At 70.1% G+C, this 55,384-nt stretch carries 55 protein-coding genes, 4 tRNA genes, 1 other RNA gene and 1 pseudogene (1 of these 61 only partly in view); 36 read left to right on the plus strand and 25 right to left on the minus strand.

The genetic code is table 11. From position 1 onward, the window contains the following. Window positions 1-487: 487 nt before the first annotated feature. Complete coding sequence (ypfJ, locus tag ACRAKI_RS00840; protein WP_447005137.1) at window positions 488-1,390, plus strand: KPN_02809 family neutral zinc metallopeptidase; 903 nt, start codon at window positions 488-490, stop codon at window positions 1,388-1,390. A 106-nt stretch (window positions 1,391-1,496) separates the two neighbouring features. Here ypfJ and ACRAKI_RS00845 read toward each other — a convergent pair whose 3' ends face one another. Then, window positions 1,497-1,931: a MarR family winged helix-turn-helix transcriptional regulator gene (locus ACRAKI_RS00845; protein ID WP_447005138.1), complete on the minus strand. Its 435-nt coding sequence runs from the start codon at window positions 1,929-1,931 to the stop codon at window positions 1,497-1,499. 79 nt (window positions 1,932-2,010) lie between these two features. On the opposite strand from ACRAKI_RS00845, the gene ACRAKI_RS00850 reads away from it, so the two are divergent. Both ACRAKI_RS00850 and ACRAKI_RS00855 read left to right on the plus strand, forming a co-directional pair. Further along, window positions 2,011-2,961 (plus strand): SMP-30/gluconolactonase/LRE family protein, encoded by a 951-nt coding sequence (locus ACRAKI_RS00850; protein ID WP_447005139.1) that lies wholly within the window; start codon window positions 2,011-2,013, stop codon window positions 2,959-2,961. Window positions 2,962-3,059: 98 nt separating this feature from the next. Continuing rightward, window positions 3,060-3,809, plus strand: a complete 750-nt coding sequence (locus ACRAKI_RS00855) for a sulfite exporter TauE/SafE family protein (RefSeq protein WP_447005140.1) — start codon at window positions 3,060-3,062, stop codon at window positions 3,807-3,809. Between the two features lie 4 nt (window positions 3,810-3,813). Here the strand turns inward: ACRAKI_RS00855 and hisC are convergent, their stop codons facing one another. Further along, the gene (gene hisC / locus ACRAKI_RS00860) at window positions 3,814-4,881 is read right to left on the minus strand and encodes a histidinol-phosphate transaminase (protein ID WP_447005141.1); all 1,068 of its coding nucleotides are present in this window, start codon (window positions 4,879-4,881) and stop codon (window positions 3,814-3,816) included. 121 nt (window positions 4,882-5,002) lie between these two features. Here hisC and ACRAKI_RS00865 point away from each other — a divergent pair, with 121 nt between their 5' ends. From ACRAKI_RS00865 to ACRAKI_RS00895, 7 genes are all read left to right on the plus strand, one after another. Beyond that, window positions 5,003-5,680: a dienelactone hydrolase family protein gene (locus ACRAKI_RS00865; protein ID WP_447005142.1), complete on the plus strand. Its 678-nt coding sequence runs from the start codon at window positions 5,003-5,005 to the stop codon at window positions 5,678-5,680. Between the two features lie 174 nt (window positions 5,681-5,854). After that, a complete protein-coding gene (locus ACRAKI_RS00870) occupies window positions 5,855-6,562 on the plus strand; it encodes a hypothetical protein (protein ID WP_447005143.1) in 708 nt (235 codons plus the stop codon). After that, entirely contained in the window at window positions 6,562-7,917 is a 1,356-nt protein-coding gene (locus ACRAKI_RS00875) for a PPE domain-containing protein (protein WP_447005144.1), read from the plus strand. Before ACRAKI_RS00870 ends, ACRAKI_RS00875 begins: the two co-directional genes overlap by 1 nt. Then, the gene (locus ACRAKI_RS00880; protein WP_447005145.1) at window positions 7,914-8,678 is read left to right on the plus strand and encodes an ESX secretion-associated protein EspG; all 765 of its coding nucleotides are present in this window, start codon (window positions 7,914-7,916) and stop codon (window positions 8,676-8,678) included. Before ACRAKI_RS00875 ends, ACRAKI_RS00880 begins: the two co-directional genes overlap by 4 nt. A gap of 59 nt (window positions 8,679-8,737) precedes the next feature. After that, window positions 8,738-10,735, plus strand: a complete 1,998-nt coding sequence (locus ACRAKI_RS00885) for an acetoacetate--CoA ligase (RefSeq protein WP_447005146.1) — start codon at window positions 8,738-8,740, stop codon at window positions 10,733-10,735. 128 nt (window positions 10,736-10,863) lie between these two features. After that, window positions 10,864-10,953, plus strand: a tRNA-Ser gene (locus ACRAKI_RS00890). Between the two features lie 38 nt (window positions 10,954-10,991). After that, a tRNA-Arg gene (locus ACRAKI_RS00895) sits at window positions 10,992-11,067 on the plus strand. A gap of 106 nt (window positions 11,068-11,173) precedes the next feature. Here the strand turns inward: ACRAKI_RS00895 and ACRAKI_RS00900 are convergent. Next, window positions 11,174-12,388, minus strand: a complete 1,215-nt coding sequence (locus tag ACRAKI_RS00900; RefSeq protein ID WP_447005147.1) for a tyrosine-type recombinase/integrase — start codon at window positions 12,386-12,388, stop codon at window positions 11,174-11,176. Beyond that, window positions 12,385-13,275, minus strand: a complete 891-nt coding sequence (locus ACRAKI_RS00905; RefSeq protein ID WP_447005148.1) for a helix-turn-helix transcriptional regulator — start codon at window positions 13,273-13,275, stop codon at window positions 12,385-12,387. The genes ACRAKI_RS00900 and ACRAKI_RS00905 overlap by 4 nt, the downstream gene beginning before the upstream one ends. 179 nt (window positions 13,276-13,454) lie before the next feature. On the opposite strand from ACRAKI_RS00905, the gene ACRAKI_RS00910 reads away from it, so the two are divergent. Beyond that, entirely contained in the window at window positions 13,455-13,859 is a 405-nt protein-coding gene (locus ACRAKI_RS00910; RefSeq protein WP_447005149.1) for an Imm10 family immunity protein, read from the plus strand. A gap of 56 nt (window positions 13,860-13,915) precedes the next feature. Here ACRAKI_RS00910 and ACRAKI_RS00915 read toward each other — a convergent pair whose 3' ends face one another. Together ACRAKI_RS00915 and ACRAKI_RS00920 are read right to left on the minus strand one after the other, a co-directional pair. Further along, window positions 13,916-14,116, minus strand: coding sequence for a transcriptional regulator (locus tag ACRAKI_RS00915; protein ID WP_447005150.1), 201 nt, complete (start codon window positions 14,114-14,116; stop codon window positions 13,916-13,918). Between the two features lie 52 nt (window positions 14,117-14,168). Next, window positions 14,169-15,023 (minus strand): helix-turn-helix domain-containing protein, encoded by an 855-nt coding sequence (locus tag ACRAKI_RS00920; RefSeq protein ID WP_447005151.1) that lies wholly within the window; start codon window positions 15,021-15,023, stop codon window positions 14,169-14,171. A 66-nt stretch (window positions 15,024-15,089) separates the two neighbouring features. On the opposite strand from ACRAKI_RS00920, the gene ACRAKI_RS00925 reads away from it, so the two are divergent. Both ACRAKI_RS00925 and ACRAKI_RS00930 read left to right on the plus strand, forming a co-directional pair. After that, a complete protein-coding gene (locus tag ACRAKI_RS00925; protein ID WP_447005152.1) occupies window positions 15,090-15,581 on the plus strand; it encodes a hypothetical protein in 492 nt (163 codons plus the stop codon). Window positions 15,582-15,607: 26 nt separating this feature from the next. Beyond that, entirely contained in the window at window positions 15,608-16,891 is a 1,284-nt protein-coding gene (locus ACRAKI_RS00930; protein ID WP_447005153.1) for a hypothetical protein, read from the plus strand. A gap of 8 nt (window positions 16,892-16,899) precedes the next feature. Here the strand turns inward: ACRAKI_RS00930 and ACRAKI_RS00935 are convergent, their stop codons facing one another. Continuing rightward, window positions 16,900-18,528, minus strand: a complete 1,629-nt coding sequence (locus tag ACRAKI_RS00935) for a relaxase/mobilization nuclease domain-containing protein (protein WP_447005154.1) — start codon at window positions 18,526-18,528, stop codon at window positions 16,900-16,902. Beyond that, complete coding sequence (locus ACRAKI_RS00940) at window positions 18,525-18,872, minus strand: hypothetical protein (RefSeq protein WP_447005155.1); 348 nt, start codon at window positions 18,870-18,872, stop codon at window positions 18,525-18,527. Before ACRAKI_RS00940 ends, ACRAKI_RS00935 begins: the two co-directional genes overlap by 4 nt. A gap of 490 nt (window positions 18,873-19,362) precedes the next feature. Between ACRAKI_RS00940 and ACRAKI_RS00945 the strand changes: the two genes are divergently transcribed. Then, complete coding sequence (locus ACRAKI_RS00945) at window positions 19,363-20,373, plus strand: ParA family protein (RefSeq protein ID WP_447005156.1); 1,011 nt, start codon at window positions 19,363-19,365, stop codon at window positions 20,371-20,373. Further along, window positions 20,351-21,328 (plus strand): PIN domain-containing protein, encoded by a 978-nt coding sequence (locus tag ACRAKI_RS00950; RefSeq protein WP_447005157.1) that lies wholly within the window; start codon window positions 20,351-20,353, stop codon window positions 21,326-21,328. Before ACRAKI_RS00945 ends, ACRAKI_RS00950 begins: the two co-directional genes overlap by 23 nt. A gap of 121 nt (window positions 21,329-21,449) precedes the next feature. Here ACRAKI_RS00950 and ACRAKI_RS00955 read toward each other — a convergent pair whose 3' ends face one another. The 3 genes from ACRAKI_RS00955 to ACRAKI_RS00965 are packed head-to-tail and all read right to left on the minus strand — an operon-like array spanning window position 21,450 to window position 23,149. Next, entirely contained in the window at window positions 21,450-22,055 is a 606-nt protein-coding gene (locus tag ACRAKI_RS00955; protein WP_447005158.1) for a transposase, read from the minus strand. Further along, on the minus strand, window positions 22,034-22,525 hold the full coding sequence (locus ACRAKI_RS00960; protein WP_447005159.1) for a winged helix-turn-helix domain-containing protein: 492 nt from the start codon (window positions 22,523-22,525) through the stop codon (window positions 22,034-22,036). The genes ACRAKI_RS00955 and ACRAKI_RS00960 overlap by 22 nt, the downstream gene beginning before the upstream one ends. A gap of 60 nt (window positions 22,526-22,585) precedes the next feature. Then, window positions 22,586-23,149 carry a hypothetical protein gene (locus ACRAKI_RS00965; RefSeq protein WP_447005160.1) on the minus strand — a complete coding sequence of 188 codons (564 nt, stop codon included), beginning with the start codon at window positions 23,147-23,149 and terminating at the stop codon, window positions 22,586-22,588. A 417-nt stretch (window positions 23,150-23,566) separates the two neighbouring features. On the opposite strand from ACRAKI_RS00965, the pseudogene ACRAKI_RS00970 reads away from it, so the two are divergent. From ACRAKI_RS00970 to ACRAKI_RS00985, 4 genes and pseudogenes are all read left to right on the plus strand, one after another. Continuing rightward, window positions 23,567-23,872, plus strand: a pseudogene (locus tag ACRAKI_RS00970) (GNAT family N-acetyltransferase); the annotation flags it as partial. Window positions 23,873-24,191: 319 nt separating this feature from the next. Beyond that, entirely contained in the window at window positions 24,192-24,611 is a 420-nt protein-coding gene (locus tag ACRAKI_RS00975; protein ID WP_447005161.1) for a hypothetical protein, read from the plus strand. Beyond that, on the plus strand, window positions 24,611-24,832 hold the full coding sequence (locus tag ACRAKI_RS00980) for a helix-turn-helix transcriptional regulator (RefSeq protein ID WP_447005162.1): 222 nt from the start codon (window positions 24,611-24,613) through the stop codon (window positions 24,830-24,832). Before ACRAKI_RS00975 ends, ACRAKI_RS00980 begins: the two co-directional genes overlap by 1 nt. Further along, window positions 24,829-25,824, plus strand: coding sequence for an NAD(P)-dependent alcohol dehydrogenase (locus ACRAKI_RS00985; RefSeq protein ID WP_447005163.1), 996 nt, complete (start codon window positions 24,829-24,831; stop codon window positions 25,822-25,824). The genes ACRAKI_RS00980 and ACRAKI_RS00985 overlap by 4 nt, the downstream gene beginning before the upstream one ends. Before the next feature lie 206 nt (window positions 25,825-26,030). Here ACRAKI_RS00985 and ACRAKI_RS00990 read toward each other — a convergent pair whose 3' ends face one another. Then, window positions 26,031-26,849 carry a serine hydrolase domain-containing protein gene (locus tag ACRAKI_RS00990; protein WP_447005164.1) on the minus strand — a complete coding sequence of 273 codons (819 nt, stop codon included), beginning with the start codon at window positions 26,847-26,849 and terminating at the stop codon, window positions 26,031-26,033. Window positions 26,850-26,866: 17 nt separating this feature from the next. Here ACRAKI_RS00990 and ACRAKI_RS00995 point away from each other — a divergent pair, with 17 nt between their 5' ends. Next, window positions 26,867-27,754 carry a ribonuclease Z gene (locus ACRAKI_RS00995; protein ID WP_447005165.1) on the plus strand — a complete coding sequence of 296 codons (888 nt, stop codon included), beginning with the start codon at window positions 26,867-26,869 and terminating at the stop codon, window positions 27,752-27,754. A gap of 43 nt (window positions 27,755-27,797) precedes the next feature. On the opposite strand, the gene ACRAKI_RS01000 is transcribed toward ACRAKI_RS00995, so the two are convergent. Beyond that, complete coding sequence (locus ACRAKI_RS01000; RefSeq protein WP_447005166.1) at window positions 27,798-28,697, minus strand: NAD-dependent epimerase/dehydratase family protein; 900 nt, start codon at window positions 28,695-28,697, stop codon at window positions 27,798-27,800. Between the two features lie 144 nt (window positions 28,698-28,841). Here ACRAKI_RS01000 and ACRAKI_RS01005 point away from each other — a divergent pair, with 144 nt between their 5' ends. Both ACRAKI_RS01005 and ACRAKI_RS01010 read left to right on the plus strand, forming a co-directional pair. Then, entirely contained in the window at window positions 28,842-29,054 is a 213-nt protein-coding gene (locus ACRAKI_RS01005; RefSeq protein WP_447005167.1) for a hypothetical protein, read from the plus strand. Between the two features lie 150 nt (window positions 29,055-29,204). Beyond that, window positions 29,205-30,635 (plus strand): hypothetical protein, encoded by a 1,431-nt coding sequence (locus ACRAKI_RS01010; RefSeq protein ID WP_447005168.1) that lies wholly within the window; start codon window positions 29,205-29,207, stop codon window positions 30,633-30,635. Here ACRAKI_RS01010 and ACRAKI_RS01015 read toward each other — a convergent pair. Then, a complete protein-coding gene (locus tag ACRAKI_RS01015) occupies window positions 30,625-31,416 on the minus strand; it encodes a hypothetical protein (protein ID WP_447005169.1) in 792 nt (263 codons plus the stop codon). The genes ACRAKI_RS01010 and ACRAKI_RS01015 overlap by 11 nt on opposite strands. Window positions 31,417-31,499: 83 nt before the next feature. On the opposite strand from ACRAKI_RS01015, the gene ACRAKI_RS01020 reads away from it, so the two are divergent. The 4 genes from ACRAKI_RS01020 (at window position 31,500) to ACRAKI_RS01035 (ending at window position 35,320) form a co-directional block, all read left to right on the plus strand. After that, window positions 31,500-32,711 carry a DNA cytosine methyltransferase gene (locus ACRAKI_RS01020; RefSeq protein WP_447005170.1) on the plus strand — a complete coding sequence of 404 codons (1,212 nt, stop codon included), beginning with the start codon at window positions 31,500-31,502 and terminating at the stop codon, window positions 32,709-32,711. 455 nt (window positions 32,712-33,166) lie between these two features. Beyond that, window positions 33,167-34,363: a thioester domain-containing protein gene (locus ACRAKI_RS01025; RefSeq protein ID WP_447005171.1), complete on the plus strand. Its 1,197-nt coding sequence runs from the start codon at window positions 33,167-33,169 to the stop codon at window positions 34,361-34,363. A gap of 163 nt (window positions 34,364-34,526) precedes the next feature. After that, window positions 34,527-34,700, plus strand: a complete 174-nt coding sequence (locus ACRAKI_RS01030) for an antitoxin (RefSeq protein WP_447005172.1) — start codon at window positions 34,527-34,529, stop codon at window positions 34,698-34,700. After that, a complete protein-coding gene (locus ACRAKI_RS01035; RefSeq protein WP_447005173.1) occupies window positions 34,697-35,320 on the plus strand; it encodes a putative glycolipid-binding domain-containing protein in 624 nt (207 codons plus the stop codon). Before ACRAKI_RS01030 ends, ACRAKI_RS01035 begins: the two co-directional genes overlap by 4 nt. Window positions 35,321-35,406: 86 nt before the next feature. Here the strand turns inward: ACRAKI_RS01035 and ACRAKI_RS01040 are convergent, their stop codons facing one another. From ACRAKI_RS01040 to ACRAKI_RS01060, 5 genes are all read right to left on the minus strand, one after another. Then, on the minus strand, window positions 35,407-36,591 hold the full coding sequence (locus ACRAKI_RS01040; protein WP_447005174.1) for a thiolase family protein: 1,185 nt from the start codon (window positions 36,589-36,591) through the stop codon (window positions 35,407-35,409). Between the two features lie 12 nt (window positions 36,592-36,603). After that, window positions 36,604-38,406 carry a hypothetical protein gene (locus ACRAKI_RS01045; protein WP_447005175.1) on the minus strand — a complete coding sequence of 601 codons (1,803 nt, stop codon included), beginning with the start codon at window positions 38,404-38,406 and terminating at the stop codon, window positions 36,604-36,606. A 66-nt stretch (window positions 38,407-38,472) separates the two neighbouring features. Then, window positions 38,473-40,242: a fibronectin type III domain-containing protein gene (locus ACRAKI_RS01050; protein WP_447005176.1), complete on the minus strand. Its 1,770-nt coding sequence runs from the start codon at window positions 40,240-40,242 to the stop codon at window positions 38,473-38,475. 9 nt (window positions 40,243-40,251) lie between these two features. After that, window positions 40,252-41,202: a prephenate dehydrogenase gene (locus ACRAKI_RS01055; protein ID WP_447005177.1), complete on the minus strand. Its 951-nt coding sequence runs from the start codon at window positions 41,200-41,202 to the stop codon at window positions 40,252-40,254. Between the two features lie 169 nt (window positions 41,203-41,371). Continuing rightward, window positions 41,372-42,607, minus strand: a complete 1,236-nt coding sequence (locus ACRAKI_RS01060; RefSeq protein WP_447005178.1) for a M20 metallopeptidase family protein — start codon at window positions 42,605-42,607, stop codon at window positions 41,372-41,374. 89 nt (window positions 42,608-42,696) lie between these two features. Here ACRAKI_RS01060 and ACRAKI_RS01065 point away from each other — a divergent pair, with 89 nt between their 5' ends. Together ACRAKI_RS01065 and ACRAKI_RS01070 are read left to right on the plus strand one after the other, a co-directional pair. Beyond that, a complete protein-coding gene (locus ACRAKI_RS01065; RefSeq protein ID WP_447005179.1) occupies window positions 42,697-43,185 on the plus strand; it encodes a tRNA adenosine deaminase-associated protein in 489 nt (162 codons plus the stop codon). Continuing rightward, window positions 43,182-43,643 carry a nucleoside deaminase gene (locus ACRAKI_RS01070; RefSeq protein ID WP_447005180.1) on the plus strand — a complete coding sequence of 154 codons (462 nt, stop codon included), beginning with the start codon at window positions 43,182-43,184 and terminating at the stop codon, window positions 43,641-43,643. Before ACRAKI_RS01065 ends, ACRAKI_RS01070 begins: the two co-directional genes overlap by 4 nt. Before the next feature lie 52 nt (window positions 43,644-43,695). Here ACRAKI_RS01070 and ACRAKI_RS01075 read toward each other — a convergent pair. Further along, window positions 43,696-43,780, minus strand: a tRNA-Ser gene (locus ACRAKI_RS01075). Between the two features lie 590 nt (window positions 43,781-44,370). Here ACRAKI_RS01075 and ACRAKI_RS01080 point away from each other — a divergent pair. Continuing rightward, on the plus strand, window positions 44,371-46,821 hold the full coding sequence (locus tag ACRAKI_RS01080; protein ID WP_447005181.1) for an endonuclease/exonuclease/phosphatase family protein: 2,451 nt from the start codon (window positions 44,371-44,373) through the stop codon (window positions 46,819-46,821). Between the two features lie 80 nt (window positions 46,822-46,901). Here ACRAKI_RS01080 and ACRAKI_RS01085 read toward each other — a convergent pair whose 3' ends face one another. Both ACRAKI_RS01085 and ACRAKI_RS01090 read right to left on the minus strand, forming a co-directional pair. Continuing rightward, complete coding sequence (locus ACRAKI_RS01085; RefSeq protein WP_447005182.1) at window positions 46,902-47,480, minus strand: hypothetical protein; 579 nt, start codon at window positions 47,478-47,480, stop codon at window positions 46,902-46,904. Between the two features lie 128 nt (window positions 47,481-47,608). Further along, window positions 47,609-47,693 (minus strand) — tRNA-Ser (locus ACRAKI_RS01090). Window positions 47,694-47,787: 94 nt separating this feature from the next. Between ACRAKI_RS01090 and ACRAKI_RS01095 the strand changes: the two genes are divergently transcribed. Further along, a complete protein-coding gene (locus tag ACRAKI_RS01095; RefSeq protein WP_447005183.1) occupies window positions 47,788-48,711 on the plus strand; it encodes an iron-siderophore ABC transporter substrate-binding protein in 924 nt (307 codons plus the stop codon). 119 nt (window positions 48,712-48,830) lie between these two features. Further along, window positions 48,831-49,829 carry an IS481 family transposase gene (locus ACRAKI_RS01100; protein ID WP_447003591.1) on the plus strand — a complete coding sequence of 333 codons (999 nt, stop codon included), beginning with the start codon at window positions 48,831-48,833 and terminating at the stop codon, window positions 49,827-49,829. Here ACRAKI_RS01100 and ACRAKI_RS01105 read toward each other — a convergent pair. Then, a complete protein-coding gene (locus ACRAKI_RS01105) occupies window positions 49,826-50,101 on the minus strand; it encodes a hypothetical protein (RefSeq protein ID WP_447005184.1) in 276 nt (91 codons plus the stop codon). The two genes, ACRAKI_RS01100 and ACRAKI_RS01105, sit on opposite strands and share 4 nt — an antisense overlap. Then, complete coding sequence (locus ACRAKI_RS01110) at window positions 50,095-50,391, minus strand: hypothetical protein (RefSeq protein WP_447005185.1); 297 nt, start codon at window positions 50,389-50,391, stop codon at window positions 50,095-50,097. The genes ACRAKI_RS01105 and ACRAKI_RS01110 overlap by 7 nt, the downstream gene beginning before the upstream one ends. Before the next feature lie 99 nt (window positions 50,392-50,490). Here ACRAKI_RS01110 and ffs point away from each other — a divergent pair. The 5 genes from ffs (at window position 50,491) to ACRAKI_RS01135 (ending at window position 54,239) form a co-directional block, all read left to right on the plus strand. Beyond that, an RNA gene (gene ffs / locus ACRAKI_RS01115) (signal recognition particle sRNA small type) lies at window positions 50,491-50,585 on the plus strand. Window positions 50,586-50,616: 31 nt separating this feature from the next. Beyond that, window positions 50,617-52,737, plus strand: coding sequence for a DNA polymerase III subunit gamma and tau (locus ACRAKI_RS01120; protein ID WP_447005186.1), 2,121 nt, complete (start codon window positions 50,617-50,619; stop codon window positions 52,735-52,737). Between the two features lie 85 nt (window positions 52,738-52,822). Next, window positions 52,823-53,149 (plus strand): YbaB/EbfC family nucleoid-associated protein, encoded by a 327-nt coding sequence (locus ACRAKI_RS01125; protein ID WP_231500292.1) that lies wholly within the window; start codon window positions 52,823-52,825, stop codon window positions 53,147-53,149. Continuing rightward, window positions 53,149-53,742 carry a recombination mediator RecR gene (gene recR / locus ACRAKI_RS01130; RefSeq protein WP_184927046.1) on the plus strand — a complete coding sequence of 198 codons (594 nt, stop codon included), beginning with the start codon at window positions 53,149-53,151 and terminating at the stop codon, window positions 53,740-53,742. Before ACRAKI_RS01125 ends, recR begins: the two co-directional genes overlap by 1 nt. Further along, entirely contained in the window at window positions 53,739-54,239 is a 501-nt protein-coding gene (locus ACRAKI_RS01135; protein ID WP_447005187.1) for a uridine kinase family protein, read from the plus strand. Before recR ends, ACRAKI_RS01135 begins: the two co-directional genes overlap by 4 nt. Window positions 54,240-54,299: 60 nt before the next feature. Here ACRAKI_RS01135 and ACRAKI_RS01140 read toward each other — a convergent pair whose 3' ends face one another. After that, window positions 54,300-55,384: the final stretch of a BTAD domain-containing putative transcriptional regulator gene (locus ACRAKI_RS01140; protein ID WP_447005188.1), read on the minus strand. The gene runs 2,173 nt beyond the window's last position; the window shows 1,085 of its 3,258 coding nt (coding positions 2,174-3,258); its start codon lies off the right edge, out of view; its stop codon occupies window positions 54,300-54,302.

Consider the following 55,384-nt stretch of genomic DNA (forward strand, 5'->3'; position numbering starts at 1 on the left):
CTGCATGATTGCGTTTCACCAGTTCAGGGGATGTGTCCTGCGGTTGTGGATCGGGCCGATCAAGCGCATGCTCGACGTAGGACCTGCCACCGGCGGAACCCGAGCCGAACCCGCCGGCGGCACGCCCGGAAGGGGTAGGTGGTGCGGTGCAGGTAAGTCCTCGCGGTGACGATTCACGGTCGAACCGCAACCCCGCGGGCGGAGCGGTCACGAGACCGGCCCGAACGCGAACGTGAGCGGTTCGACGAGGTTTTCGAGCGCACGGCGCCATCGGCGCCATCGCCGCGCTTGACGATGTTGACCCGGTAAGTCTGAGAGCGCCGTCTCCACCGTCGGCGCCGACCGCGGTCCACGCCGACCTCGTCACGAACGGTTTCGTCATCTCCACATGGGAAAACCCCGGGTGCGGTACCCCGACGTCGGGTCCCGCACCCGGGGCTTATCTTTGTCCGGCTTCTGTGTGGACCCTGAGGTTGGAGGACGCGCGGTGCAGTTCAACGAGAACGCCCAGCTCGACACGTCACAGGTCACCGACCAGCGGGGCGTCGGCGGTCGGGTCGCCATGGGCGGTGGTGGGCTGGGCATCGTCGGCCTCATCATCTACCTGGTGCTGTCGCAGCTCGGCGGTGGCGCGCAGCTGCCGTCCGGCTCGGGGTTCGGCGACGTCGGCGAGGGCCGGCAGGTCGGCTCGGAGGCCATCAAGGAGAAGTGCCGGACCGGCGCGGACGCGAACCGCGAGGCCGACTGCCGCGCGGTGGCGTTCATCAACTCGATCCAGGCCTACTGGACCGACCAGTTCGCCCGCTCGGGCAGCACCTACCGGGCCGCGCAGACGAACTTCTTCTCCGGCAGCGTGCAGACCAGGTGCGGCAACGCGTCGTCCGCGGTGGGGCCGTTCTACTGCCCGGCGGACGCCCAGATCTACATCGACCTCGGGTTCTTCCAGGAGATGCGGCAGAAGTTCGGCGCCACCGGTGGGCCGTTCGTCGAGGCCTACATCCTGGCGCACGAGTACGGGCACCACGTCCAGAACCTGCTGGGCACGTCCGACCGGGTGAGCTCGCGGTCCGGACCCGAGTCCGACTCGGTGCGGCTGGAGCTGCAGGCGGACTGCTACGCGGGAGCCTGGGCGAACCACGCGCAGAGCGTGCCGACGGCGTCCGGCCAGCCCTTGATCACGAACGTGACGCAGGACGACGTGAACGCGGCGCTGGACGCGGCGGCCCGGATCGGCGACGACTTCATCCAGGGCGAACTCGGCGGCGGTCGCATCGACACGACGCAGTTCACCCACGGCTCGTCGGCGCAGCGGCAGAAGTGGTACACGACCGGCTTCGAGACCGGCGATCCGGCGCGCTGCAACACGTTCGACACCAACGACCTGGGCTGACACCGACGACCTGGGCTGACACCGACGATCCGGGTCGACGTCCACGACCTCGCTGAACCAGCGCTGACGGACCCCGCACCGGCCCACCACGGCTGGTGCGGGGTCGTCAGCGCTGCTCGGTCAGCACCTTCGAACACCGCGCCAGCAGGGTCCGGAGCGTCTCCCGCTCCGCCGCGCTGAACTCGTCCGCCAACCGCCGCTCGACCGCGGACGCCCGTGCGTCGGCCACCTCGAACGCCGCCCGCCCCGCCTCGGTCAGCCGGGTCTCCAGGACGTTCCGGTGCACCTCGTGCGGGACGCGGGCGATCAGGTCGGCCGCTTCCAGGTTGCGCAGGATGGTGGTCATCGTCTGCGGTGTCACGCGGCAGCGGCGGGCCAGTTCGGCGGCCGACACCCCGGGATGCCGGTCCAGCACCAGCATCGCCGCGTACTGCGGCACCGTCAGCCCCGCCGGTCGCACGGCCTGCTGCTTCACCAGCATCAACTCGTGCTCGACGCGCTTGATGTCGCCGCCAAGGCGCTCCTCGAACGGCATACCCATGCCGAGATCGTAAACGTCGACGGTCATCAGAGCCCTGATATAAATTCGCCCACGTATTTAACAATGTGATCGGAGTGACATGCGTGTTCTGATGGTCCTCACGCTGCTGATCCTCACCGCCGTCCCGGCGTCGGCCCACCCCACCGCCGAGACGATCACCGGCGGATCCACCGCACTGCACCCCGAGGGCATCGCCTGGGACCCGCTGCGGCGCACGTTCCTGCTCAGCTCGGTGCGCCACGGCACAGTGGAGGTCGTCAGGCCCGGCGGCACCACGAAAACGCTGATCAGCGATCCCCGGATGGTGTCCACGCTCGGCGTCCACGTGGTCCGCGACCGCGTCTACGTCGCGTACGGCGACATGGGCGTGGGCAGCCGGTCCACCCCGGACACCACCTACAAGGCCTCCGGTCTCGGCGTCTTCGACCTCGCCACCGGACGTCCGCTGCACGTCGTCGACCTCGCGATCGGCCCCGGCCCGCACGCCGCCAACGACGTCGCGGTCGACCGCGACGGCAACGCCTACGTCACCGACCCCGCCACCGACGCCCTCTACCGCGTCGACCCCCACGGCCACGCCACCGTCCTCGCCCGCGACCCCCGGTTCGGCAGCACCACCATCGGCCTGAACGGGATCGTTCGGCACCCCAACGGTTTCCTGCTCGCCGTCCGCTACGACACGGGCGCGCTGTTCAAGGTCACCCGTGGCGGCCAGGTCACCGAGATCACCCTCGACCGCCCGCTGGTCGGCGGCGACGGCATGGACCTGCGCCCGGACGGCTCGCTCGCCGTCGTCACCAACTCCCTCGGCGCACCAGGGGAAGCGGCCGTCAGCGTGCTGCGCTCGGACGACGGCTGGCGCACCGCCCGCACCACCCACCGCGCCGCGCCGTGGGCCGACGACGAGCCGACCACGATCACCCGGTCGCCGCACGGGAGCTTCGTCGTGGACGGCAACCTGGGCACGTTGGCCAGCGGCGCCGGAACGTCCGACGCGTATACGGTGCGGCGCTTCTCCGAATCCCGCTGACCTGCCGCGGGGCGCGGTGTCGCAAGAACCACACCACACCCCGCCGGACGCGGTGTTAGCGTCGCCAACCAACTGCGAGGACACCGGGGAGTGTTGCCGTGACGGCGCTGGAGGCGATCGTCGTCGTCCTGGCCGGTGTGTTCGCCGGTGGGATCAACACGGTGGTCGGTTCCGGCACGCTGGTGACGTTCCCGGTGCTGCTGGCCGTGGGCTACCCGCCGGTGGTGGCGAACGTCTCCAACAGCCTCGGCCTGGTGCCCGGCTCGCTCAGCGGCGCGTTCGGCTACCGGCGTGAGCTGGTCGGCCAGGCGGGACGGGTGAAGCGGCTGCTGCCCGCGTCGGTGCTCGGCGGGGTGGTCGGCGCGATCCTGCTCGTGGTGCTGCCCGAGGACGCGTTCGCCGCGATCGTCCCGGTGCTGATCGCCATCGCGCTGGTGCTGGTGATCGCCCAGCCGTGGCTCAACCGCAAGCTCGCCGAACGGCAGCGGCAGGAGCACGGCGGGCTCGCGCTGTGGATCGGCGTGTTCCTCGCGGGCATCTACGGCGGCTACTTCGGCGCGGCCCAGGGCGTGCTGGTGATGGGGCTCATGGGCGTGCTGATGAGCGAGCACATCCAGCGGATGAACGCCCTGAAGAACGTGCTGACCGCGTTCGTCAACCTGGTCGCGGGCGTGCTGTTCATCTTCATCGCGGACGTGGCGTGGCTCGCCGTGCTGCTGCTGGCGGTCGGCTCGGTCATCGGCGGTCAACTGGGCGCGAAGGTCGGCCGCCGACTCCCACCGGCCGCGTTGCGCGCGGTGATCGTGGTGGTGGGAGTCGTGGCCATCGCTCAGATGCTCACCCGGTGACAGCTCAGCCGGTGAAGGACGTGGCTGCGGCGAGGAAGGCGTCGTTCTCCTCCGGCTCGCCGATCGTCACGCGCGTGCCGTCACCGACGAACGCCCGCACCACCACCTTGTGCGCCAGGCAGTGCTCGTTGAACGCCGCCGTCCGCTCACCCAGCGGCAGCCACACGAAGTTCGCCTGCGACTCCGGCACCTCGAACCCGGCGGCCAGCAGCGCGTCCCGGACCCGCGTCCGCTCGGCCACGATCGCCCGGCACCGCGCCATCAGCTCGTCCTCGGCGTCCAACGACGCCAGCGCCGCGACCTGCGCCAGCGCGTTCACGCTGAACGGCACGTAGACCTTGCGCAGCGTCTCGGCCACGGCGGGCGACGCCACCGCGTACCCGACGCGCAGCCCGGCCAGCCCGTACGCCTTGGAGAACGTGCGCAGCACGGCCACGTTGTCCCGGCCCGCCGCCCACTGCGCCTTCGCCAGCTCGACGCCGTCCGGCACCCCCGGGTCGTCCACGAACTCCTTGTACGCCTCGTCGAGCACCACGAGCACGTCCGACGGCACGCGCTCGATGAACCGCTCGATCTCCGCCGCGCGCAACGCCGTGCCGGTCGGGTTGTTCGGGTTGCACACGAACACCAGCCGGGTCCGCGGCGTGATCGCGGCGGCCATCGCGTCCAGGTCGTGCTCGTGACCCCCGGTCAGCGGCACCCTGGTCTGCCGCGCGCCGACGACCGCCGTGACGATCGGGTACGCCTCGAACGAGCGCCACGCGAACAGGACCTCGTCCTCGCCGGTGCAGGTGGCCTGGATCAGCTGCTGGCACAGCGTCACCGAGCCGCAGCCCACGGCCAGCTGCCCGACCGGCACACCCAGCTTGTCGCCAAGCCGCGCCACGAGCTCGGTGGCGGCGGTGTCCGGGTAGCGGTTCACCGCCGTGGCCGCGTCCGCGATCGCCCGCACCACGCTGGGCAGCGGTCCGGCCGACACCTCGTTGCTGGCCAGCTTGATCGCGCCGGGGATGGTCCTGCCGGGCACGTACGCGGGCAGGGCCACGAGATCTGCGCGGGTTCGCACGGTCATCCAAGGGCTCCCTTCGGGGTTCTGAGCTGGACGTTAGCCCGTGGAAGACCCGGATGGGGCATACCTGCCGTACCGATGCTCACGTTGACTCCCGTTTACCCCTACGTGGAAGGGTTGGCCCATGACTGCTACCCGCACCGAGACGCTCTCCCTGACCGACGGCCGCGAGTTGAGGCTGACGGTCGCCGAGCCGGAGAACGCAATCCGCGGCGGCCTGGTCGTGCTCCACGAGGCACGCGGCGTGACCGACACCGTGCGCGGCCTGGTCAGCTCCCTCGCGGCCGAGGGGTGGCTGACCGTGGCTCCGCACCTCTACGACGAGGTGTCCGGCGACGAGGCGCCGGCCATGGTGAGCACCTTGTCCGGCGAGGACGTGCTGGCCGACACCGACGTCGCCTTCGTGTGGCTCGGGCAACAGGGCGTGAGCCAGGACCGGATGGGCGTCATGGGCTTCGACCTCGGCGGGTCGGTCGCGATGGTGGTCGCGGGGAGCCGGACCATCGGCGCCGCGGTCACGGTCGGCGGCGGCGGCATCCTGGAGCCGCTGGCCGAAGGGCTGCCGTCGCTGGTGGAGGTGGCGGAGGAGCTGACGTGCCCGTGGCTCGGCCTCTACGGGGACGACGACACCGAGATCGCGTTCAGCGACGTGGAGAAGCTGCGCGACGCGGCGGCGGCGGCCCCGGTGGCGACCGACGTGGTCCGGTTCTCCGACACCAGCCACCGGTTCGACACCACGCCGGGTGCGAGCGCGGAGGCGTGGCAGCGGGCGTTGAACTGGTTCGACTCGCACCTCCGCTGAGCAACTGGTCGGCGGCTTGGAACCGAACCGGCTTCCCGGTACATCTAAGGAGGGCGTCCGGAAGGGTCATTCGGTCGACGCGGCTAACGCGCGGTGGGCCTGCGGCGAAGCGCAGTGCAGGGGGTAGTGATGAGCGACGGGAACACGGTCTCATTCACGGCGGGTGCACCCACGGTGCAGATACCGCCGGGCTTCACGCTGTCCGGAGCGGCGCAGCCCGTCTTCGCGACGCAGGCGCCGGTGGGTGACGTGCCCGTCCCGGGCAACCCCGTCCTGGGCAACCCTGTCGCGGGCCAGCCCGTTGCCGCCCCACCTGCCCCCGCCCAGCCTGCCCCCGCGTCGCCGGTCGACCCGAGCGCCACCGTCACCCTCCCGGCCGGGTTCACCGGCGCCCCCGTGGCCGCCGCACCGATCTCGACCGCAGCGGTGCCGACCGAGCCGGCGGGTGCCGAACCGGCGGTGACGCCGCTCGCCGGGGAGAGCTTCGCGAAGGCCGCTCAGACCGACCTGGCCAAGGCCACCACGGCGCTCGACGCGGTGGACAAGCAGTCCGTCCAGCTCGACCTGGACAAGCAGGGCGTCGAGGACCTGGTCAAGCTGATCTCACAGGCCCGGAGCCTGGTCGACAACGTGCACAGCCGGGCGGTCAACAACCTCGACGTCGAGCTGAAGTTCGGCAACAACTGGGTGAGCGATGCGATCAGCCGCCGACTGCGCGAGGTCGCGGTGGGCAACGAGGAGTCCGCGGTCAAGGTGATCGGCGACTTCATGCAGGTGCTCTTCGAGGTCGAGGAGACCATCCGCGAAGCGGCGCGGAACCTGGAGCGCGCCGACGACGAAGCGGCGAACGCGTTCCGGTCGGCTGGGGAGGCCAAGGGCTGATGGGCGACAACAAGCACGGCGGCAACCACGGTGCTCACGGCGGCCAGGGCAACGGCGGTCACGGTCACGGCGGCGGTCATGGCGGTGGGCACGGCGGCGGCCAGGGCCACGACAAGCGCACCGACCTCGGCCAGAAGGTCGACTGGATGACCTACAGCCACCAGCAGCTGTGGGAGATGGTCAACACCGGCGTCGACCTCAAGGCCGCGAGCAGCGCCCAGACCGACTGGGCCACCGTGGGCAAGGCGCTCGGCGAGGTGCAGGAACTGCTGGCCAAGGCGATCGGCCGGTCCACCCAGGCGTGGGAGGGCGAGTCGGCCGAACGCGCCCGCGAGGCGCTGGAGTCGGTCGAGAAGTGGGCGCTGCACACCAGTGAGCACGCCGACAACGTGGCCAAGTGCATCGCCACCGAGATCGAGCACGTGCAGACGGCACGCGAGATGATGCCGCCGCCCGCACCCGCGCCGCCGATCGTCACGCCGGTCGCCGACGTGCCGTCCGCGCCGGTGGCCACCCCGACCCCGATCGCCACGCCCCGGTCGCCGCTGATCGGCCGCGGGATGGACGACCTGGGCTACCGGACGGTGTCCCCGGTCGCGGGGGACGGCCGCGTCGCCGGCCCGAGCCTCACCGCGCGGACGCCCGGCGCGTTCACCGGCATCGACACCATCGCCGCGCCCGCGGTCGACTCGGTGCTCACCGCCGACGCGACGCACCGCCAGGCCGCCGAGGTCATGGCGATGTTCCAGCTGAACTCGTACGAGGTCGACCGGACCGTGCCGTCGTTCAGCCCGCCGACCAACCCGGTCGCGCCGACCCCTCCGCCGACCCCGCCCGTGCTGCCGCCGACCACGCCGCCCGTGGCCGACGGCGGCGGTGGTGCGGCCGGCAACCCGGTCGTGGCGAACCCCGGCGGCCGGCGTCCTGACGGCACGTCCCCGCAGTCCGGTCGCGGTGGCTTCACCGGCGGCTCCACCGGTGGTGGCCGTGGCGGCTTCAGCGGGTTCACCGGAGGCGGCGGCGGTGGTGGTGGTCGCGGAGCCGTGTCCATGCCCACGCCGGTCGGCTCGGCCGGTGGCGGCTCGGGTCCGATGGCGGGTCCCGGCTCGGCCTCGGGCGCGCTCGGCGACCGGGGAGCCCCGGCCACCCCGGGCAACGTGACCAGCCAGTTCCAGGCGCCCAAGTCGGTGACGCCGCAGGCGGGCATGATCGGCGCCGCGCCGATGGCCGCCCCGCCGCCCGTCGCCGGCAGCGGCAGCGAGGACCGCGCCCGCAACCGGCCCAACTACCTGGAGGACGACGACAACGTCTTCGGCGTCGACCGCAAGGCCGCACCCCCGGTGATCGGCCTGTGACCGAGCGCGTCTTCCGGCTCAGCGAAGTGGAGTTCTTCCTGCTCTGGCAGGCCGTCCACCGCGACGCCCACCCGGTACCGCTCGGCACCAGGCACTTCGGGCACACCCAGCAGGAACGGGCCAGGCTGGTCGACACCGCGTCCCGCGACCTGGCGGCCCGGGGCCTGGGCACGGTCGAGCGGCCCGACGAGGAGCTGTACGGGCTGCTGCGCGGCCTGGCCGAGTTCGAGATCGGGCTGGAGGTGTTCTTCACGCTGCGCGGTGAACAGGCGCGCGGCCTGGCCACCGCCGCGTGGCACGGCGCGTTCGCGGGCCGGTTGGGCAGCCAGGTGCAGGTCGCCGGGTTCCGGCCGACCGCGCTGGCCGCCACCACGGTCAACACCCTGCCGCCCGCGCGGCCCGGCGGCGGTCGTTCGGTGAACGTGCGCTGGGACGACTACCTGGCCGCGGGCAAGGCGGGGGAGAGCGAGGGCAGCGAGGGTTTCCTCGACGTGCTGCGCGGCGCCGGCCTGCGCGAACCGGAGGCCAACACCCTGATGCGCGCCGTGACGACCCGCAGCGGCGGCGGCCAGGTCGGCGTGATCGCCCGCAACCGCGCGGGGTACCTGCACCCGACGGGTTCCGCGGTGTCGTGGCTCGACACCGCCGAGGGCCGCTACCTGGTGCGGCGGGACGACGGGTGGCTGGTCGTGGCGCCGGCGGACGCGCAGCGGTTGATCTCCGCCGTCGAGGGACTGGTGGCAGGCGCCGGCCGGAACTGATCCGGTGTGTGGATGCCTGCTGTGGTTCCCGGCCGTCCGATCGGCTAGGAACTTCAGGTATGACCGAGATGCGTGCCGGCGCCGCCGCCGGCGAGGCGGAACTCCTGTGGCGTCCGGACCCCGATCGGGTCCAGGACAGCCGGATGACCGCGTTCCGCTCCTGGCTGGCCGACGCCAAGGGGCTGGACTTCCCCGACTACGAGTCGCTGTGGGAGTGGTCCACGTCCGACCTGGAGGGGTTCTGGGGCGCGGTCGCGGAGTTCTTCGAGGTGGTGTTCCACAGCCCGCCCACGCGCGTGCTGGAGGCTCCGGTGATGCCGGGGGCGGTCTGGTTCCCCGGCGCCACGCTGAACTACGCCGAGCACGCCCTGAGGGGACCGGACGGTGACCTGGCGGTGGTGTTCCACCGTGAGGACGGCTTGTCGTCGCAGTTGACCTACGGGGAGCTGCGTCGCCGGGTGGCCGCCGTGCGCGCCGGGTTGGTGGAGCTGGGCGTCCGCCCGGGTGACCGGGTGGTGGCGTTGGTGCCGAACTCGCCGGAGGCGCTGATCGCGTTCCTGGCGGCGGCGTCGCTCGGCGCGACCTGGTCGTCGTGCTCGCCGGACTTCGGGGCGCGGGCGATCGCGGACCGGTTCACCCAGATCTCCCCGACCGTGCTGGTGACCGTGGACGGGTACCGGTACAACGGGCGGGCGTTCGACGTGCGGCCGACGGTGGAGAAGCTGAGGGCGGAGATCCCGTCCCTGCGCGCCACCGTGATGGTCGACTACGTCGGCGGCACCCCGCTTCCCGGGGTCGTCACCTGGGACTCCCTGCTGGCGACGCACGACGGCGCCGAGTTGGCGTTCGAGCCGGTGCCGTTCGACCACCCGTTGTGGGTTTTGTACTCGTCCGGGACCACGGGGTTGCCGAAGGGGATCGTGCAGGGGCACGGCGGCATCGTCGTGGAGCACCTGAAGATGCTCGCCCTGCACAGCGACCTCGGGCCGGGAGACCGGTTCTTCTGGTTCACCACCACCGGCTGGATGATGTGGAACTTCCTCGTCTCCGGCCTGCTCGTCGGGTCCACGATCGTGCTGTACGACGGCAGCCCCGCGCACCCGGACCTCAACGTCCTCTGGCACCTGGCGGAACAGCACCGCGTGACGTACTTCGGGACGTCCGCGCCGTACATCCAGTCGTGCCTGAAGGACGACCTGCGCCCGGCGTCCCGCTACGACCTCACCGCGCTGCGCGTGGTCGGGTCCACCGGCGCGCCCCTGACCCCCGAGGGCTTCCGCTGGATCGCGTCGGCGGTCGGGTCGGACGTCCAGATCGCCTCGGTCTCCGGCGGAACGGACCTCTGCACCGCCTTCGTGGCGGCGGCCCCGGACCTGCCGGTCTGGCTGGGTGAACTGTCCTGCCGGGCGCTGGGGGCCGCGGTCGAGTCCTACGACGAATCGGGGGAGCCCGTGGTCGAGGAGGTGGGCGAACTGGTGATCACCAAGCCCATGCCGTCGATGCCGGTGTTCTTCTGGGGTGACGAGGACGGGACGAAGCTCCACGACGCGTACTTCGCCACGTTCGAGGGCGTTTGGCGGCACGGAGACTGGATCCGCGTCACCGACAGGGGTTCGGCGGTCATCTACGGCCGCAGCGACTCGACCCTGAACCGAGGCGGGGTCCGGATGGGCACCAGCGAGTTCTACCGGGTGGTCGAGGGCCTGCCCGGTGTCGCGGACTCGCTCGTCATCGACACGTCAGGCGCCGGCCAGACCGACGGGGAGCTGTTGTGCTTCCTGGTCCTGGACCCGGGCGTGACCCTGGACACCCTCGAACCGCGGTTGCGGGCGGAACTGCGGACCAACCTGTCCCCGCGGCACGTGCCGAACCGGTTCGTGGCCGTCGAGGAGATCCCGAGGACGCTCAACGGCAAGAAGTGCGAGGTCCCGGTGAAGAAGATCCTGGCGGGCACTCCGCCGGAGCGGGCGGTCAGCCTCGACGCCCTCCGCAACCCGGCAGCGCTGAACCCATTCCTCGATCTGGCACGAGACCTACCTCACCCCATCACCCCCTGACCTGGCCCTGAACGCCCCCCTCGGTGCTGTGGCATGCCCCCTGACCAGGGCAGACACCGCAAGGAGGGGGGCGTTTTGCTAGGGCGGTGGGGTCATGTGTAATCTATGCGTCGTAGCCGAGGGCTCCGGGAGGCTTCGCCTAGTCTGGTCTATGGCGCCGCACTGCTAATGCGGTTTGGGTTTATCGCCCATCCCGGGTTCAAATCCCGGAGCCTCCGCAACACCCGGCTTCGGCCGGGTGACAACTGAATACGATGCGCTCGTAGCTCAACGGATAGAGCATCTGACTACGGATCAGAAGGTTGCAGGTTCGAATCCTGCCGAGCGCACCAGGGTAAGTACAGGTCAGGGCCTTGTTTCGGTTAACGGAACGGGGTCCTGATTTGTGTTGTGGGGGGCTGCTGTCTCACATCTTCACACGAACGCTCGTACTGCTGCTCAGCCGTAGAGCTTGCCGAGCGCCTCGGTGCCCGTGTTGAGATCCTGATCACTCGCGTGAACGTAGGTCGAGTACGTGAACGCCGTGTCGTAGTGCCCGGCCCACTTGCTGACGATCGAGATCGGGACTCCGGCCTTCTCCATCAGGCTCAGCGCCGTGTGCCGTCCTTCGTGCAGGACGATCCGCTTCACGCCGGCTCGCTTCGCCAGTCGCCCGAACTCGTCGGAGTACCACTCGGGGTGCACTGGCTCGCCGACCTCGTCCACAACGACGTAGCCGCTGTTCCTGTACCCCTCGCCGACCGCCAGCTTCTTCTCGGCCTGCTTGACCTTGAGCGTGTGCAGGGCCGACGCCGCCGCGAGGTCGAGCGGGAGCTTGCGGAACCCGTTCTCCGACTTGGGCGGGACGATCAACACCTTGCCCTCAACCAGCACGCGTGCCTGCTGGACGTGCACGGTCGCTGTGCCCTCGATGTAGCAGTCCACGCACCACTTCACCTCGTGCGTGCTGCACGCCTTGGCGAACGTGCCGAAGTCGACGTCCTCGTCCCACCGCAGCCCGAGCACCTCACCGCGGCGAAGCCCGTACAGGGTGAGCCGCCAGGCCGCGTCCAACCGGTCCTCCTTGGCCTTCAGGAGGAACAGTCGCACCTCGTCCTTCGACCAGGTGTCGGGCTTCGTCGGCTTGTACTTCGGTGGCTTCACCAGCTTGGCGACGTTGCGCGCTACCAGTCCCTCCAGCGTCGCCATCTCGAACGCGGCCGTGAGCCTGCCCAACGTCAACCGCACGCTGCGCGGCCCCAGCCCTGTCCCCCGCTTGCCACCACGACGCCTTCCCTCCGTCTGCATCCAGGTGACCATCCGCTCGATGTCGGCCTTGGTGACCTTCTGGATCGGTGTGGCGCCCAACTGCTCGCGGACGGGTCGGAGCGCGTCCCGGTAGCTGCGCTTGCTGGACGCCCGAAGGTCGCGCGTCGCACCCTCCAACCACCCATCGAGGTACTCGCCGACCGTGACCTTGCTGGGCCGGATGTAGGTGCCCTCGTTGACCTTGTGACGGGTCTTGTCGTACTCGACGCGGGCCTCGCGCTTGGTGTCGAACGTGAACGTCTTCTGCTGCCGCTTGCCCGTCGCCGGGTCGCGGCCGATGTCCACAACGAACCGATATCTCACCGTCCCGTCCTTCAACGTAATCTTCTTGATCGGGTCACTCACTCGTCCTCCTCCGTCGGTCCCACTGGTTCGATTGGTTTCACGATCAGCCCACGCCGATCAAGCTCGGCCTGGACCTGCTGTGACAGCAGTCTGGTGATGTGCCCGCGGCGGGCCTGGCGCTCGTTGATGTCGATGTCGCCGAGGTCGGCCAGCTGGGCGTCCCGCTCGTCGGTGAGCGTCCGTCCCCAGAGCTTCTGAGCGACGTCGACCACCGCCTTGGGCGAGACCCCGAGCCGGTTGGCCAGGGTGTTGTCCGCTTCGGTCCCCTGCACTTTGGCCGCGAACCACGCCTCACCCTTAGCCCGGATCGCGGACAGCCCGAACAGCTCGTCCCGGCGTGTCTTCGGATCCCACTGCTCCGACCGCCCACCGGCGGCGATTCCCCGGATGAAGTCCTTGATCAGTGGTCGGCTCAGGGTGAAGTGCTCGGCGACAGCCACCGGCCCGTCACCTTCGAACAGCTCCGCCAGCTCCACGTTGAATGTGTGAGCGATCAACAGCACGTCGGCGAAGTTCGGGTTGGGCCGCTCACCGGCCTCCAGCGCCGCGATCTTGCTGCGGCTGAAGGGGATGCCCCGCCGCGAGAACAACCGAGCCGTCTCGTGCTGGGTGAGCCGCGCGCGCTTCCGCAGGCGCTCCAGGTTCTCCCCGACGACGGCCCCGACCGACTGCGGCTCTGTCACCTCGCCGAGTATGCCAGCTCGTCGGTTCGCTTGACAGACAGACGAACATCGACGCACACTCGAATGGAGTAATGGCAGCTCGACGATCAGGGGGGATCGTTCGATGACCAGGCAGAACAAGGACCCATGGCGCCCGACGCTCGATGAGGTCAGGCGGTGGCCCGCGACAGTGAACGTCGCGAAGGCGGCGAGTGCGTTCGGCATCTCACGCAGTCACGCCTACGAACTGATCACCACCGGGGACTTCCCAGCCAGAGTGATCAAACTCCGCACCAGCTACCGCGTCGTGACGGCGTCGATCATCCGCAACTTGTCGGACGACACGGCATAAGGTCTCCGACTGAACCATCTCGAGTCCTGTCCTGGGTGTGACCGGAGGAGCGGTGTTGCGGACGACGGTGCGCTTCTTCGGCTACGTCGAGGATGACGTGGACGAGGTGGTCGAGATCGGTCTGGCGGAGAGCGACGACGGGGCCGGCTTCGTGTTGCTGATCCAGCGGACCGACTACGAGCCGGACGAGCAGGACATCGCCCTGGGCATGGACACCTACTGCTTGGTCAGCGGTGGCCGGACGCACTACGGCGGCGTGCTGCGCGCGGCTCGCGATGGGAACACCCTCCACCTCCGGATCGCCGCAGATGCCGCGTCGCTGCTCGATCTGCCGGAGCAGCTCGCGATCACGCTGGACGGCCCGGCCGACGACGTAGCCGCGTTCTTCACGGGTCTGCCGGGAGTTCTGGACTGGGGCCGTCCGGCCGACCGCCCGGTTCTGGTGAACCTGCGCTGATGTCTTGTCACTCCTGTCCTCGGACTTCACCGGGAGCAGGTCGATCGGGCTGGTGACTACGAGTCGGTCGTCCGTGGTCGCGATACTTCGACGACCTCGAACAGATCGTCGAACTGCCTGTCCAGTGCGCTCAGCGCTCCGCCGATGAACGCCGGACCCGGCTGAAGCTGGCCCTTGATCACACGGCCGACCGTGGACCGGTCGAGGCCCATCGCCTTGGCCAGAGCGTAGTCCGAGTGCAGTCGCGCGGACCGCACGGCTTGGAGGAATGGGGCGGTGCGAAGCCTGACTGTGTATGACATCGCTGTGTCAGCGGTTCTTCCGGTCGTAGGCATCGCCCCACCGGGCGAAGACCGCGCGCGACTGCTTGGCGTCGAGCGCCAGGCGTTCCAACTGCCGCATCTTGGCCTCGTAAGCGAGGACGACGTCAGGGGCGTCGTGGAAGACGGTCGCGGTGTCGTTCTCCGCGTACGCAACCGGCTTGATCGGCGCCGCGAAGGTCATCAGTGCGGCCGGGTGCCGCAGGCATGCATAAGCCTGGCTCGCCATCGGAATCACTCGAACGCTCATCTGAGCCCAGCCACACATCAAGGTCAGGTGCAGCATCTGGTCTCGCATCACCTGGTCGCCTCCGACAACCAGCCGGATCGCCGCCTCGTGGACGAACAGAACCGTCAGTGGTCCGCCCGGTCGCCCCAGCGCCTCTTGCCGCGAAATGCGCGCCTTGACCACGGATGCGTTGCCGACCAGCGTGCGTGCGTAGTCCTCGGTCTGCGCCAGGCTGGGAATCGTCAACGGCTCATACGCCGTCACGGTGCGCGCCGTCTGCTCGTGCACGGACAGCGCCAGCAGTGAGTCGGGGGAGCCGCCGTGCAGTCGCAGGAAGCTGCCTGACTCCGCCTCACTCGCGATGGCCAGGACACGGTCGCGGGTCGGCTTGTCCGCACCACAGCGACCCATCAGTGTGCTGATCTCGCACAGACTCGTGCCCCGGCTGCCGGTCTCCAGCTTGCTGAGCTTGCCCACCGACCACCCCAGCGCCTCGGCGAGGAACGCAGACGACAACCTGGCCCGGTGACGGACACGGCGTAGCTCCTCACCCAACTCCCGGCTACGGGCCGTGCTCAGCCGAGCCGTCTGCTTCTCCTCGATCGCGGTCTCCATGGCACCCCTTCGTCACGTGGACGGCTTGCCGAGCCATGAGATCGTTTGGGTGCGTGGACGCGGCAGATGACATTCGATGACATCGCGGAAAGGCGGCATGGAGTGGTTCGCGACATCACCATCACCGGAACGCGCTCCATCTCAGATGAAGACGACGACCGCCTTCAAGCACTCTTCCGCGACTACCTGCTGCCCTTCGCGACCGCGCACTTCTACATCGGAGGTGCCGTCGGCATCGACACGGCCACGCTGGATTGGCTGGCCGAGCACACGTCGGCAACCTTGACCGTGGTCGTGCCCTGCACAGTCGCTGACCAGCCTCAACCGGCTTCCTCATCAATCGAGCGATGGCGTGCACGCACCCGCCTGACCGAGGTGATCGAGCTGGCCGCACCAGCCCTCGGCACCCCGGCCTACCACGCCCGCAACGCGTACATGGTCGACCGCAGCGAGTTCGTCATTGGCTTTCCGTTGGGCACAGAGCGAACTTCCGGGACCTGGCACACGCTGAACTACGCAGCCGATCGGGGAAAGCCACGGTTGGTGGTACCGGTCTGACGGAGAATGGGTGCTCTAATGCATCCGTGACCGCCGTCGAAGGTGAACTGGGAGCCGCCGGCCTGCGCAGGCTGCGCGAATCACGCGGCTGGTCCTGGGCCGACCTGGCTCGCGCCCTGCGCCACACCGCCCGTGACCTCGGCATGGGATCACCGGCCACCCTCCCGGTGTCCAGCATCCAGCGCACCGTCGCCCGTTGGGAAAGCCCGACGGACCGCACGAAGCCCGGAGACCGCTACCAGTACCTCCTCGCGCGGATCTATTCGAAGACCCCGACCGGAGCATCAGCACTCGGCCCTGACTCCGACTTCGCCAAGCTGCTGGACGTCCTGCGCGACTTCGGTACCTCGCCCCAGCGGATCGACCGACTTGTCGATTCCATCACACACGCGAACGTGAGCAGCCAACCAACGCCGGCGCAGCCGACTGAAGACCTGGTCGACCACTTGGCCGTGACCGTCGCCGACCTCAACCAGCAGGTCGGCTCCACCCCGTTCGTTCGCCTCCAACTGCTCTTGGCGCCGGTCCTCCACACGTGCCGCAAGCTGCTGATCCAGCCGCAACCCACCACTGAGCTGCTCATGCTGGCCACCGATGCCTATGCGCTCGCCGCCCGCCTGGCCTTCGAGACCCGCGACGATGAAGTAGCTGTGGCGCTCTACCGCAATGCCGAAGTCACTGCGGCACGCCTACTCGACCGCAGCCGCCTGGCGGCCGTGCGCACGAGCCACACGATGGTCACCTTGCACGCCACCGACGACCTGAACGCCGCTCTCCAGCTGGCCCGGGCGGCCACCGTCGACGCCCACCGCGGCTCCAGCCACGCCATCCGAGCCCGAGCCCATGCCGTCCACGCCGAGGTCCAAGCCCGCGCCGGCAACTCAACGAACGCAACCGTGGCCCTCGACCGCGCACGTCAGACCATCGAACAGCTCTCGGTAGGCGATCCCTTCGCGGCCTTCAACGCCGACCGAGTCAGCGGCTTCGAAGGTCTGTGCGCCCTCTACGGCGGCCAAGCACACCGTGCCGACGACTTACTCACCCGCTCGCTGTCCGGCCTCACCGGCGCACGCGACGCGGTTCAGCGGGGCATCGGCGCTACCGATCTCGCCTTGGCCCGTCTCCACCTCGGCGACGCCGAAGCCTGCGTCACCCTCCTCCACGAAGCCGTGGACATCACCGCCACCACGGGCGGTCGAGTACCGGCCCAGCGCATCGGTCTTGCTCGCAGGCGCCTACGACCGTGGCGCGAGGAGCCCTTCGTAGCCGAGTTGGACGATCACATCCACGACACTCTGCTCGGCCGATAGCAGTTCTCTCAACGACCTGGCCCACGCGGCCGATGAGGATTCGGCACCACCGGCCGTCCTCCCACCTGCGGACGCAGAAGCTGCGCGCCGCTTGCTGGACGAGTGGCAGGGCGCCTGACGATGACCGGCAACCTCGCCTTCTCCGCATTGCTGAACTTGCCCAGCGCAGGAGCCACCCGACTGGCCGCAGCAGCTTGATGAGTCTGGTTGCGAGCTTGAAGCCAGGTTGCGATCAGCACGATCAGCAGCGCCATCGCAGCCAGTAGGGCAACCGCAGCCAACCCTTCACTGCCGCGGGCAGTCAGCACACCCACTGCGGCAACCACTCTCGCTGCCTTACGCAGGTCGCGCGCCAGCGGTCCCACCCGCTCAGGCAGTACCTGATGAGGTGTCCTGGTCGCGCGGTCGTATTGGACGACCAGGCCGGTCAACACACCACCCGAACGCCGTTCCCGTCCGCGAGCGAGAGCCGCCAGCAACTCACCAGTGGCATGTGCGATGCCGCCCAGATCCTCGTATACAGCGCCGGTCCGCAACGCTTCGACAACGTGCACCACGGCCCTGGTGCTCGCCTCCATAGCGGCTTGGCGTTGCTCAGGAGTGGCCCATGCGCCGTCGATTCGTTCCAACGCATCGGGTGGAAGTATGGAAGCCCAACGATCGGTGAGCTTCGGCCAGGTGAGGTCAGCGGCAAGCTTCGACCCCGAGTACCTGACCAGCTCCGACCTCTTGGTGAGATCCCCAGGCAGGGAAACCGTGTACCCGAGCACCCGACCGCCATCGCCAGACACAACCTGCGGCCTCAACCCTTCCCGCTTCAACTCACGCAGGAACTGCTTACCGCTCCTGCTCGTCGCAGCGACCTGGGAAACGACAAGCCGCAACTTCTCCCGAGCCGTCACCTTCCGCCCCAGCCGCTCGGCCTTGCCCTTCTCCTGCCGAGTAGGCGCCACTGCGGCGGTCTTGTCGATCCCTGCCGTAGGCGTCAGACCAAGCTCACGTTCCAGTGCTTGGCACTCCTTCCTCAGCGCCAGGAAGTCGCGGAAGGGCGTGAACTGCTTCTCGGTGACCTCGGAGACAAGTGTGGCCATGAGGTGGATGTGATCATCAGCGTGCCGCACAGCGATCCACCGACACCCGGCCTGGTGAATCCCGGTGGCCTTCATCAACCGTTCAGCGATGCGCTCCCACTCCTCATCGCTCAACGTCCGATCCCCTGGGTGAAGGCGAACCGGCGTGTGCCACACGTACCCCGGCCGCAGCACCATGGCCTTCTTCCGGGCGTCCCACTTGTAGTACCGAACCCAAGCGGGAGCATCGGGTGGCACGTCGCCAAGTCGAACCCGCTCAGCCCACTCGTCAGTGATCGCCCGCGGAGTGCTCATCGGCAATCCAGCCACTCGCGGCCACTCCTGCATGGTGGTGATCAGCGGCCTAAGCACGAAGTCGAACTCACCCGGCTCGACCATCTCACCATCCACTCGGACAGCCGCAGCCTTCTCCGGTTGGTGCGCCCAAGTGGCACCGTCCCAAGCCGCAACAATTCGAGGGTTCCGATGCTCCTCGGCCTTGCCAGGTCCGAACAGGTACCGGATCAGTCCGGCTGGCCGGTACCCACGAACGACCTTGGCGATCATCGGTGAAGCCTCGACCAGATCGACGCCACCATGGCGTCATGTGCCCTCAACACATTGCCCACAACACGAAGCATCGTGGCAATAGCGGCAGCACTATCGACTCGACCGGTCGAGTTTGCGACCTTGGCAACCTGGTTGAGGCTGCTCCCCACATTGGCCAGCACTCGCCGATCCTCGCGAAGCTCCGCGAGCAGCTCGCGTACCTGACCATCTCCGATCGGCTCACCTTGCAGCTTCCGCACCGCGGCTTGATGCGCGGCCTGCTGAGCCCATGCTCCGGGTTTCATCCCCTCCGCAGCGGCGACCTTGCACAGGTCCGCCCACTCAGCGTCGGTGTACCGCAAGGCACCACGCCGAGCCCGCCGCTCTCCAGCAGCGTGCTCGCGGTACCCCAATCGTCCTTGCTCACGCCCACCCATAACCGTGTCCCCCCGACACCGTCTAAGACGACGTCATGCATGACACCGTCACCGCCAGGCAGGTGGGCCACCTGGCGGTCGTACTCATACTCTTCCGAGGTGCTTGCCCCAGGTTTTCAGCTTGCCACATACTGCCCGATGTTCGGGTGAAGAGGCACTCTTTTTCCTATCTTGCTCTGCGGATTCCATGCATGCCGTCGCGGGAAGCTAGGCCAGCTTTGAGGGCGGTCTTGGCTATCAACAAGCGGATAAGCACTGTTACCTAGTGGCCCTCGCAATCCTCAGATAGCGAAGCGATGGACTGCGATGATCGTCCGGGAAGCGTCATCGCCCAGGACGGTAGGTAAATCTCGCGGTGCATGGCATACTATGGTGGCTTCGACAACACCAAGTGGCTAATGTGAAGGTGGGCAGGTTGAAAACCGTCGCTTTTTATAACCATAAGGGAGGTGTTGGTAAGACAACACTACTCTTCAACCTTGGACTTGCTCTCCATCAGCAAGGCAAACGCATTCTATTTGTTGACGGAGATGCGCAGGCGAATTTGACTAGTATCAGCTTGTCGGATTCTGCTATCGAAAAAGTATACGCGGAAGAGCGAACGATCTATCATGGGCTCTCTCCTCTGGTTGAGGGATCTGGTGATGTTGCGACGATTCGACCGCGAAAGATTCGAGACGCTGCCTGGGTGCTGCCAGGGCATATCTCGCTTAGTGTTTTTGAAGAGATTGCGCCGGAAGGGTGGACTAGTGCTCTCGCCGGAAACCCGCGCGGATTTCGGGTTAGCACAGCCGTGCAGAGGTTGATCCAATCGGTCGGTGATTCGGTCTCCGCTGACTACGTTTTTCTTGACCTAGGTCCTAATGTTGGCGCCTTCAATCGAGCGGCACTCCTTGCTGCTGCCGGGTTTGTTATCCCAATGGCACCGGATCTTTTTTCATTGACCGCGCTGCCTAGCGTCGGTCAAAGTGTTAGCCGTTGGGTCGAAGAATGGGAAATCGCACAAGGCTCCGCGAAGCGTCGAGAGCTTAATCTCGGTTTTCCTTTGCCGCCTGGGAAGCCATCGCCGTTGGGTTATATAAGTCAACAGTTCGCCGTATATCGCAAGCGTCCTGCCGAAGCCTACCGTCGATGGATCGCGCAGATTCCGGAGCAGTATAATTCCGGGATTCGGAAGCAGCTTGCTGAGATTGGTGTTCCAACGCCAGCTGGTCCTGGTCAAATCGGCGAAGTGCGTAATCTCTCCAGCTTGATCCCGATGGCCCAGCGTAACCGGTCGGCTGTATTCGAGCTTACGGGTACAGAAGCTCGTGGAGCCCAGTTCACGCGAGCACGGGACACTCTAGAGCTATTCGAAAGCCTGGTGGGCGAGGTAATCAGGCGCATGAACGAGGTTGCGGACAATGCCGCAAGTATTGATACTTGATACGTGTGTACTACCTCAGCGGGGCAGTATCCACTCAAATCCGCTCCTTTCTGCCCTGCTCAGAGTATCGATGCTAAGTGGAGTGCGAGTTTGCATAACCGATATCACTCTTGCTGAATCGTTGAATAAGCGGAAGACGCTGGCGCAAAAAGCTATAGATGGGCTAGGTGCTGCCATTCGCGATACGGCTAAAGTATTAGATGTCGAGGGTTTCGATTACTATATCCCTAGTGCGGATGATGCGGTAGAGGAATGGCGAACTGAACTGACGGAGTCGTTGGAAGTAATCAAAACAAGCGGTGATGACGCGCTTGAAGCTCTTCATCGGGAAGCCTCTCGCGTTGCTCCTGCTCGCTCGACTGACGCAGGATCAGCTGTAGGTGGTCGGGATTCAGCGATATGGTTGACGGTGAAGCGCGGACATTTGGAAAACCCTGGACAAAAGACTTATTTCGTTTCCAGCAATGTGAGCGATTTCGCTTCAAAGGGCGGAGAAGTGCAGCTTAGGGGCGAATTGCGCGAAGAACTTGGCGGTACGATCGAGCGCTTTATTTACTTCACATCGGTGCAGCGTGTCGTCGGATATTTGGCGCCAGAGGGGGAAGTTAAAGACCTTACATTTTCTGATCTCCAGGGTCTAATCAGTGAGACGAATGTTGAAGATCAGCTCCTCGTAATCGCTCAGGTGGCGGTGCGCGATCGAGATTTGCCGCAGCCGATTTCGCTATCTGTGAATGGCGTCAAAGAGAGGCGGGTTTATCAAGTTCAGGATGTGCGCCTTTCTCAGATGGATATCGAGTTCGGCTGCCTTAGTGACCCGGCGAACGACGAGCTTCCTCCACCGAGTTCCCCTGTGCCCGGCAAAGCATCTGCTTGGTTGTACCGTAGTCAAGGTGACGTAACGTTTGAATTTGAAGCACTGACCTTCGCGGATGTGCAGCTAAAAATTCGTTAGCTTATGGATTTTTCGTCGTGACTATCGGCTCATCGCCAAGAGGGCGAAGCCGGAGATGACCATGAGGCCGTCGAGGACCAGCGGGCCGACTGCCGCTGCTACACATCTTGAAAGGTTGGCATTACGGGGGTTCTGGTTCGAGGTCCAGCCCGGTGTGGGCGAAGAAGGCGCTGATCAGGTCAGGCCGGTACTGCATCCGCTTGAGCCGGTTCTTCACGATCGCGGCCAGGTGGTCGATGCCGTGGACGAGGAGATTTCCCATGCTGCGCTTGAGGTGTGACCAGACGTGTTCGGTCGGGTTGAGCTCGCCGGCGTAGGGCGGTAATCGGATGACGTGCAGCCAGTCCCGGGTCGCGATCAGGCCGCGCATGGCGTGGCTGGTGTGGGTGTTGAGGTTGTCCCAGATCAGCACGATCGGTCCGTCGAGTTGCTGGTGGGCGGCGTCGAGCAGGGCGGCGTAGTCGGTCTCGGCGAAGCTGCGCCGTTCGCCCTTGCGGCCGCGGTGGATCACCGTGCGGTAGATCAACCGGGGTCGGTGTCCGGGGCGGACGCAGACCAGTCCGGCGATGGAGATCCGGCCCGAGCCCTTGCCCGAGACCGCCACGGTCGGAGTGTGTCCGCGTCGGCCCCAGGTCCTGGTTTTCGGCGGACGCAGCGTCTGTCCGGCCTCGTCCTCGAAGCACAGCCAGGCTCCCCGTTCCGCCGCTACCGTTTTCCCGCCGGCCACGTCTCCCGTCGCCAGGTGACGATCGCCTCTTCGTCGCGCTCGACCGCGCGGTGCGTGGGCACCTGCGGCGAGAATCCCATGCGGTGCAACAGATACGACACCCCGCGCAGCGTGTAGCGGGTGTGGAACAGTCGGGCGATCAGATCGGAGACCCGGGCCAGGGTCCAGCGTTGATCGTCGCCGAACCCGTGCGCGGCCGGGCCCTGGTCCAACGCCCTGGCCAGCCGCTCCAACCGCGGCTCGTCCAGCCGGCACGACGACCCGCCCGGCCCTTTCGACGCCAGCCCCGCGTCACCCCCGGCATGCCATCGGCGTCGCCAGGTGTAGACCGCGTTGGTCGACACCCGCAGTCGACGGGCGATCTCCGCCACCGGCACGTCCTGGCCGAACCACTCCGCCGCCTGTAACCGGACCACTTCGCGTTTGGCCCTGCCCCGCTCGGACAGACCACCACCATCCGCGTATCGCATCACCCCTGCGTAGACCACTCACCGGTCACGACCACGCAGGACACGCCGAGAACCCCAGGATCAACCCTGGCCTTTCAAGATCTGTAGTGGGCCGTAGTGCCAGGCCAGGAGGAGCTCTCGGAGGTGGCCGTAGGAGATGACGGCTGAGCCGAGGGCCACGGTGCCCGTGCCGCCGAAGCGGGCGAGGGTCCATTGCCAGCCCTTCGGCCAGTGGACGCGGGAGAGGACTTCGACGGAGAGCAGGAGGCCGATGGGCCAGACTGCGGCTCCGATCTGGGGTGCCAGCCCTGGTGACCAGCCGGCGGGGTGGTGTTCGGCTGGTAGCCAGGTGTGGAGGACGTTGGCGGCGATCGACATGACGGAGCCGAAGACGAAGCCTGCCCAGGCCACCAGGCGGCCGTCCGTGGTTCGGGCTGGTGTGGTGGCTGGTGAGGGTGGCGTAGAGGTGTGGCCAGGGCTGGTGGCCTCCGTCGCCAGCTCCGCCAGGGCCTTGCGGACCGCGTGATCGGTGGCGCCGGTGAGGCGTACCAGCGTGGGGCGGCCCGGTGGTGGTTCGCCTGCTGCTCGCGCCGTTTCGAGGGCCTGGCGGATCTGGGTGACGAGTTCCGGGTCGGGCGCGGTCACTGGGCCGCCTCCCTGGTTCCAGTGGCTCGTGGGTGGCAGCGGGCGCAGAAGACCGAGCGGGTTCGGTCTTCGTCCAGCCAGATGACGCGGGCGGAAATCGGGTCGGAGTCGCGGGCGTCGCATTCGCCGCAGGGCGGCTTAGGCGAGCGCGCCTCGGGCGCGGGCTCGCGTGAAGGACGGTTCTCTGGAGGGTTAAGGACGGTTCGGGGGCGAGTGCTGCCCCTCGTGAAGCCGTTCCTTGCCGGTCGTAGCCGCGTTATTTGCCCCTCGTGCTGGTCAACGGGCGGCAATGCTCGCAGGCCGTGGTGATGGGTGTCTTCAGGTTCGGTGAAGGGGCGGAGAGCCAGGTCGTAGTTCGTCGCGGACGTCGGTGAGGCGCCCGCCGGTTCGTGGGCCGACTCGCGCTTCGCCGACAAGCACTTCACGTTCTGGGAAAACCCGGACGGAACCCCGGTCTCCATGGCGGGCTCGACGTCGATGGTGGCCGGCATGGTCCGGGTGGACCCCGTCTACACCCCGACGCACCTCCGGGGACGTGGTTACGCGGGTGCCGTGGCGGTCGAGGTGAGCCGGGCCGCCTTGGCCGCCGGAGCGACGGACGTAGTGCTGTTCGCGGATCCCGCCAACGCCACCAGCAACGCCCTCTACGGGCGCATCGGGTACGTCCCGGTGACCGACTTCGCAGGTTGTGACTTCTCCCCCTGCGCACCACCTGCCGGTTAGGGGCGCGCACGGCTCGCGATGCGGCCGGGTTCGACCTCGCCGAGCTGCTGGTTGACGAGTTGACCCCGGGCGCCGGGGGCAGGTGTCCCGGGTGACGCTGTTCGCGCTGCTCGGCGCGTCCGCCGCCGCCTTGGGCCTGCTCGTCGGCCAGGTCATGACGTACGTGGTGACCCGGCTGATCGCCTAGCTGGTGATGGCGGATCGGATCAGGCGTGGCGGGTGACGTCCGACCGCCGACCTGGTGTCAAAAATACTTGACACCAGGTCAAGCAGTGCATACATTTCCCATGTCAAGTTTCCTTTACATGGGGGTGGTCCGGTGTCCTACGAGGAGAAGGGGACCTGGGTGTACCTGGTGGTCAGCGCGCTGACCTTCCTCGGGTACGTCCTGGTCGTCATGAGTCGGGCCGGTGGTGGGGCCGTCACGGGCGTGTCGTACGTGGCGCCCATGTTGTGGTCCATCGGGATCTCCGTCGGGCTGGCCGTCGTCGGCCGGATCGTGGTCGAGGTGGCGCGGCCGAGTGAGAGCTACAAGGCCGACGCGCGCGACCGGGACATCGACCGGTTCGGGGAGCACGTGGCGGGCGGCGTGCTCGGCGTCGGCATGGTGCTGCCGTTCGGGCTCGCCCTGGCCGAGGTCCCGCACTTCTGGATCGCCAACGCGATCTACGCCGTGTTCACGTCGTGGGCCGTGTTCGGCGCCGCGGTCAAGTTGGTCGCCTACCGGCGGGGTTTCTAGTGGGCAAGCCGACCAGGATCACCAACTCCATCCGCGCCCTCCGCTTCGCGCACGGCGAGATGACGCAGGCCGAACTGGCCAAGCGCATCGACGTCACGCGCCAGACCGTCATCGCCATCGAACAGGGTCGCTACTCGCCCTCACTCGAAATGGCGTTCCAGATCGCCCGGGTCTTCGACGTCCCGCTCGGCGACGTGTTCCAGTACCCGGAGGACGAATGAGAGCGATCACCCAGGATGCGTACGGCGTCCCGGAAGAAGTGCTGCGGCTCGCCGAGATCGAGAAACCCGCTGCGGGGGACGGCGAGGTGCTGGTGCGCGTCCGGGCTGCGGCCGTCTCCGGGACCGACTGGCACCTGCTGCGCGGCCTGCCCTACGCGGCACGGGCGGCGGTCGGACTGCGGCGGCCGAAGAACAGGGTGCCGGGGCTGGAGTTGGCCGGCGCGGTGGAGGCGGTCGGGAAGGGCGTCACGACCATCGAGGTCGGTGACGAGGTGTTCGGGTGGTGTGACGGCGCGTTCTCCGAGTACGCCGCCGTGCCCGAGGGCCAGGTGACGGTGAAGCCCGCGAACCTCACGCTCGAACAGGCGGCGGCAGTGCCGATCGCGGGGTTCACGGCACTCCAGGCGGTCAGGGACAAGGGGCAGATCCGTGCGGGGCAGAAGGTGCTGATCACCGGCGCTTCGGGGTGCGTCGGCACGTACGCGGTGCAGTTGGCGAAGCACTACGGCGCCGAGGTGACGGCGGTGTGCGGCGCGGCGAAGGCGGGGATGGTCCGGGACCTCGGCGCGGACCACGTGCTCGACTACGCCACCGGCCTGTTGACCGCAGCCGGCCCGTCGGTCGCAGCCGGCCCAGCCGTGACCGGCTTCGACGTGGTCCTCGACCTCTACGGCAACCCCCCGCTGCGCACCCTCCAACGCCTCCTCAAACCCGGTGGCACGGTCGCGCTCGTCGGCGGCACGGGCGGCCGGTGGTTCATGGGCGTCGATCGGTGGATCCGCGCGATCGTCGCGGCGCCCTTCCTCGGCATCAAGGTGCGGCCACTCGTCCACAAGGACCGCCTCGACGACCTGGTGCTGCTCCGCGACCTCATCGAGGCGGGCAAGCTCACGCCGGTGCTGGACCGCACGTACCCGCTGTCCGACGCCGCCACCGCCGTCGAGGACGTCCGGCGGGGCCGCGTGCGCGGTCACGCCGTCGTCACCCCGTAGTCCACTCCGACGGGGCAGGCGGGGACACGACCGGTGGGCGGTCGTCGCACGTGATCGTGTTCGGCAGCAGCCACGGCGCGAGCCGGCCGTCGTCGCCGCCGAGATCGCCCACCGCGAACTCCGAGCCGGTGGCGGGGAAGGTGAGTTGTCCACCGGCACCGCGCCGACGTTGCGGCCGTCGACGTTCCCGGTCCGCAAGGCCGAGGTCAGCGACGCGCGAGCTCCGCCAACACCCCGTCCGTGAACGGCGGCCACGCCGTCACGGCCCACTTGCCGAACGGCCGATCGGTCAGCACGACGCACGCCACCCCGGCGTCCGGATCGACCCACAGGAACGTGCCGCTCTGCCCGAAATGCCCGAACGTCCGCGGCGAGCTGGTCACCCCCGTCCAGTGCGGCGACTTGGCGGACCGGACCTCGAACCCCAACCCCCAGTCGTTGTTGTTCTGCAGCCCGTACCCCGGCAGGACCCCGCGCAGCCCCGGGAACGCCACCGACGTCGCCTCCGCCACCAGCTCCGCCGACACCAGCTTCGGCGCCTGCAGCTCGGCCGCGAAGCGGACCAGGTCCGACACCGTCGACGTGGCGCCCGCCCCGGCCGGACCGTCCAACGTGGACGACGTCATGCCGAGCGGCCGGAACACCGCCTCCGCCAGGTACTCCGCGAACGGGATGTCGGTCGCCGCCTCCACGGAGTCCGCCAGCACCTGGAACCCGGTGTTCGAGTAGAGCCGCCGGGTGCCCGGCTCGGCCAGCAGGTCGTGCGAGTCGAACGCCAACCCGGACGTGTGCGCGATCAGGTGCCGCAGCGTCGACCCCTCGGGGCCGGCCGGCTGGTCCCACTCGACCGCGCCTTCCTCCACCGCCACCAGCACGGCGTAAGCGGTCACCAGCTTGGTCACCGACGCCAGCAGGAACCGCCGGTCCACCGGTCCGCACGTGCCCAACACCTCGCCCCGCGCGTCGACCACGGCCGTCGCCACGGTCTCGACCGGCCAGGACGACACCGCCTGCAAGCTCTCCATGCCGCAGACTCTGCCATGTGTCACCACGTGAGCTGGTCGTGCTGGGCACCTCGAGCCAGGTGCCGACCCGGACGCGCAACCACAACGGCTACCTGCTGCGGTGGGACGCGGAAGGGTTCCTGTTCGACCCCGGTGACGGCACCCAGCGGCAGATGGTGCGCGCCGGCGTCGCGGCCAACGACATCACCAGGCTGTTCGTCACCCACTTCCACGGCGACCACTGCCTCGGCGTCCCCGGCGTGGTGCAGCGCATGTCGCTCGACCGCGTCGCGCACACCGTGCACGCGCACTTCCCGGCCGAAGGCGCGGAGTTCTTCGACCGACTTCGGCACGCCACGTCGTTCCACGAGGTGGCCGACATCCGGGAGCACCCCGTCACCGGACCGGGGGTGATCGCGGAGGGCGCGTTCGGCCGGCTCGAAGCCCGGCGGCTCGACCACACGCTGCCCGCGTACGGTTACCGCCTGGTCGAGCCGGACGGCCGCACGATGATCCCCGAACGGCTGGCCGCGCACGGCATCCGCGGCCGGGCGATCCGTGAGCTCCGGCCGCCGCTGTTGGACGAGGTGAGCGTGCCGCGCCGGGGCCAGCGGTTCGCCTTCGTCATGGACACCCGGCTGTGCGACGGGGTCTTCGAGCTGGCCGACGGCGCCGACATGCTGGTCATCGAGTCGACGTACCTGCACGTCGACGAGCCGCTGGCGGTGGAGTACGGGCACCTCACCGCCCGTCAGGCGGCGAAGGTCGCGGCCGAGTGCGGTGTCCGCAAGCTCGTCCTGACCCACTTCTCGCAGCGCTACACCGACCCGCGCCTGTTCCACGAGGAGGCCGCGGCGGTGTTCGGCGGCGAGATCGTGGTGGCTGCCGACCTGGAGCGGGTCCCGCTGCCCCGTCGCCGGGCGTGACCACCGGCTCGACCCCCGGAATCGTCGGACCCCTTAAGTAGAGTTACTGCAAGGGTTCCCCTTGGCGGGGACCTGCGCGGAGCTGTTCGGATCCGGCCGAGAGTGCCCGGGTCTCGGCCGCCCACTGGTCCCGGACCAAGGCGTCCAGGTCCGAGCACGTCGGCGCCCAGCCCAACGCCCGCAGCCGCTCCGTGTCCGCACGCTGCTCCCGCACCTCACCGGGGTGGGCGGGCCGCCGCACGACCGGCACCGGTCGCCCGGTCACCCGCTCCACCGCGTCCAGCACGTCGGCCACGCTCGCCGGCGTCGCACCGACGTTGAGCGCCTCATACCCCTCACCGCAGTGCTCCACCGCCGTCACGAACGCCCGCGCCACGTCCCGCACGTGCACGAAGTCCCGCACCGCCGACCCGTCGCCGAACACCTCCATCGACGGCACCCGGCCGGCCGCCACCCCGCACGCCTTGGTGATCACGCGCGTGTCGTCGCGGTCCCCGCCTCCCGCCACGTTGAACAACCGCAGCGCCACCGCGCCCACCCGCCCCGTGGCGGCGGCCCACGCCAGCACGTCCTCCGCTGCGGCTTTGGAAGCGGCATAAGGGTTGGACGGGGCGCGCGGGCGGTCCTCGCCGACCACCGGGACGCCGGCCGTCCCGTACACACCGGCCGTGGACGCCAGCACGAACCGAGGCGGCGGCGACCGCAGCAGGTTCACCGTGCCGCCCACGTTCACGTCGTAGTACCGCACCGGGTCGTCGAACGACTCGCGCACGCGGGCGACGGCCGCCAAGTGAACGACCGCGTCGACGTCGCCGAAGCCCGCGAGCCCGTCACGCGACCGGACATCACCCGTGAAGGGGATGGAGGTGTGGCCGGCGGCCACCAGTTCGGCCATGACCACTCGGCCGACGTAACCGGTGGCTCCGGTGACCAGCACGCGCATGGCGACATCCCAACACGCGACCACGCGACCACTCGACCCGACACGTGACCACTCGGCGGGCGGTCGTCGACCAGGTGCGAATTACCCCTAAAGGTGTGGACCGGTGGGGCCGATACAACCCAAGTGAGTTACCCGCATCCAGCCATGCACACGAGCATCGAGGGCGTTCTCGCTGAGTACGCCGTGCGCGAGGCCAAGCGGCAGCGCTTCCTGGAGACGGCCGCGGCCATCGTGGCCGCCGCGCCGCAGTCGGTCGACGACACCCTGTTCGGCCTCACCCTGCCGTTCCCCAAGGCCAAGGGTCCGCGTGCTTTCCTGAGCCGGGTTGACCAGGTACTTCGCGACGCCGCTCGATGATCTCGCGCGACCGTCCCTGAACCCATCGGAGAGTTTCATCCGGAAGTTGCCGGACCGCGCTAGGCCGATCCCATCGCCTGCCTCTACAGTGCGTGGCACCCGGCGCTCGCCGGTTGTCTCGTCTGCTTCTCATAAAGCGAGTTCTCGGCGATGGATCATGTCCTCTCCGCGCTTCAAGCGCGCCTCGGCACCCTGTTCGGCGACCGGCTGGTCGTGCTCGCGGGCGGCACACGGCTGAGCAGTCGCGTCGGTGAACTGCACCAGCTCGGCGCCCGCCACACACTCGTGCTGTCGACGGACGACCACGCGCCGCTGCACGATTCGGAAGTGGCCCGCTGGGTGCCGCTCGGCATCGCCGGCGGGTTCGTCTCGGTCGAGCAGAACCGGCTCACCAGGCTGCTGACATCGCCCAACCGCAAGGTCCGCGAGGTGCTGGAGGACTTCGACCCGCGCGGCGAGGCCCTGGTGATCAGCACCCCGTACGTGCACACCCCGGAGTTCGCGGGCCGGCCGGTGCTCAACGCCCGCCGCCCCGAGTGGGTGGAGTTGGAGAACAAGACCACCATCGACGGGCTGTGGGACGAGCTGTCCGCCCCGCGCGCGCCGGCCACCGTGCTCGACCTCGACTTCGAGGGCCTGTGGGCGGCGACCGCGCGGCTCGACCGCGGCGCGGGCGTCGTCTGGTCCGGCGACGGCCCGGCGATCAACGGCGGCGCGAACTTCGTCCGCCGCGTGCGCGACCGCCAGGAGGCGCTGGACGCGTTCGAGGTGCTCGCGCCCAAGTGCGATTTCGTCCGGGTGATGCCGTTCCTGGAGGGCATCCCGGTGAGCGTGCACGGGATCGTGTTCCCGGACGGCACGGCGGTGCTCCGTCCGATCGAGATGGTCGTGCCGCGCCGCGCCGGGCAGGCCCGGTTCCTGTACGCGGGCTGCGCGTCCTACTACGACCCGCCCGCGTGGATCCGCGAGGAGATGCGGAACCTGGCCCGCCGGGTCGGCGAGCGGCTGCGCGAGACGGTCGACTACCGCGGCACGTTCACCCTCGACGGCATCGCCACCGCGGACGGCTTCCTGCCCACCGAGATCAACACCCGGTACGGCGGCGCGATGGTGTGCTTCGAGGACGCCCTCCCGCAGCTGCCGCTGGCACTGGTCCAGGTCGCCCTCGTCGCCGGGCACGACCTGGGCGTGTCGTCCATCGAGTTCGAGGAGCTGCTGGTCTCGGCCGCCGACGACTACCGGCACGGCTCGGTCGGCGCGAACGTCCGCGCGGTTCAGCCGAACGAGACCGTGGAACGCCCGATCGTGTTCACCGAGTGGTCGTGCCGGTTCGCGCACCCCGAGGAGACCCCGCACGGCGCGCTGCGGCTGCGCCCGTCACCGCTCGGCGCCCGGCTGGAGCTCGACTTCTACGCCGACCAGCTGCCGTTCGGCCGCCCGGTGGTGGCGCTGACCGTGGCCGCGTTCGCCCTCGCCGACCAGGAGTGGGGCACCGCGCTGGGTCCGCTGGAGCCGGCCGTGCCCGTCGCCGACGAGCAGGCCGCCGCCGCGGTCGCGGAGCCCACCGCCGTCACCGCGTGATCGTCACGCCTTCCTGGTCGTCGCCGTACGCGGCCAGGAAGGCGTACCGGTAACCCATGAGCTGCAACGTCACCTCGGGCGGCTGGTTGGGCGGGTACGCCTTGTCCCGGTAGGCGCGCAGCAGCTCCGGGTGGCACTGCGCGGTGGCGCGCAGCAGCGCGGGCGTGACCGGCGCGTCGTCGTCCACGAGGTGCAGCAGCACCCGTGCGGCCAACGCCAGCAGCCGCGGCGAGCGGTCCGCCGACGCGAGGGCGTCCGCCACGTCCACCACGTGCCGCGGCACGACCTCGGGCACCGCGATGGCCAGCGCCATGGAGCACGCCACCTTCGCGCCCGCCAGCGCCTCGAACACCTTGTGCGCGCCCTTGGCGACCTCGTACCGGGTCTGGGTGATCCAGTCCGGGGGACGGCGGGGCAGCTCGCGCCCGAGCGCGTTCCACCGGCGCCGGGTGCGCTTGCCGTCGTCGGTGAAGCCCGCGCCGGCCAGCGCCATGGCGGCCAACATGAAAATCACCCGATCGCGGCTGTCCGCGGGCACCCGGTAGCTCGCGCCCATCTCGATCAGGAACGGCACGGCCCACACGCTCGCCTCGGACACCGTGTCGTCGACCAACACCCTGTCGGCCAGTGCTTGGCACGCGACCTCGCGGGACACGCGCTCGCCGTGCACGACCCTGCGCATCAGGTCGTCCACGCCCGCCCCATGGGCCAGCACCGACCAGGGCATGTCCTCCAGTCCACGCAACGGATCCGGCCGTTGCCACGCAGGTGGGAGATCCATGGCGCGCAACGTACGCGATTCCGGGGCTCGGTACCGGCGGGATCACTCGCCGGTGGATCAAGTGACCGCCGTACGATCACGCCGTGCCCGGACCCGCCTTCACAGTCGTCGACCTGTTCTCCGGCGCCGGCGGCATGAGCATGGGCTTCCAAGCGCACCGGGACTTCACCATCGTCGGCGCGGCCGACGCGCAGATCGGCAAGCCGTCGTCCCGGTTGGGGTCGTTGCGCTGCAACGGGACCTACCGGGACAACATCGGCGTCGATCCGCTGCAGGTGGACCTGGGGCGGCTCGACCCGGCCGTGCTGCGGCAGGTGTGGGGTCTCCAGCGGGGAGAGCTGGACGTGCTGGTGGCGTGCCCGCCGTGCTCGGGCTTCACCCGGATCGCGCCCGCCAACCACCTGCGTGACGACCCGCGCAACTCGCTGGTCGGCCGGGTCGCGGCGTACGTGGCCGAGTTCCGGCCCCGGGTGCTGGTGCTGGAGAACGCGCGGGAACTGGTCAAGGGCAAGCAGCGGCACCACCTGGACGGGTTGGCCGAGCAGCTGCTGGCGCTCGGGTACGAAGTGGACGCGAGCACGCACATGCTGTCGCGCTTCGGGCTGCCGCAGCTGCGCGAGCGGGCGATGGTGGTGGCGGTCGACGACGGCGTGCCGCTGCGCACGCTGGAGGACCTGTGGCAGGGCTGGGAGGTCCGGCCGGGCGCGGTGACGGTGCGGCGGGCGATCGGCAAGCTGCCGCCCGTCGCGGCGGGCGAGGCGCACCCGGAGGACGAGATGCACGTGTCGCCGTCGTTCCGGCGCGACCGCTCGCTGGACCGGATGCGGGCCATCCCGGCCGACGGCGGGTCGTGGGGCGACCTGGTGGGGTCGGTGTCGGAACTGCTGCTGAACCCGGCCCAGCGCAAGATCATCGAAGAGGGCAAGTGGGGGTCTCACCCGGACGTGTACGGCCGGATGTGGTGGGACGAGCCGGCGCGCACGATCAAGCGCGAGTGCGGGCACGTCGGCAACGGCCGTTACGCGCACCCCGACCAGCACCGGTTGTGCACGGTGCGCGAGATGGCGTTGCTCCAGGGCTTCCCGCGCCGGTTCCGGTTCGACGTGTCGGTGATCGGCAACGCCTACCGGCACCTGGGCGACGCGGTGCCGCCGTTGATCTCGTTCCAGCTCGCCTCGTTGGTGAAGTGGATGCTGACCGGTCAGCCGCCGACGGCGCGTGACCTGTGCCTGCCCGGGACGTCGCTGCGGGTGGGGGACATCAGACCGGTCACGCAGTCCGCCCTGGTCGCCTAGATCACCGTTTCGCAACGGTGTGGCGTCGAAAGGGGATTTCGGCTTATTACGTGCCTTTTGTGGGCACGGCCGCTGAAGTGCGGAAACCGAGTTGTCCACAGGTGTGCGCAGTTCTGTTTCGCCTTGAGTCGAAATGGACGTCGGCGTTCCTCCACGGCCGGAATGGCCGGCCTTTCAACGTCCACAGTGGACTCATCGGGACCGTTGTCGCTGCTCACGGGTAGTAGTACGGAAAGTGTGACCCGTCCCGATCCGGGGTCCCCCGATCGGATAGTGTTCCGGCGATTCTGTCGAATCGATGTCGGAACCCCACGCGGAGGCGTTCCATCGTCCGGCAGTCCGCCGCCTTGAACTACACCAAACGGGCTACCTAGCGAGCCTCAAGGAGACACATGGCATCCCGGTCGACTCTGAAGCGCCTTGGCGCTGTGATTCTCGGCGCCTCGCTCGTGCTGATGTCCGCTCTTCCCGCTGCCGCCGCTAACGCGGTCAAGGTCGAGCCGGACAAGAGTGCGGACGAGTCAGGCATGGGCGTCTACCTGGAGCGCGACGGCAAGCCGGTCGAGCTGCCCAGGCACACGACCGGCAACGCGATCAACGCGCAGCTCCTCGGTCTCAAGATCGTGGAGGGTGGCCAGGGCCAGACCGCCAGGGCGTACTGCGTCGAGCTGCCCACGCCCCTCTATGACGGCAAGCAGCTCGAAGAGGTGCCGTGGGACAAGCACCCGAACCCGAACACGAAGTTCAAGGAGAACGCGGCCCTGATCAACTGGGTGCTGCAGAACAGCTACCCGGCCCTGACCGAGGAGGACGCCGAAGCCCTGTACGGCCTGGGCGACCTCCGGCCCAGCACCCTGATCGCCGCGACCCAGGCCGCTGTGTGGCACTTCAGCGACGATGTGGATCTGCGCAAGGGCGACTCGACCGCCGAGGACGAGCACACCGACAACGGCACGATCGACGAGCTGGTCTACAAGGTCTACGAGTACCTGACCACCAAGGCCGAGCCCATCAACGACGTCAAGCCGGATCTCGGTATCGAGCCGAGCCTGCTGAAGGGCGAGATCGGCAAGACGTTCGGTCCGTTCACCATCACGACGACTGCCGACGTGGTCGAGCTGGTCACCTCCCTGCCCGCCGGCGTCACGCTGGTCGACGAGGCAGGCGAGGCGTTCAAGACCGCGAAGGCAGGCGAGATGTCCGCCTCGGCGGCTACCAAGGCCACCAACGTGTGGGTCAAGGTCGCCGAGGACGCGGAGGTCGGTGAGCTGGAGCTGGTCGTCAAGGCCGGCGCCAAGCTCCGCTCCGGCCGGCTGTTCGTCTCCGCGAACCCCAAGCAGGAGACCCAGTCGCTGGTCATCGCGACCTCCGAGCCGGTGAACGTCGAGGTCAAGGCCAAGGCCGAGTGGGTCGAGGCTGTCGTCCCGACCACCACGACCGAGCCGGCGCCGACCACCACGACCGATCTGGCGCCGACCACGACGACGGAGCCGACGACGACCACCACCACCCCGGCTCCGGCCGCCGGTGGCGGTGACGACGACCTGGCCAACACCGGTGCGTCGATCTTCGTGCCGCTGCTGATCGGCGTCGGCCTGCTGGGCGCGGGCGCCGGAGCGCTGCTGTTCCTGCGTCGCAAGCGCGCTGCCTGATCCGATAGCTCGACCGTGAGCGGCCCCTCGGGATTCCCGGGGGGCCGCTCACCCTTGTGGGGGGTGGTGTGGTGGTCCACCCGGGATCGCCGCAGGTACCGTTTGCCGCTGGGGACGCGAGGTCGATTCGGGTAGCCTGCGTCAGGAGTGCGAAGGAGCACCAGTGAACTTCGACGAGATCAAGAACAAGGCGTCCGAGTTGCTCGAGCAGAACCACGAGAAGGTCGATGCCGGCATCGACCAGGCCGCCGAGTTCGTCGCGGGCAGGTTCGGCCACGAGGACCAGGTCAAATCGGTGGCCGAGAAGGCCAAGGACATCCTTCCGGGTGGAGCGTGAACTCGTTCAACACGGCCGAGCGGGGCACCCCGTCGGGGGAGACCCGTTCGCCCGCCGCGCAGATGGTGACCTGGCAGGGTTACGACGTGCCCAGGCTGGAGCAGGTCAGGTTCCTGCTCTCGGAGCGCAAGCTCCGCGCCTCGGGCCGGTTGGTGACCGCCGGTCCGGCCGAGCAGTTCAGCGGGTCGTTCGAGGTCTCGGTGGGTGAGACCGGTGCGGTCACCCGCCTGCTGCTGCGGACGTCCACGGTGTCGGAGGAGCGGCAGATCTCGGTCAGCCGCTCGTCGGAGGGCATCTGGCTGGTCGACTCCGGTCAGGGCGCCGAGCGCGCGGACTTCGACGGCGCGGTGGACGTGGACGTGCAGTTCGCCGTCCTGTTCAACGCCATCCCGATCCGCCGGCTCAACCTCCAGCAGGAGGAGGGCGACCACGAGATCCCGGTCGTCTACGTGACGCTGCCGGACCTGTCGGTGCAGCTGGTCCGCCAGCGCTACCGCACGGTGTCCCTCGGCGAGGACCGCGCGGTGGTCTCCTTCACCCACGGCGAGTTCGAGCAGGACATCACCGTGGACCGGACCGGCCTGGTGGTCGACTACCCCCGCATCGCCTACCGCATCTGACCCGGCGCGGCCCGTGTCGGCCGCGCCGTCGTTCGATCGGGCGATCCTTCGGCGCTGCGGCGGCTGTGGCTGTGGCCGTGGAGACCTCAGACCCGGACGGCGATCGCCATCCCCTGACCGACCCCCACGCACGCCGCCGCCACGCCGATCCCGCCGCCACGCGCCCGCAGGTGCCGGCACAGGTCGATCACCACGCGGGGCAGGGAAGCGCCCAGCGGGTGGCCGTACGCGATCGCGCCGCCGTGCACGTTCACCTTCTCCCGGTCCACTTCCGGCAGGTGGTGCAGCACCGACAGCGCCATCGCCGCGAAGGCCTCGTTGATCTCCCACAGGCAGACGTCCGCCGCGTCGATCTTGAACCGGGCCAGCAGCTTCCGGATCGCGGACACCGGGGCCAGGGTGAACCGCTGCGGCTCCTCCGCCGTCACGGTCGATCCGATGAATTCACCCAACGGGGTGATCCCCAGCGAGGACGCCATGTCCTCCGTCCCCATCAGCACCGCCGCCGCGCCGTCGTTCAGCGGCGACGAGTTGCCCGCCGTCACCGGCCCGCTCTCCGAGAACGCCGACTTCAGCTTCCCCAGCCGCTCCGCCGACGTCTCCGGCCGCACGGACTCGTCCCGCCGCACCGGCGAGTCGTTCGGCAGCTGCACCGGGAACGCGAACCCGTCGTGCACCCCCGCGTCCCACGCCGCCGAAGCCCGCCGGTGCGACCGCAGCGCGAAGTGGTCCATCTGCTCCCGCGTGATCCCCAACGCCACCGCGACGTCCTCCGCCGCACGTCCCAGCGGCAGCGTCCACTCCGGCTTCATCCGGGGGTTCACCAGCCGCCAGCCCAGCGCCGTCGACACCGACTCCAACCGGTCGGCGAACGGCTTGTCCGGCCGCGGCACGACGAACGGCGCGCGGGTCATGCCCTCCACACCGCCGGCGACCAGCAGCGAAGCGTCCCCCAACGCCAACGCCCGCGCGGCCTGCACCATCGCCTCGCCACCCGAGGCGCACAGCCGGTTGATCGCCACCCCGGGCACCGACGTCGGCAGCCCGGCCAGCAGCGCCGCCATCCGGCCGATGTTGCGGTTCTCCTCGCCGGCCCCGTTGGTGTTGCCCAGCAGCACGTCGTCGATCAACGCGGGGTCGAGCGACGGGTGCCGCCGCAGCAGCTCCACGATCGGCAACGCGGCCAGGTCGTCCACCCGCACGCCGGACAACCCGCCGCGGTAGCGACCGAACGGGGTGCGGGCGGCGTCGAGGATGAGGGGGCGCGACATGCGTCCATCTTGTCACCGGCCGACGAAGAACGGGATGTAAGCCGAGGTGGAACGCGTCTCACGGGACGTGCCGAACATCCGCACCTCGATCATGTGGGGCCCCGACGACAGCTCCGACGTGGTCAGCGCGAACCGGTACCGCCCGGCGATCCCCGGCCCGCCGGACGCGGTCGGCACGATGGCCAGCCGCTCGCCGTCCACCCGCACGCTGAACCCGGCCAGCCCGGCCAACTCCTCACCCGGCCGACCCTCCAGCGCGAGGTCGAACACCATCCGCCCGCGCTGCACCGCCGCGCCCTCCGGCACGGTCTGCCCGCTCGCGTCGAGCACCGTGCCGGTCGCCCGCGCCAACTCCCGGTCCCGCCCGTTCAGCGGCTCCTTCTCCACCTTCGGCCGCGCGCCGGAGAACGAGCCGGTCAGCTCCAGGTCCACGTGCGTCGCCTGCACCCGCAGCCCGGTCACCACCGTGACGGGCAGCTTCCCCGACGACGTGACGCGCAACGCCTCCGCCGGCAAGTCCGCCACCACCGGGTACGCCGCCGCCGGCCGCCACGGCACACCGGGCATCGCGGGCCGCAGCGGCACCACCACCCCGGCCACCGACACGGTGAACGACGGTGCCTCCGGTGACGCGTCGGTGTGCAGCAACGCCATCCGCAACTGCCCGCCCGTGACTCCCGGCAACGCCTCCAACGGCCCGGTGGCAGGGGGTTCGACCGCCACCCCGACCGCCACCTCCGGGCCCGGCACCCAGGCCGGAGCCGGAGCGGGAGCCGCGTCGAAGGCGATCCGGCTGATCGCCGCGCGCTGCGCGGTCGGCCCGGCGACGGACACGAGCGCCGTCGCCTCACGCCACCCCGGCACGGCCGGACTGGTCGCCACGACGTCACCGTCGAACACCACCTGCGCGCCGTCACGCCGCAGCACCAGTTCCCACCGGTGGCTGACCCCCGGCTCCATCGCGGGCAGCGTGCGCAGCACCGAGGTCGGCGTCCCGGCGGGCACGACCACCCGCGCGGACGTCGTCCCGGCACTCGTCGCCACCAGCAACCGCACCGCGTCCGGCGGCAACGCGTCACCGCTGACCAGCGACACCGGTCCGGGCACGAGGTCCAGCACCAGCTCGCCGTCGCCGCCGGGCGCGTCGGTCTCCACCACGAACCGGCCCAGGTCGTCCGCGTCGCGCAGCACGAACGGCGTCCGGGACCGCAACGTCGCCGGAGCCGCCGCGCAGTTGCTGCTCAGCACCAGCCGCCGCCCGTCGTCGTCGCGACCCGGGGTGGCCCGCGCGCAGTTCCCGCGTGACGCCAACCGCCACCGCGTCGGATCGGGCGAGTCCGGCTGGTCGAACAGGTCCTCCAGCGCGTGGTCGCCGGAACGCACCGCCTGCGTCCTGCCGGAGCCCTCCGCGGGTGCGGACCGCCGGCCGAACGCGTCCACGGCGAACACCTGCACCGCGTAGTCGCGCTCGTCGTCCAGGCCGTCGATCTGCACGACGGAGTCCGTGACCAGCCTGCTCCGGTCGAGTCGCTCGGCGCCCCACTTCACCTCGTAGCCCGGGGCGTCACCGACCCACCGCAGCTGCAACCGCCGAGGTCCGGACGTCACGGTCAGCTCACGTGGCCGCTCCGGCGGAGGTCCTGCGACGGGCACGACCACGCCTTCGGCGGCGTACGGCTCCAGTGACGTCGGCGGCGGCGCGGACGCGCTCGTCGCGGCGACGGGCTCGCCGACACCGGTCGTCCGCAACACCGCGATCACCCCGGTGAACAGCACCAAACCCGCGGCGACGAGGGCGATCCGGCGACGGTCCATGGCGTCAAGCTAGGTGGCGGGGTGATCGACGTCACCCCGTCGTTGCGGACCCGAGACCAACGATCGCTACAGCGGCCGGATGTCGAACGTCTGCTCCTGCGACCGCACGCCCCACCGTTGCTCCACCGGGAGCACTCGCACCACCAGTTCGTGGCGGCCCGTGGACACGTCGGCCAGGTCGAGCAGGAACTCGTGCCGACCGCCGGCCGACCCGTTCGTGGGCAGGGTGACGAGTCGCTCGCCGTCCAGCTCCACCTCTAGACCTTTGATGGCGGCGATCTCGTGCGCCTGCGGGTCGGGCAGCTCGACCGTCACGCGCACCTTGCCCTCGCGCGGGAACGTGACGCCGCCCGCGGACTCGTGCAGCACGGAGACGGTCGGCGTGGGGACCCTCGGGTCGGGACGTGCGCGGTCGGTGAGCCGGGGCAGCGGGCGGCGGGCGTCCTGGCCGTCGGTGAGGACGAGGTGCGATTCGTACACCGTGACGTCGCCGTCCGACCGCAGCCGCACCTCGGGGTTCGGGTCCGGGGACGGCAGCGGGAAATCGGCGTAGACGACGGACGCGCGGGTCGGGTGGAGCCCCCGGTCCGGCGGCATGAAGACGACCGGCGCGGACCGCGTGCCCAGCTCCGCGGTGATCGGCGCGGTCCGTTCGGCGACCACGGACGCGACCACGCGCACCGACGACGCGCCGTCCAGCCGCGAGTTCGCCGCGTTGCCCAGGGACACCGCGCCGTCCTCGCGGACGCCCGGCCCGAGCGGCACCACGGAGACGGGCACCGGGCTGCTCGGTGCGCCGCCCACGCCGAACATGTCCAGCCGGGTGTCCTGCGCCAGTCGGAACGCCAGGCGCGGCCAGGCCTCCGTCCACGGCACGACCACCGGCGCCCTCGCCACCTCGACGCCGTCGCGGAAGGCCGCCACGGCATCGGGCAGGACGCGCAGCTCCCAGCGGTGCCGGACACCGGGAGTCGGCGGCGGGAACGTGCCGGACCCCGGTGGCGGCGCGTCGTCGGCGGACGCCACGTCACCGCCCAGGTCGAAGCGCGCGCCGAACGGCGAGACGCGCAGCACGACGGCGCCCGGCGGGAACGGCTCGGCCAGGTGACCCAGGTCGTGGAACGGCTCGGGCAGCAGGGCGATCATCAGCTCGTTCTCACCCGGCCGGGACGTCGCCGGACCGTCGGTGGTGAGCACGACCCGGCCGATCGCGCCGTCCGGGTGGGGCATGCCGAACCGCATCGGCACGTTCGACTGCAGGTCGACGCGGTCGCAGCTGATCTCCAGCCGCTTGCCGTTGAGCGGTCGCAGGCCCAGGCAGTCGGTGTTGCCGCCGTCCAGGACCCGCCACCGGCGCGGGTTCAGCGCCTCCGGGCCGTCGAACAGGTCGATCGGCACGACCAGCGCGTCCAGCGACGCGTCGTCGTAGGCGAGTCGGGGCACCGCGTGCGCGGTGGCCGGCTCGGACCGGGTGCCCAGGCCGTCGAGCGCGCGGACCTCGACCGTGACGTCGGCGTTCGCGTCCAGGCCGGTCAGCTCGGTCTCGGTGCCCTGGACCAGGCGGGTGTGGCCGCCCCAGCGCACCTCGAAGCCGCCGTGGCCGAGGCCTTCGGTGGCGGTCCAGGTCGCGCGCAGGCTGGTGCGGTCCAGTGCGGTCAGGGTCAGGTCGGAGGGGCGGACCACCCGTTGCGTGTCGGGAACGTACTCGATGCCGTCGGCCAGGAACCGCTCGAACACCCGGGGCGTCGGGGGAGCGGATTCGTTGCGCAGCACCACGACGGCGCCGCCGAGCAGGGCCAGGCCCCCGACCACCGCGATGAGTTTGCTCCGCTCCACCGGAGCACCCTATGGCGTGCGTGCGAGCGCGGTTCTGCCCTTCAGACCAACGATGCGGCCTCCGCGCGAACCCAGTCGTCGCAGGGCCGCGAGGGCTTCGGGCGCGTCCAGGTCGATGGTCCGGTCGGTGAGCGGCGGCCGGTCCCGCAGGGCCAGGCGGGCGGTGTGACCGGCATCGATGGTCTTGGCGAGGCCGCCGGTGGAGGCGAGCGAGCCGCGGGCCGCGCCGAGCCTGCCCAGCGCGTCGTCCACGGCGTCCAGCAGGGCGCTCCGGTTGCCCTCGCACATCGCGCGGACGAGTTCGGGGCGGCTGCCGGCGACGCGCGTCCCGTCGCCGAACGAGCCCGCGGCCAGCGACAGCGCCAACGGTCCGCCGTCCGCGCCGACGCTGGCCAGCACGGCGGCGAGCAGGTGCGGCAGGTGCGAGATGCGGGCGACGGCGGCGTCGTGCTCGGCGGCGGTGGTGGGGACGACGTGCGCTTTCGCGGCCAGGGCGAGGTCGATGACGTCGGTGAGGACGTCGAGGTCGGTGTCGTCCTCGGCGGTGACGACCCAGGCGGCGTCCTCGAACAGGGTGCCGCGGCCGGCGGGCCAGCCGGACTCGGAGGTGCCGGCCATGGGGTGGCCGCCGACGTACCGGGCGTGCGGCGCGACCCGTCGGACCAGGTCGGCGACCGGGCCCTTGACGCTGACCACGTCGGTGAGCCTGACGCCTCGGGGGAGCGCGCGCAGGACTTCTTCCACAGCCGGCATCGGCACGGCCACGACGACCAGCGCGTCGTCGGTGTGCGCGCGTTCGAGGGCTTCGGCGAGGTCGACGACGTCGTAGCCGCCCTGCCGGGCGGCCTCGGCGTCCTCGCGCGACGCTGTCGCGCCCCATGTCACCCGCCCAGCGGCTGTTGCCGCGCGCAGCACCGAACCACCGATCAACCCGAGCCCGACCACGCAGACGCTTCGCACGACGCCCATCCTGCCGGCGCGGACCACGGCTGCTCGCCATCTGTCCACAGGCCACGCGGTTGTCCACAGGTCGGCGAACGCCCATCGCGCTCCCCGACCGGCCCGGGCAAGGTCGAGGCCATGAACACCACAGCCCCGACCCGGCCCCTCCGCGACTCCCGGACCCGCCCTACCTCAGGGCGTCCAGCGCGAACGCCGTGTAGACGACGACACCGTGCTCCATGGCGGCTTCGTCGAAGAGCACCCGGCTCGAGTGGTTCGCCTCCGCCTGGGCCAGTTCGACCCCGCGCGGGCAGGCGCCCAGGAAGGCCATCGCGCCCGGCACCTTCTGCAGCACGTAGGAGAAGTCTTCGGCGCCCATCAGCGGGTCGTCCATGTAGGCCGCCCACCGCGCGCCGAGGGCCGCCGTCGTGACGTCGATGACGTGCGGTCCGACGACGTCGTCGTTCACCGTGACCGGGTAACCGGGCACGATCTTCACCTCGGCCGTGCAGCCGTGGGCGGCGGCGACGTGCGTGGCGACCTGCTGGAGTTCGCGGTGCACCAGGGTCCTGGTGTCCTCCGACAGCGTCCGGATGGTGCCCTCGACCAGGGCGGTCTCCGGGATGATGTTGGTCGTCGTGCCCGCGACGATCCGGGCGATGGTGACCACGGCCGGCTGGTGCACGCTGACGCGCCGGGCGACCATCGTCTGCAGCGCGCCGACCATGGCGGCGGCGGACGGCACGGGGTCGATCGCGTCGTGCGGCATGCCGCCGTGGCCGCCGCGGCCCTTGACGGTGATGTGGAAGGTGTCCGCCGAGGCCATCGTCGGACCGGAGCGGGAGACGACGACGCCGGACTGGAGCGTCGAGGTGATGTGCAGGGCGAACGCCTTCTCCACCGGCGGGCCGGCCGCGTCGAGCACGCCCTCGTCCAGCATGTGCCGCGCGCCGTGCTCGCCCTCCTCGCCGGGTTGGAACATGAACACGACCTGACCGGCCAGCGCGTCCCGGCGTGACGACAGCAGGCGGGCGGAGGAGGCGAGCATCGCGACGTGCGTGTCGTGACCACAGGCGTGCATGGAGCCGTCGACCTCGGAGGCGTACGCCAGGCCCGTTTCCTCCTGGAGCGGGAGGGCGTCCATGTCGCCGCGCAGCAGGACGGTCGGTCCGGGCTTGCCGCCGCGCAGCACCGCGGTGACCGAGCTGCTGGACTTGCCGGTGGTCACCTCGAGGGGCAGGCCGGACAGCGCGTGCCGGATCGCCGCCTGGGTCGCGGGCAGGTCCAAGCCCTGCTCCGGGTGCCGGTGCACTTGCCGTCGCAACGCCACTGTCCTGGGCTGAAGGGCGCGGGCGGCCTCCACCAACCCGGTGAACCGGGGTTCGGGGGCGGTCGTCAAGGCGTTCGGCAGAGTTGTGCTCATCCCACGATAGTGGCATCGCTCGGCCCCCCGTGCCCGTGGCCGAGGCCCCCGTGGTACCAGGTGGCCGGGGGTGGCCTTACGGTGTGCACATGGCACACGAGGAGCCGGTCAACGGCTTCGCTGTCGCAGTGGTCCGTGAAGACGGCCGCTGGCGGTGCAGCAGGATGGACAGCTCAGCCCTGTCCGAGCTCGACGCGGCCATCACGGAACTGCGCCAACTGAGGTCGACCGGCGCCGTCTTCGGGTTGCTGGCGGTGGACGACGAGTTCTTCATCGTCCTGCGCCCGGTGCCCGGCGGTGTGTCGCTGCTCCTGTCCGACGCGGCAGCCGCGCTCGACTACGACATCGCCGCCGACGTGCTCGACCTGCTCCGGGTGGACCCACCCGACGAGGAGGACGACGAGCTGTGGCCGGAGGGCGACCTCGCGGTGCTCGCCGACCTGGGCATGCCGGAGCACGAGATGCAGGTGGTCGTGGACGAGGTCGACCTGTACCCGGACGAGCAGCTGCAGATGATCGCGCAGCGGTGCGGCTTCGGCGACGAGTTCACCAAGCTGCTGGACAGCATCCAGGCGTGACGCCCCACGTGCCGGACGAGGCCCTGGTCCAAGCCGCCCTCGACGTCGCAGCCCTGGCGCCGAGGACCGGCGACATCCCGATCGGCGCGGTCGTCTACGCACCTGACGGCGCGGAACTGGCCAGAGCCTGCAACGCCCGCGAAGCCCTCGGCGACCCGACCGCGCACGCCGAGGTCCTGGCCCTCCGCGCCGCCGCGGCGGCCTACGGCGACGGCTGGCGGCTGACCGGCTGCACGCTCGCCGTGACGGTCGAGCCGTGCACCATGTGCGCCGGCGCCCTGGTCCTGGCCCGGGTGTCCCGCGTGGTGTTCGGGGCCTGGGAACCACGCACCGGAGCGGTCGGCTCCCTCTGGGACGTGGTTCGCGACCGACGCCTCAACCACCGACCGGAAGTGATCGGCGGTGTCCTGGAAGACCGGTGCGCCGCCCTGATGGAGTCGTTCTTCGCCGACCTGTGACACCGACGCGAGAGAGCCCCGCTCACCTGGTGGTGAACGGGGCTCTCAGCTGCGGTGGCGGTGGGATTTGAACCCACGGAGGCTTTCACCTCACACGCTTTCGAGGCGTGCTCCTTCGGCCGCTCGGACACGCCACCGCCGAGAACAATACAAGACCGCCGGAGCCGGACCTAACGGGGGTGGGGGTTGAGGGCCGGCTGGTCGCAGCGTCCTGCCTACTCCTGCGCTTCGGGGTCGGCGACCACACCAAGATCGCAGGTAGACGATTCTTCCTCGACGCTGGTGGTACCCCGGTGCCTGGTCATCGAGCGGCGAGGTGGTGGGCATGCGTTTCGGCAACACGGAAGTGCGGTTCCTGGGTGGCGGGGCCGGCTGCCTCACGATGCTGCTGGCGTCCGTCGTGATCTCCATCCTCCTCACGGTGCTGCTGAACGTCCTGCTGTGACGTCCCCACGTGAGGCGGTGACGGCCGCCGCGCCCGGTCGGCCGGAGCCGCACGCACACGGGCGCCGATCCGAGCCTCGTCAGGCCGGGTCGGCGCCCCTGTAGTGCGTTCCGTGCCCCGTGCCGGCGCTGGGAGGGCCACCGGGAGGCACGGCCATGACCCTACTCTATTCTCGAACACACGTTCGAGTGAGGGGTAAGGGTCAACAGTTAGTGACGGTGTCTTCCGCCGTTCACTCGATCCGGGGAGGATGCGCGAACCCGCCAATTACCGGAGGACCCGTTGAGATCTACCCCGCTCCGCCTCGGACTGGCGATCACCGCCGCCTCGGCCGTCACGCTCGCCCTGGCGACGCCGATCCACGCGGCACCCAGCACGGACGCGCTCATCGCCGAGGTCTACGGCGGCGGCGGCAACTCCGGCGCGACGCTGACCCAGGACTTCGTCGAACTGGCGAACGCCGGCGCGGCGCCCGTGAGCGTCGACGGCTGGAGCGTGCAGTACCTGCCGGCTGGCGCGAGCGCGGCCAGCCAGTGGCAGGTCACCCCGCTGACCGGCTCGATCGCCCCCGCCGGCCGCTTCCTGATCGCCCAGTCCAAGGGCGCCGGCGGCACCGTCGACCTGCCCGCGCCGGACGTCACCGGCACGATCGCCATGGGCGGATCGGGCGGCACGATCGCCCTCGTCACCGAGACCACCCGGTTGACCTGCAAGACCGCCGCGGACTGCGCCGCCGACACGCGCGTCCGCGACCTGGTCGGCTACGGCTCGTCGACAGTCGTCCGGGAGACCGCGCCGACCGCCAACCCGGGCAACACGACCTCCGTCGCCCGCGCCACGCTGACCGACACCGACGACAACTCGGCCGACTTCACCGTCGGCGCGCCGACCCCGGTCAACGCCGCGGGCCAGGGACCGGGCAACCCCGATCCCGACCCGGAACCCGAGCCCGGCGACAAGCGGATCCGCGACATCCAGGGCACCACCCGCATCTCGCCGCTGGTGGACCAGAAGGTCGCCGGCGTTCCCGGCGTCGTCACCGCGACCCGCGCGTTCGGCGACCGCGGCTTCTGGATCCAGGACACCGCCCCGGACACCGACCCGCGCACCAGCGAGGGCGTGTTCGTCTACACCGGCGCCCTCGCCCCGACCGTGGAGCCGGGTGACGAGGTGCTGGTCTCCGGCACCGTCGCCGAGTACCGGCCCGGCGGCGACTCGGCGGGCAACTCCAACCAGACGCTCACCGAGATCACCGGCGCCACCGTCACGGTGAAGTCCAAGGGCAACGCCCTCCCGGCGCCGGAGACCCTGAACCCGCCGGCCGGCTACCTGCCCACGGCGGGCGGTGGGAGCATCGAGTCCCTGCCGCTCGACCCGGCGACCTACGGCCAGGACTACTACGAGTCCCGCGAGGGCATGTACGTCCAGGTCGAGGACGCGCGCGTGGTCGGACCCACCAACAGGTTCGGCGAGGCCTGGATCACCACCCTCCCGACCCAGAACCCGACCGCCCGCGGCGGCACGATCTACCTCGGCTACGACCAGCCCAACAGCGGCCGGATCAAGGTCAAGCCCGCCGCCGCCACCCCGCAGACCAGCAACGTCGGCGACGTGTGGCGCGGCACGACGGTCGGCAACGTCGAGTACACCAACTTCGGCGGCTACACCCTGGCCACCAAGACGGTCGGCGAGCACGTCTCCGGCGGCATCACGCCCGAGGTCACGGACGCGCAGCGCACGTACGAGCTGTCGGTGGCCACGTACAACGTGGAGAACCTGGCCGCCACCAACGACCAGGCCAAGTTCGACCGCCTCGCCGCGGCCGTCGTGAGCAACCTCAAGAGCCCGGACGTGGTGGTGCTGGAGGAGATCCAGGACGACAACGGCCCGACCGACGACGGCACGGTGGCGGCGGACGCGACGTTCGCCAAGTTCACCGACGCCATCGTCGCCGCGGGCGGTCCGCGCTACGAGTGGCGCCAGATCGACCCGCAGGACAAGCAGGACGGCGGCCAGCCGGGCGGCAACATCCGGGTGGCGTTCCTGTTCGACCCGGCACGGGTGTCCTTCGTGGACCGGCCGGGCGGCGACGCCACCACGCCGGTGTCGGTCGTCCGCGAGCGCGGCCGGGCCGCGCTGTCCGTGTCACCGGGGCGCGTCGCGCCCGCCGACCCGGCGTGGGAGGACAGCCGCAAGCCGCTGGCCGGCGAGTTCAAGTTCCGCGGTCGCACGGTGTTCGTGGTGGCGAACCACTTCGCCTCCAAGGGCGGCGACCAGGCCGTGCACGGCCGCTACCAGGAGCCCGTGCGCGGTTCCGAGGTGCAGCGCGCCCAGCAGGCGACCCTGCTGCGCGGTTTCGTGGACCAGGTGAAGGCGGTCGACCGCAACGCCAACGTGGTCATCGCGGGTGACATCAACGACTACCAGTTCTCGCCCGTCGTCCGGACCCTGACCGGCAACGGCGACGTCGTGGCCCTGATCGACACGCTGCCCGAGCCCGAGCGGTACAGCTACGTGTTCGAGGGCAACTCGCAGACCCTGGACCACATCCTGATCAGCGCCAACATCATCCGGTACCGCTACGACGTGGTGCACATCAACGCCGAGTTCGCCGACCAGGCGAGCGACCACGACCCGCAGGTCGTGAAGGTGCGCCCCAGCACCGGCAACGCGCACGTCGACCGGCTGCTGTTCCAGCTGGAGGACGTCGTGGAGCACCTGCCGCGGCCGTAGCCCGGAGCAGTGGAGAGGCCCCTTCGGACACGTGGTCCGAGGGGGCCTTCTCCGTGTTGACCGCGGGTCGTCCGCCGCCGTCAGCCCGGCACGGGCGCAGGCGTGCTGGGGACGGCGGTCGTGCTGGGGACGGGCTTGGTGGTCAAGGTGGGCTCGGGCCGAGGGCTGACAGTGGGCTCCGGCCTCGTGGTGACGGTGGGGTCGGGCCGGGTGGTGGCCGTGGGCTCGGGCCTGGTGGTGCTCGGGACCGGCCTGGTGGTGGTCGGAGGCGTGGGCGAGTCGGCGCACCGCGCGTCCGCCGGCAGGTCGGCGTGCTCGTCGCCGACGAAGTAGATGGCGCTGGACCACTGGGTGCCGCCGTCCTGCCTGCCGACGTTCAACCAGACGTCGTTGGTGTAGCCGTAGTCCGTGACCGATTCGCCGTGCACCCAGCAGTAGACCCCCGTCGTCGCGCCTTCGGCAATCTGGCCCCCCGGCGCGGGCAGGCACGCCGTCGACGGGCAGATCCGGGCGTTGACCGCGTGCCACGTGGTGGCCCTGTACGCCGGCGGGCCGCTCGCGCCCACCTCGCTCGCGGGCTGGGCCAGTGCCACGGCGACGCCGGCGAGCAGCCCCGAAACGGCCAGTGACGCGGCGACGGCGGTCTTGACGATCCTCATGCGCATGTCCTCCCGGTGATCACGGTCGATCACTCGGTACACGCGCTCGGCGATGTCCCGCGTTGCACCGCCAGGCCGGGGAAAGCAGCAGGGCCCCGGTCACCTGACGGTGGCGGGGCCCTGATCTGCGGAGGATACGGGATTTGAACCCGTGAGGGGGTTAACCCAACACGATTTCCAGTCGTGCGCACTAGGCCACTATGCGAATCCTCCGCTGGAGAGACTACCGGAGGGCGGTGGCGCGACCCAAAACGGGTGGTCTTGGGACGGTGCATCGGTCGTCGATGGGTTCGGTTAGGCTTGCCTAATGAAGCGTGCTCTCGTGATCGCCTTGTCCGCTCTGCTGCTGGCCGCCTGCGGGAGCGGTGGTGGTGGCGGCAGCACCGGGCCGGCGGCGGACGGGGTGGTGGTCGACACCCGGTTCGGTCCCGTGACGGTCGACAAGCCGCCGACGCGGGTCGTCGCGCTGGGGTGGTCCGACGCCGAGACGGCGCTGGCGCTGGGCGTGCAGCCGGTGGGCGCGAGCGACTGGCTGGCGTTCGGCGGCAAGGGTGTCGGCCCGTGGGCGGAAGGGCTGTACCAGGAGGCCCCGAAGCTGCTCGGCACCACGGAGATCGACTACGAGGCCGTCGCCGCGCTCCAGCCCGACCTCATCCTCAACACCCGGTCGGACAACGACGAGAAGAAGCACGAGACGCTGTCCCGGATCGCGCCCACCATCGCCGCGCCCGAGGACGTCATCCCCTACGGCACGACGTGGCGGCAGCAGGTCGAGTCGATCGCGAAGGCCCTGGGCAAGGTCGCCGAGGGCGAGAAGATCATCGCGGACCTGGACGCGAAGTTCGCCGCCAACAAGAAGTTCGACGGCAAGACCACCGTCGTCGGCGCGCACTTCGACGGCAAGTTCGGCGCGTACGTCTCCGGTGACGCCCGCACGGACTTCATGAAGGCCATCGGCTTCACCCCGCGCCAGGACGTCGAGGACCTGGCGTCCGGCACGTTCTACGTGGACATCTCCGCCGAGCGGCTGGACCTGCTCGACGCCGACCTGACCGTGCTGTTCCCCATCGGCGGTGACGCGTCCGCGCTCAAGGCCAACCCGCTGGTGAGCGAGAAGGCGTTGATCCTGGAGGACGAGGACCTGGTCAACGCCTTCTCCAGCGGCTCGTCACTCGGCATGGCCTACGCGCTCGACCACGCCGTCCCGCTGTTCACCACCGCGCTGGGCTAGCTGTACTGCCCTGGGAGGTTGTGGGCGGTCCGACACGTAGTCGGATGATGTTGGAATGAGGGAGGGCCTCCGGGTTCGGTGTGGATTGCGACGTCTACACCAAGCCCACGGAGGCCCTCGTGACCCACGCTAACGCACCGCTGACCCCGGCGGGCAGGCTGCGCCTGGCCCGGTGTGTCGTGCAGGACGGCTGGCCGCTGCGACGCGCGGCCGAGCGGTTCCAGGTCTCGCCGACCACCGCCGCGCGCTGGGCCCGGCGCTACCGCGAGCACGGGGAGGCGGGTCTGGTCGACCGCTCCAGCCGCCCCCACCGCAGCCCACGCCGCCTGCCGACCCGCCGCGAGCGCCGCATCGTGAAGGTGCGTCTGGCGCGTCGGTGGGGGCCGGCCCGCATCGCCTACCTGCTCGGCCTGAACCCCTCCACGGTGCACCGGGTGCTGCGGCGTTTCGGCCTGGCCCGCCTGGCGCACCTGGACCGGGCCACCGCCGTGCCGGTGCGCCGCTACGAACACGCCGCGCCCGGCGACCTGGTCCACGTCGACATCAAGAAGCTGGGCAACATCCCCGACGGCGGCGGCCACAAGGTCCACGGCCGGCAGGCCGGCGGGCGCAACAGCTCCGCCCACCGCGACCCGGGCAGGCCGCGCAAGGTCCACGGCCGTCCCAACCTCGGCTACGCCTACCTGCACAACGCCGTGGACGACCACTCCCGCCTGGCCTACACCGAAATCCTCCCGGACGAGACCAAGCAGACCGCCGCCGCGTTCTGGACCAGGGCGCAAGCGTTCTTCCGGGCCGCCGGGGTGACGGTGAAACGGGTGCTGACCGACAACGGCTCCTGCTACCGCTCACACCTGTGGCGCGACACCCTCACCCAGTCCGGCATCACCCACAAACGCACCCGCGCCTACCGGCCGCAGACCAACGGCAAGGTCGAACGCTTCAACCGCACCCTGCTCGACGAATGGGCCTACGCCCAGGCATACCGGTCCGAGACCGAGCGGCGAGAGGCGCTGCCGCGATGGCTGCACACCTACAATCACCACCGCGGCCACACCGCACTCGGCGGCCAGCCACCCGCCACCCGCGTACCCAACCTCACAGGACAGAACAGCTAGCAGAACCAGCCGTCGGCCACCCAGCCGTTCGCGTTGATGTGCCCGTAGGCGAAGCCGTAGACGTAGTTGCCCGACTTCGGGCCCTTCACCAGGAACGTCTGGCCCCGGTAGAGGGTGCCCATCCACGGGCCGTCGTGGGGGGCGGTGCGGACGTAGAGGTCGTTGGCGCACACGGTCTCGCGCTGGCCGATGGTGCCGTTGGCCGCCTGCGCGGGGGTCGCGGTGGCGACGAGGGCGACCGCGGCGACCAGTGCCGCTGTTGTCCTCACCACGAGTCGTACCCCCCGATGCACTCGATCCGGATGTAGCCCCAGTCGTTCGGGCCGAAGTCCATGCTCGCCGCCCACCCGTTGTAGACCGGGTGGGCTCCGGGCGTGTGGCCGATCTTGTTGCCGTACGTCAGGGTCCGCTTGTACTCGACCGGGCCGACCGCGTGGTTGTAGTTGCCGTAGAAGCTCGCCGTCTGGCAGACGACGATGGCGTGTCGGGGCGGGACCGGTTCGGCCGCCGCGGTGGTGGCTCCGAGCATCAGGGCGGTGCACGCGAGGACGAGAGCCCTCATTTGGTTCCTCCTTCACCGGGTAGTGCCACTGATCGGTGAAAGCTTCCCGTGTGGGGAGTGGGCCCGGACAGGGCCGGACGAGCGACCGGCTACACTTGGGGCGGACCTCGTGCGGCACATATCTCGCGAACCTCCCCAGGGCCGGAAGGCAGCAAGGATAAGCGGGCTCTGGTGGGTGCACGGGGTCCCCTTTCTTTGTCGGACCCTCCCGGTAAGGTCGCCGACGTGGCGCTCGCCCTCTATCGCAAGTACCGTCCGGCCACCTTCGGCGAGGTGGTCGGCCAGGAGCACGTCACCGATCCGCTGCGCACCGCCCTGGGCGCCGGTCGGATCAACCACGCCTACCTGTTCTCCGGCCCGCGCGGCTGTGGCAAGACGTCCAGCGCCCGGATCCTCGCGCGCTCGCTGAACTGCGTGCAGGGCCCGACGCCCGACCCGTGCGGCGAGTGCAACTCGTGCATCGGCCTGGCGCCCAACGGCCCCGGCAGCGTGGACGTGGTGGAGCTCGACGCGGCCAGCCACGGCGGCGTGGACGACGCCCGCGAGCTGCGGGACAAGGCGTTCTACTCGCCCGCCGAGGCGCGCTACCGGGTGTTCATCATCGACGAGGCGCACATGGTCACCACGCAGGGCTTCAACGCCCTGCTGAAGATCGTGGAAGAGCCGCCCGAGCACCTGATCTTCATCTTCGCCACCACCGAGCCGGACAAGGTGCTGCCCACCATCCGCTCGCGCACGCACCACTACCCGTTCCGGCTGATCCCGCCGAGCGCGATGCGGGCGCTGCTGGAGCGCAACTGCGCGGCCGAGGGCGTGACGGTCGACCCGTCGGTGTTCCCGCTGGTCATCCGCGCGGGCGGAGGGTCGGCGCGGGACACGCAGTCGGTGATGGACCAGCTGCTGTCCGGCGCGGGCCCCGAGGGCGTCCGGTACGACCGGGCGATCGCGCTGCTCGGCGTGACGGACGTGGCGCTGATCAACGACGTGGTGGACGGCCTGGCGGCGGGTGACGGCTCGGCCGTGTTCGGCACCATCGACCGCCTGGTCGAGGCCGGGCACGACCCGCGCCGGTTCGCCTCCGACCTGCTCGACCGGCTGCGCGACCTGGTGCTGCTGCACGCCGTGCCGGACGCGGCCGAGCGCGGCCTGGTGTCCGCGCCGGACGACGAGCTGGCCAAGATGGCGGCCCAGCGCGAGGCGACCAGGCCGGGCACCGTCACCCGGTGGGCGGAGATCCTGCACCAGGGGTTGACGGAGATGCGCGGCTCGACCGCGCCCCGGCTGCTCCTCGAACTCGTGTCCTCGCGGATGCTGCTGCCGTCGGTGGGCGATGTCGAGTCGGGTCTGCTGCAACGCGTCGAGCAGCTGGAACGCCACGGTCCTCCCGCCGGCGACGCGGCGGGTGGTCCCTCGGCCGGCCCGGTCGAGCCCAAGTTCCAACGCCCCTCGCAGCGTCCCGCGTCGAGCGCCGACGACCCGCCCGCCGCGAGCAGCGCTCCGGCGCCCGTGCCGGCTGTCGAACGGCCCGCGGCACCGGTGGCGGAACGGCCGGTGGCACCGGTGGCCGAAAGGCCCGCGGCGGCCCCGGTCGGTCCGCCGCCCCCGCCTCCGGTCCTGCGCTCAGTGCCGACGCCTCAACCCGCCGCCGTGGAGCGGTCCGAGCAACCCACGCCGGTCGAGCCTGACGCACCCGCCCCCGCCGAAGTGCCGGCAGTCCCGGTGGCGTCCGGCGGGTCGGCGGCGCCCGCGGGCGGTGTCGACGCGGCCGAGGTGCGGCGGCGCTGGTCGGAGCTGTTGGGCGTGGTCCGCGGCAGCAGCCGGAGCACCGAGGCGATGCTCACCAACGCGACCGTCGCCGACGTCGACGGCACCACGATCACCCTCACCCACACGTCCGCCCCGCTGGCCCGCCGCCTCGCCGAGCCGCGCAACGCCGACGCCATCGCGGCGGCGTTCGCGCAGGTCCTCGGCGGCACGTGGCAGGTGCGGTGCGTCCACGGCGACGCGAGCGCCGCACCGGCCCGCCAGGCGGCGCAGAAGCCGCAGCGCCCGGCCCCGACCAGGCCGAGCCAGAACGCCCAGGCGCCCGGCCAGGCCCAGCCCCGCCCGCCGGAGCCGACGACCCGTCAGTCGCCGCCCGCCCGGACGAGCCAGGTGGACGACGTGCCGCCGCCGCCCGAGCCGCCGGAGCCCGACGACCCCCTCCCGCCGGAGCCGGTGGACGAGGAGGAGATGTTGGCCGAGGCCGCCCGCCCCGGCGAGGACGACGGCCGGCGGCTCGACCCGGAGGCCGTGGTGCTCAAGCTGCTGGCCGACGAGCTGGGCGCCCGCCCGTTGAAGGGCTGATCGACCCGACGGCCGGCGGACTACGCTGGTGGACGGCGGCATACCCCGAAGAGAGGAACCCGCGGTGCAACCCGGTGGGCCCAACATGCAGCAAATCCTCCAGCAGGCGCAGAAGATGCAGCAGCAGCTGGCCACTGCGCAGCAGGAGCTGGCCGAGGCCGAGGTCACCGGCACCGCCGGTGGCGGGCTGGTCACCGCCGTGGTGACCGGCGGCGGCGAGCTCAAGAGCCTGGACATCGACCCCAAGGCGGTCGACCCGGACGACGTCGAGACGCTGTCCGACCTCATCGTCGCGGCCGTGCGCGACGCGAACCGCGCCGCCCAGGAGCTGGCCGCGGAGAAGATGGGTCCGCTCGCCGGCGGCATGGGCGGGATGGACGACCTCGGTGGTCTCGGGAAGCTGTTCGGCTGATGTACGAAGGGCCCGTCCAGGACTTGATCGACGAGCTCGGCCGGTTGCCGGGCGTCGGTCCGAAGAGCGCGCAGCGCATCGCCTTCCACCTGCTCGCCGCGGACCCGGCCGACATCGGCCGGCTCCAGGACGCGTTGCAGAAGGTCAAGGACGGCGTGGTGTTCTGCGACGTGTGCGGCAACGTCTCGGCCGAGACGACCTGCCGCATCTGTCGCGACCCGCGCCGTGACCTGACCCTGATCTGCGTGGTGGAGGAGCCGAAGGACGTGCTCGCGGTGGAGCGGACCCGGGAGTTCAAGGGCCGCTACCACGTCCTGGGCGGCGCGCTCGACCCGTTGTCCGGCGTCGGTCCGGACCAGCTGCGGATCAGGCAGCTGCTGACCCGGATCGGCACGGACGTCAACGAGATCATCATCGCCACGGACCCGAACACCGAGGGTGAGGCGACCGCGACGTACCTGGTGCGGATGCTGCGGGACTTCCCGGGCCTCTCCGTCACCAGGCTCGCGTCGGGCCTGCCGATGGGCGGCGACCTGGAGTTCGCCGACGAGCTCACCCTCGGCCGGGCGCTGTCCGGCCGGCGCAGCATGTGAGGCTCGTCGCGGTCGACGGGCCGTCGGGTTCGGGCAAGTCGACCTACGCGGCGCGCCTCGCGGAAGAGCTGGGCGTCGGGGGGCTGGGCGCGGCCGTGGTGCCGACGGACCACTTCGCCACCTGGACCGACCCGGTGGCGTGGTGGCCGCGCCTGCTCGCGGACGTCCTCGAACCGCTCTGGCACGGCCGCGCGGCGTGCTACCGGCGGATGGACTGGACCGGCGGACTGCCGAAGCTCGGCGAACCGGTGACCGTGCCGGTGCCCGAGGTGCTGATCATCGAGGGCGTCTCGGCGGCCCGCCGGTCGATCTCGGCACGCTTGGACGAGGCGATCTGGGTCGAGCTGCCGGACCCTGAGGAACGACTGCGCCGTGCCGTCGCGCGGGACGGCGAAGCGAGCCGCGAGCACCTCCGTCGCTGGCAGGCGTTCGAACGCGGCTGGTTCGCCGTGGACGGCGCGAAGGCCCGCGCCGACCGGATCGTCACGGTCACCTGAACCCGGTCGCTGAACCCCGGTCACCTGAGAATCGGTCACCCCAACGGGTGGGTCGTGCGGTCAGCCGAGCGCCGTCCGCACGACGCCCGCCTCCGGCGACCCGATGGCGGTGTACCACTCCAGCGCGGTCCGCCAGTGCCCGCTCGCCTCGGCCTGGTCCCCGGTGGCCGCCAGGGCGTCACCCGCCAGGTGGGCCGCCCGTGCCTGCACGAACCGCTGCCCGGTGGTCCGGCTCAGCTCCAGGCACCGCAGCGCCAGGTCGAGCGCCTGCGCCACGTCACCCTGGTCCAGCCGGATGCGCCCGAGCACGGTCATCACGTCCACTTCGGCGATCCGAAGCCGGTAGCGCACCGCGCTGTCCAACGCCTGGGTCGCCGAGTAGCGCGCCTCGTCCAGCCGGCCCGCCGCCCGGTGCGTCAACGCCAGGCTCCGCCGCGCCGCGCAGATGCCCAGCGGGTAGCCGGTCTCCTCGGCGATCCGCAACGCCTCGGTGGTCCGCTCCACCGCGTCGTCCAGCCGCCCGAGCCCGCACAGCGCCTCACCCAGGGCGTTCTTCGCGTCGCACAACCCCTTCAGGTTGCCCAGTTCCTCCGCGATCGCCACCGCTCGCCCGGCTTCCCGCGCGGCGTCGGCCCACTTGCCCCGCATCACGTACGCCAGCGCCAGGCCCTCGTGCGAGAAGTGCGCGAACCGCCGTGCCCCGGCCCGTTCGTACAGCTCGCCGCACCGCTCGTAGAGCTGCGCGGCACGCTCCGGCTGCCCCAGGAACAGGTGCACCTCCGCCAGCGCCCGGTGGCTGTCGGCCTGCGTCATCCACGCGCCGAGCCGGTTGCCGACGTCCAGCGCGCCCTCGAACGACGACACCGCCCGGTCCAGCTGCCCGAGGTGCATGTAGACGCCGCCGAGGTTGAGCTGGGCGATGCCCTCCTGCTGCAACGCCCCGATGGTCCGCGTGATCACCAGCGCGCGCTCCAGGTGGTCCGCCGCCTGCTCCAGCTCGCCCACCTCGATGTAGACGGTGCCGAGGTTCGACAGCACGGCCGCCTCGACCGCGGGCGCGGCGCCGGTGCGCTGCTGGATCGGGATCGCCCGGCGGAAGTAGTCGACGGCCACCCGGTGCTGCCCGATCGCCCAGTACAGGGTGC

This window comes from Saccharothrix isguenensis (genome assembly GCF_052936305.1).

What these genes read in the sequence shown, in the direction of transcription:
- ACRAKI_RS00950 (WP_447005157.1), top strand. Translation starts at nt 20,351, where the DNA reads ATGCCGCAAGTATTGATACTTGATACGTGTGTACTACCTCAGCGGGGC.
- ACRAKI_RS00990 (WP_447005164.1), bottom strand. Translation starts at nt 26,849, where the DNA reads ATGGAGAGCTTGCAGGCGGTGTCGTCCTGGCCGGTCGAGACCGTGGCG.
- ACRAKI_RS01025 (WP_447005171.1), top strand. Translation starts at nt 33,167, where the DNA reads ATGTCCGCTCTTCCCGCTGCCGCCGCTAACGCGGTCAAGGTCGAGCCG.
- ACRAKI_RS00985 (WP_447005163.1), top strand. Translation starts at nt 24,829, where the DNA reads ATGAGAGCGATCACCCAGGATGCGTACGGCGTCCCGGAAGAAGTGCTG.
- ACRAKI_RS01015 (WP_447005169.1), bottom strand. Translation starts at nt 31,416, where the DNA reads ATGGATCTCCCACCTGCGTGGCAACGGCCGGATCCGTTGCGTGGACTG.
- ACRAKI_RS00925 (WP_447005152.1), top strand. Translation starts at nt 15,090, where the DNA reads ATGACATTCGATGACATCGCGGAAAGGCGGCATGGAGTGGTTCGCGAC.
- hisC (WP_447005141.1), bottom strand. Translation starts at nt 4,881, where the DNA reads ATGACCGTGCGAACCCGCGCAGATCTCGTGGCCCTGCCCGCGTACGTG.
- recR (WP_184927046.1), top strand. Translation starts at nt 53,149, where the DNA reads ATGTACGAAGGGCCCGTCCAGGACTTGATCGACGAGCTCGGCCGGTTG.
- ACRAKI_RS00905 (WP_447005148.1), bottom strand. Translation starts at nt 13,275, where the DNA reads ATGCCGAACGCACTCGCCGCCTTCGCGACGTTCACTGTCGCGGGCCAC.
- ACRAKI_RS01010 (WP_447005168.1), top strand. Translation starts at nt 29,205, where the DNA reads ATGGATCATGTCCTCTCCGCGCTTCAAGCGCGCCTCGGCACCCTGTTC.
- ACRAKI_RS00935 (WP_447005154.1), bottom strand. Translation starts at nt 18,528, where the DNA reads ATGATCGCCAAGGTCGTTCGTGGGTACCGGCCAGCCGGACTGATCCGG.
- ACRAKI_RS00850 (WP_447005139.1), top strand. Translation starts at nt 2,011, where the DNA reads ATGCGTGTTCTGATGGTCCTCACGCTGCTGATCCTCACCGCCGTCCCG.
- ACRAKI_RS00875 (WP_447005144.1), top strand. Translation starts at nt 6,562, where the DNA reads ATGGGCGACAACAAGCACGGCGGCAACCACGGTGCTCACGGCGGCCAG.
- ACRAKI_RS00920 (WP_447005151.1), bottom strand. Translation starts at nt 15,023, where the DNA reads ATGGAGACCGCGATCGAGGAGAAGCAGACGGCTCGGCTGAGCACGGCC.
- ACRAKI_RS01060 (WP_447005178.1), bottom strand. Translation starts at nt 42,607, where the DNA reads ATGAGCACAACTCTGCCGAACGCCTTGACGACCGCCCCCGAACCCCGG.
- ACRAKI_RS01040 (WP_447005174.1), bottom strand. Translation starts at nt 36,591, where the DNA reads ATGTCGCGCCCCCTCATCCTCGACGCCGCCCGCACCCCGTTCGGTCGC.
- ACRAKI_RS00885 (WP_447005146.1), top strand. Translation starts at nt 8,738, where the DNA reads ATGACCGAGATGCGTGCCGGCGCCGCCGCCGGCGAGGCGGAACTCCTG.
- ACRAKI_RS01095 (WP_447005183.1), top strand. Translation starts at nt 47,788, where the DNA reads ATGAAGCGTGCTCTCGTGATCGCCTTGTCCGCTCTGCTGCTGGCCGCC.
- ACRAKI_RS00865 (WP_447005142.1), top strand. Translation starts at nt 5,003, where the DNA reads ATGACTGCTACCCGCACCGAGACGCTCTCCCTGACCGACGGCCGCGAG.
- ACRAKI_RS01000 (WP_447005166.1), bottom strand. Translation starts at nt 28,697, where the DNA reads ATGCGCGTGCTGGTCACCGGAGCCACCGGTTACGTCGGCCGAGTGGTC.
- ACRAKI_RS01125 (WP_231500292.1), top strand. Translation starts at nt 52,823, where the DNA reads ATGCAGCAAATCCTCCAGCAGGCGCAGAAGATGCAGCAGCAGCTGGCC.
- ACRAKI_RS01085 (WP_447005182.1), bottom strand. Translation starts at nt 47,480, where the DNA reads ATGAGGATCGTCAAGACCGCCGTCGCCGCGTCACTGGCCGTTTCGGGG.
- ACRAKI_RS01005 (WP_447005167.1), top strand. Translation starts at nt 28,842, where the DNA reads ATGCACACGAGCATCGAGGGCGTTCTCGCTGAGTACGCCGTGCGCGAG.
- ACRAKI_RS01110 (WP_447005185.1), bottom strand. Translation starts at nt 50,391, where the DNA reads ATGAGGGCTCTCGTCCTCGCGTGCACCGCCCTGATGCTCGGAGCCACC.
- ACRAKI_RS00960 (WP_447005159.1), bottom strand. Translation starts at nt 22,525, where the DNA reads ATGCGATACGCGGATGGTGGTGGTCTGTCCGAGCGGGGCAGGGCCAAA.
- ACRAKI_RS00845 (WP_447005138.1), bottom strand. Translation starts at nt 1,931, where the DNA reads ATGGGTATGCCGTTCGAGGAGCGCCTTGGCGGCGACATCAAGCGCGTC.
- ACRAKI_RS01065 (WP_447005179.1), top strand. Translation starts at nt 42,697, where the DNA reads ATGGCACACGAGGAGCCGGTCAACGGCTTCGCTGTCGCAGTGGTCCGT.
- ACRAKI_RS01045 (WP_447005175.1), bottom strand. Translation starts at nt 38,406, where the DNA reads ATGGACCGTCGCCGGATCGCCCTCGTCGCCGCGGGTTTGGTGCTGTTC.